We start from the raw sequence: 56,353 nt of genomic DNA, 5'->3' as shown, positions 1-56,353 counted from the left end.
CTGAGCACCACCGCCCACGCCGCGGGACCGGTCCTGCGGACCGCGGCCGCCGTGGCAGGAGCCGGGACCGCCGCAGCGGCGGGCCTCGGCGCGTGGGGCGTCGTCGTCGAGCGCCGCCGGTTCCGGCTGCGCACGGAACGGCTCCGGCTGCTGCCCGAGGGCAGTCCTCCCCTGCGCATCCTGCACCTGTCGGACCTGCACGTCTGGCCCGGGCAGCGGGCGGTGCGGGACTTCGTGCACTCGCTCGCCGCCCTCGAGCCCGACCTCGTGGTGGACACCGGGGACAACCTCTCCCACCCGGAGGGCCTGCCGTGGCTGCTGGAGATCCTGGACCCCCTGTTCCGCTTCCCGGGGGCCTACGTGCCGGGCTCCAACTGCTACTTCGCGCCGCGGCCGAAGAACCCGTTGCGCTACCTCTGGCGGGACACGTCCGGGGAGGGACAGGACGAGGCGCCCCGGCTGCCCACCGCGGACATGCACGCGGCCTTCGACGCCGCCGGGTGGACGCCGCTGATCAACCGGGCCGCCCGGATGGACGTCGCGGGTCTTGCCCTGGACCTCTCGGGGGTGGACGATCCGCACCTCGGCCGCGACCGCCATCCCGGGTTCGTGGAGCCGGCCACCGCCGACCTCCGTCTCGGGGTGGCCCACGCCCCCTACCTGCGGACCCTGGACCGGTTCGCCGCGGACGGCGCGCGGCTGGTGCTGGCCGGCCACACCCACGGCGGGCAGGTCTGCCTTCCCGGCGGGCGGGCGCTCGTGAGCAACTGCGACCTCGAGCCCGAGCGCTGCCAGGGCCTCATCACGCAGGCCGGCGTGCCGGTCAACGTCTCGGCCGGCCTGGGGACCTCCCGCTTCGCCCCGATCCGGCTGTTCTGCCCGCCCGAGGCCGTGCTGCTGACGCTCACCGACTGACAGCGGCGGGGCGGGATCAGGCGCTGATCTCGGGCACCGCCACGATGATCCGGTGGTTCGTCCTCTCGCACAGGAACATCCGCTCGGTGCCGTCGGGCACGGGGCCGCCCTCGGTCCACTGCTCCTCGGGCAGCTCGCGCAGCGAGCCGCCGCACGCCGGGCAGCGGGGGCCCGCGTCGTCCGTGGCGTTGTGCTCCATCGTGGTCTCCTCCACGGTCGGTCCTCCGGTCCCGCCCTCGCGGCCCGGCGGCCCCGGGCACCCGGGGTCCTGCGTCCGAGCCTTCCGCACAAAGCCGCGGCCCACAATCCCCTGATGGTCAGACGGCTTGGCATCCGGCCCTAGGATGTGACTCACCACGCTCGTGCCGCCCTCGTCACCGGGAGGATCCTCATGACCGTCACCGACCACGCCAGACTCCTCGAGGACCTGCGCACCTGGTGCGGCCGGGACGCCGTCGTCGGATCGGAGCTGGAGCGCAGGGCGCTGGCCCACGACGCCTCGCACTACCTGCTGCAGCCCGCCGCCGTGGTCCGCCCGCGGTCGGCCGGGGACATGGGCAACCTCTTCCGGGCGGTGTCCCGGCACGGTCTGGGTCTGACGTTCCGGGCGGGCGGCACGTCGCTGTCGGGGCAGGCGGTCACGGACCAGGTGCTCGTGGACGTGCGCCGGAACTTCCGCGAGATCGCGGTGCTGGACGGCGGGCGGCGCGTGCGCGTGCAGCCGGGCGCGACGGTCCGGCAGGTCAACGCCCGGCTCGCCCCGCACGGCCGCAGGCTGGGCCCCGACCCGGCGAGCGAGTCGGCGTGCACGGTCGGCGGCGTGGTCGCCAACAACTCCTCGGGCATGTCGTGCGGCACGCAGGAGAACACGTACCGGACGCTCGAGTCCACGGTCTTCGTCCTCGCGTCCGGGACCACCGTGGACACCGCGGACCCCGGCGCCGACCGGGAGCTGCGCGAGCGGGAGCCAGAGCTGCACGAGGGGCTGCTCCGGCTCAGGGAGCGGGTGCGCTCGGACCCGGCGTCGGTGCGGACGATCGAGCAGCAGTTCGCCATGAAGAACACCATGGGCTACGGCCTCAACTCGTTCCTGGACCACGACGAGCCGGTGCGCATCCTCGAGCACCTGCTGATCGGCAGCGAGGGCACCCTCGCCTTCGTGGCCGAGGCGACCTTCCGGACGGTCGAGATCCTGCCCCACGTTTCCACCGGGCTGCTGGTGTTCCCGGACCTGGCCGCGGCCACGCGCGCCGTCCCGGAACTGGTCGCGGCCCGCTCGGCCACGGTGGAGCTGCTGGACGCCACGTCCCTGAAGGTCTCCCGCCGAACCGGGCTCGCGCCGCGGCAGATCATGGAGCTGGACGTGGTCGACCACGCGGCGCTGCTCGTCGAGTACCGCGGCGGCACCCCGGAGGAGGAGCAGGAGCTCTCCGCGGCCGCGGCCCGCCTCTTCCCGGCCCTCGACCTCGCGGCACCGGCGCGGCTGACCAGCGACCCGGCGGAGCGCGCCACCATGTGGACCGTGCGCAAGGGGCTGTACACCACCGTGGCCGGCAACCGGCCGAGCGGGTCGAACGCGCTGCTGGAGGACGTCGTCGTCCCCGTGCCGGAGCTGGGCGAGACCTGCGAGCAGCTGACGGCGCTCTTCGACGCGCACGGCTACCGGGACTCGGTGATCTTCGGGCACGCCAAGGACGGCAACGTGCACTTCATGCTCAACGAGCAGTTCGACCGCCCGGACCTGCTGGCACGCTACGAGCGCTTCACGGAGGAGATGGTCTCCCTCGTGCTGGACCACCACGGGTCGCTCAAGGCCGAGCACGGGACGGGCCGCAACATGGCGCCGTTCGTGCGCCGGCAGTACGGCGACGAGCTCTACGACGTCATGGTGGAGCTCAAGCGGCTCGTGGACCCGGGCGGGCTGCTCAATCCTGGGGTGATCCTCAACGAGGACCCGGCGGTGCACGTGCGGCACCTCAAGACCGCGCCCACGGTGGAGCAGGAGGTGGACCGCTGCGTGGAGTGCGGCTACTGCGAGCCGGTGTGCCCGTCCAAGGACCTCACCCTGACCCCGCGGCAGCGCATCGTGGGCCGGCGGGAGATCGCCGCGGCGGAGGAGCGCGGGGACGCGCCGCTCGCGGCCCGGCTGCGCGCCGAGTACGACTACGAGGGCTTGCAGACCTGCGCGGTGGACGGGATGTGCGTGACGGCGTGCCCGGTGCTCATCAACACGGGCGACCTTGTGCGGCGGCTGCGCGCGGAGGACCCCCACCCGGTCGCGGACGCCGGCTGGGGCGCGGCGGCGCGGGTGTGGGGGGCGACGACGACGGGGGCCCGGCTCGGGCTGACGGTCGCGGACGCGCTGCCCGCGGCGCTGCCGAGGGCGGCCACGTCGACGGCCCGCGCCCTCCTGGGCGCCGAGCACGTGCCGCAGTACAAGGACGCGCTGCCGGCGGGCGGTGCGCCCCGGCCCCGGCGGCGGGACGAGCTCGCGGAGGCCGTGTTCTTCCCCGCGTGCATCAACTCCATGTTCGGCGCTCCCGGCGGTGAGGGCGCGACCGTGTCCCAGGCCTTCCTGGCGCTGTGCGACCGGGCCGGGGTGCACGTCACGGTCCCCGAGGGCATCGGGAGCCTGTGCTGCGGCACACCGTGGAAGTCGAAGGGCCTGCCCACCGGGTACGCGACCATCTCGGAGCGCACGCTCCCGGCCCTGTGGGAGGCGAGCCGTTCCGGGAAGCTGCCCGTGGTCTGCGACGCGGCCTCGTGCACCGAGGGCCTCGAGACCATGGCCGAGCTGGCGGCCGGCTCCAGCGAGCACCACGCGCTGCGGTTCGTGGACTCGGTGGAGTTCGTGGCCGACCGGGTGCTGCCGGGGCTGACGGTGTCCCGGCCGGTCGGGTCGATCGCCCTGCACCCCACGTGCTCGAGCGTGCACCTCGGCATCACCTCGGCGTTCGAGACGATCGCCCGGACGATCAGCGACGACGTGGTGGTGCCGGCGGCCTGGGGCTGCTGCGCGTACGCCGGGGACCGCGGCATGCTGCACCCGGAGTTCACGGCGTCGGCGACGGCCGACGAGGCCCGGGAGGTCAACCAGCGCCGTTTCGAGGCCTACGCCTCCCTGAACCGGACCTGCGAGCAGGGCATGACGGAGGCCACCGGCCACCCGTACCGGCACGTCCTGGAGCACCTCGAGCAGGCCACCCGCTGAGCGTCAGTCCCGCAGCGCGGCGCCGTCGCCCTCGAGCCGCGCGGCCAGCCGGGTGAGGTCGGAGACCCGGACGTCCGGCGCGCGCGCGTACTGCGGGTACGGCGCCCCGTAGCGGTCGATCCACACGGTCCGCATGCCCGCCCGGGAGGCGCCGTGCAGGTCCCACGGGTGCACGGCGACCATGACCGCCCGCTGCAGCGGCACACCCCAGATCCGGCCGGCCCACGCGTAGGACTCGGAGGCGGGCTTCCAGCACGGTGCGTCCTCCACGGAGAGGACCGACTCGAAGTGCTGCCGGATCCCACCGCGCTCGAGCAGGCCCTCGGCCGTCGCCTCCGAGCCGTTGGTCAGGGCCGTGAGCCGGTAGCCGGCGTCGGCGAGGGCGGTCACCCCGCCCGGGACGTCCGGGTGGACCGGCAGCCGCTGCACGCCGTCGAGGACGTGGACCACGGCGTCCTCGACCTCGCGGTCCGGCCGGTGGACGGCGAAGAGGGTCCGGGCGACCGCCCGCCCGAGGGCCGCGAACGGCTGCGCCTCCCCGTGGACGGCGAGCGCGAAGCCTTCTCGGAGGATCGAGGCGAACCACGTGGCGGCCAGCTCGCCCGGCACGCCCACCTCCTCGAACGCGCGGCGCATCTCCCGCATGTCGGAGATCGTCTCGTTCACGTCGAAGACGAGGAGGGGTCTGTCGTCGGCGGTCATCCTCGGACTCTTCTCTGCCGTGCGCACGGCGCCGGCGCCACCCGGTGGGCGACGTCCGGGGCGAGCGCGGTGGACGCGTGTGCACAGGATAGTCCCGCCCATCGGACGACCGCGTCATGAACCGGCCGGGGGCGAACGCCCCCGGTTCCGGGCCCGTCCGGCTCTCCGTCCGTACCGGCCACGTCCCGGGACGTAACACCCGGACGCACGGAGGGGGACGGCCCCGGGCACCGTAGAGCGTTTCCGCCGGTCAGAGGCGCCTCTCGGTTCCGGCGCGTGGACAGGGAAACATCGGGCCCGCACGCGGTCTTCACAGAAGAAAACCCGCCGGTAGAATCGATATCAGCACCGAATCCGGTGCGACGGGCGCACTCCCCCCGGTGACGCCACCATCCCCGGTCATCATCCTTCCTTCGCCGTGTCCGGCGCGCGTCCCGCGATAGCGGGCCTGCGCGGAGCCGGCGGCGACAGGCCCCTCCTGAGTCACGCCCGCTCCTGGGGCGTGCCCTGATCCCCCTCCCCCCGCTGCACCGACAGGACCCCCCGCCCCATGCGTCACCGCTCCTCCCGCGCCCGCCACAGCACCTCCGGCGCCCGCCACCGGTCCTCCGGCGGAAGCCACCGTTCCACGGCCCCCCGCAGCCGCATGCCGCGTCCGGCCCTCCCGCTGGGCGAGCACCTCGGCCGGCCCGCTGTCGTGTGCTCGCTCGCCGTGGTCGCCCTGGGCGTGTCCTCGGTGCTGACCCAGGGCGCGCCCTCGTCGCCGGCGGCCTCATCGGGCGGGAGCTCCGTGTCGATGGTCTCCCTGCTCCAGGGCGGCTCCGGCGGGGCCCTCGTGGCGTCCCCGGCCGGCGCGGTCGGAGCGGCCGGCACGTCCGGGCCGGGACAGCGCGCGGGGACCTCCCCGCTGGACCCGGCCGGTGCCGCGGCCCGGGTCCACGAGGGAGAGCTGCCGGTGAACACGATCGTGGCCCCCGCCCAGCCGGCCACGGTCCTGGAGGGCGGTCGTTTCGGCTGGCGGATCGCGCCGGACCTGGGCGTCCGGGAGTTCCACAACGGCACGGACCTCTCGGTCGCCGCCGGGACCCCGGTGGTCGCCGCCGCGCAGGGCCGGGTCACGGCCGTCTTCTGGGACGTGTGGGGCGGCAACCGCGTGGAGGTCGCCCACGCGGACGGTCTGCGGACCACCTACAGCCACTTGGAGGACGTCCGGGTGGAGGTCGGCGACGAGCTGGCCGCGGCGCAGCGCCTGGGCAGCGTGGGCGCCACCGGGATCCGCGTGACGGGCCCGCACCTGCACTTCGAGACGTGGGTCGACGGCGCCGTGGCCGACCCGCAGTCCTTCGACTGGATCACCGACGCCGGGATCGTGCCCGGCACCGCCACGCCCTACTCGCTCGCCGAGGACGCGCCCTCCCCCGCCGAGGTGTCGGAGCTCCTCCGCCGCTCGCTGTCCGGCGGGAACCGGGTGCAGGTCATGGCGTCCGCCCCGGCGGAGACGCCCGTCGCCCAGCGACCCCGGGCGTCCGCACCGAGGGACATCGAGAAGGACACCGAGAAGGACACCGCCGGGAACACGGCGAAGAACAAAAGCACGGCGAAGAGCACCGTGGAGCGCGCACCGGCAACCACGCCTGAGCCCTCCGCCGAGGCCGCCCCCCGGTCCAAGCCGGCCGAGCCGTCGGCCGCCGCGCCGGCACCTGCCCCGGCCGCGCCGGCGCCCCAGCGGACCCCGGACGACTCCGTCAAGAAGGCCGCGGAGCAGGAGGCCGCCGAGAAGGCGGCGGAGCTGGAAGCAGCGGAGCAGGCAGCAGCCAAGAAGGCAGCGGAGCAGGCCGCCGCGGAGAAGGCGGCGGCGGAGCGCGCCGCGGAGGCCGCGAAGCGTGCCGAGGAACTGCGCCAGGCGCAGCTGCTCCACGCCTCCCCGACCGTCGACACCGACGGCGACGGAGTGGTCGACTCCCTCGACGACGACCTCGACGGCGACGGCATCGCCAACGCGCTCGACACCGACATCGACGGCGACGGCATTCTCAACACCGACGAGGCCGAGCCCCGGGACGTCTGGACCCCGGCGACACCCCGGACCGACCAGGACTCGGCCCCGGGCACCACCGCAGCTGCCACGGAGGAGACGGGCGCCCCCGCAGGGCTTTCCTGATCGATCCCGCCGCCGGTCCGCGCTGCGGCGCGTCAGCCGGCGGCGAGACGGCCCAGGGGGCTGCTCTCGAAGTCCTCGAGCAGCTCCTGGGGATCCGCGAAGACGGCCACGGCGCCGGCCTCGCGCAGTTCCGTCTCGCTGATGCCGCCGCTCGTCACGCACACGGCGTCCAGGCCCAGCTTCCATGCGGACTGCACGTCCCAGCGGGCGTCGCCCACGACGATCGCGTTCTCCGGGCGCAGGTCCCCGGCCTTCAGGGCCGCGGCGAAGATGTCGGGCTCGGGTTTGCTGTGCTCGGCGTCCGTGGCGGTCGTGACCGCGGTGAGGACGTCGTCGGAGCCGAGGGCCTCACGCATGGCGGCGACCTCGGTGACGTTCGACGACGACGCCAGCACCACCACGAGACCGGCGTCGGCGCAGCGGCGCAGGAGCTCCGTGGCCCCACGGGTCGGCTTGAGCCCCGCCCAGTGCACGGAGAAGAGTGACCCGTGGGCGGCGCCGATCGCGTCGTCCCCGTCCTTGTCCCGGTCCTCGGGCAGCAGCTCGTCGATCAGCTGCTCCGAGCCCATCCCGATGAGCCGGTGGATCCGGTGCATGGGGACGTCGTGGCCGGCCTGGTTGAAGGCCTGCCACCAGGCCACGGTGTGCAGGTAGCTGGAGTCGATGAGGGTGCCGTCGACGTCGAACAGGACGCCGCGGCGCGGCCGCCCGTCGGGAGTGGAGGACTTTTCGGACGGGGTGGAGGTCATGGCCTCAGCATGGCACCACCCCCGGCGCCGCTCAACGGAGGACCCTCACGCCCGGCGGCGGCGCAGCACCCGTGCCGCGAGCGCGCCCAGGGCTCCGGCCACGACCAGTCCGAGCAGCAGCGGGACGGCCACGTCCCACACCGTGGGACCCCGGAGCTCGTCGAGGGTCATGGTGTGGACGAGTCCGTCCTGCCCCGGCACCAGGAGGACGTCGTCGACGATGACCGGTCCGGCGGGGGCCAGCGGGTCGGTGGACAGCTCCTGCACGCGCACGAGCTCGCCCGAGCCGGCCTCCACGGCACCGATCTGCCCCGTCGTGGTCGTGTAGACCACGAGCCCGTCCACCACGGCCGGCGCGGCCTTGACGGGGCCGGAGTCGTGGGTCCACAGCTGCTCTCCCGTCCGCAGGTCCAGCGCGTAGAGGGTCTTGGTGCTGGGGCTGCCGACGTGGACCACGCCGTCGGCGATCGTGGGCGCTCCCGACGTGTTGTTGGTCACGAACGGCCCGTCCCCGAGCCGGACCTCCCACAGGATCTCCCCGGTGGCGGCGTCGACGACGTGCAGGTGCCGGTCACCGGCGGCGGCGTCGACCCGGCCCTCGTGCAGCGCCGGCGTGGGCATGACGTGACCGGCGACCTCCTACTGCCACAGCTGCTCACCGGTGCCGAGGTCGAAGGTGTGCAGGGTCCCGCTGCCGTGCGTGCCCACGTACAGGCGGTCCCCCACGACCACGGGGCCGGCCCGGACCTCGTCGGGCAGCCGGAAGCCGTCCTCGGCGGGGACCACCGCGCCGTCCGTGCTGATCACGGGGTTCTTCTCGGGCGTGAGCCGGTACTGGGTCCACTCCTATGGGGACTCGACCGGGGCGTCGGCCGGGGCCGGCGCGACGGGGCCGGCGGCCACCAGCAGTGCGGCGCCGAGGACGCACGCACGAGTACTCGGGTGCGGGCGGCGGGCGGGTCGGTTCCGGATCATGGTCCATTGTGACGCGTCCGGGGCCGTGGTGGTCGGGCGTCCTGCGCCCCGATACGGGTCTCCGGGCGGCGCCGGTGGCGACCCGGCAGGATCAACCCCGCCGGTCGGTGCCGGTAACCGGAGATCCGTCCGAGAGTTGCGTGGCATCCTCCATGCAGATCCGAAGAGCCGCCACGTCCTCGGCGGCCGTCCGCGCCTCGTGCGGAGCCACCGCGTCCGTGCCGGCGAAGACGGCCTCCAGCCGGAGCGCCGACTCCGAGGCCCGGGAGAACCCGAACGTGCCCGCCGAGCCCGCGAGCCGGTGCGCGCGCCGCTCGGCCTCCCGCCGCGCCGCCCCGGAGAGACCGTCCTCCATCAGCGCGGCCACCGCGTCCTCGAGAACCGCGACGTGCTCCAGAATGTCGTCGCGGTGGCGGGCCCAGATCTGCGCGAGCGCCGCGCGGGCCTCGGCGTTCCCGGCCCGCCGAGCCCGCGTGCTCACGGGTCCCAGCCCAGGAGTTCCGCGACCTGTTCCGGCAGCGACAGGGGGTCGAACGGCTTGGTGAGCACGCCGTCGACGCCGAGGTCGGCGAACCGGCGCCGGTCCGTCTCCTGCGCCTTGGCCGTGAGCAGGAGCACCGGCACGTCCCGGGTGGCCGTGTTCTGCCGAAGGCGGGCGAACGTGGCCGGGCCGTCCAGACCGGGCATCATCACGTCGAGCAGGATGACGTCCGGGGGATTCCGGGAGGACACCTCCAGCCCTTCCGCTCCGGAGCCCGCCGTGGTGACGTCGTGGCCGCCCACGAGCTCGAGACTCGCGTGGGCCACCTCGCGGATGCCCTCGTCGTCGTCGATCACGAGAATGCGCCGGGACTCAGTCATGGATGCGCTCCTTCGCCGGGTCGGTGAGCTGTGCCATCAGGTGGAGCACGTGCCGCTCGAAGTCCTCCGGCGTGACCCGCGACTTCGTGAAGAACTCGGTGCGGCCCAGACGGAGCCGTTCCCGGTCCTCCGCCGAGAGGTCACGGGCCGTGTACACCACGAGGGGCATCCCCCGGAGCCGGTCGTCGNGAGCTCCGCCACGACCGAGAATCCGTCCCGGTCCGGGAGCATGAGGTCCAGCACGAGCAGGTCAGGGGCCACGGAGCCGCACTTCTCCAGGGCACGCTTCGCGGTCGGCGCGTGGTGGACGTCGATCCCGAGGTGCCGGAATCGCTCCATGAGCACGTGGGCGAGACCTTCGTCGTCCTCGACGAGCAGGAGGGTGGGCCCGACCGTGCGGCTGCTGACCGCGGCCTCGACGGCGTCGAAGAGGGCGTCCGCGTCGAACGGCTCCTCGAGACGGCTGGCCGTGACGTTCCCGCCCACGTCGGGGTGCTGGCCGTGGAGACCGAGCACCACCACGGGGATGTCCCGGGTCTCGGCCCGCTCGCGCAACGTCGCGGCGGCCTGCCAGGAGTCCGTCACGGGCATCCTCAGGTCCAGCAGGACGACGTCGGGACGGCGGGTGGTCGCGGCCTCGAGCAGCTCGTCCCCGCACGCCACGTCGACGGTCTCGTAGCCGTGCGACCGGAGCAGGCCTGCGACGGTGTCGCGCGCCGCGACCTCCCGCCCGCAGATCAGCACCCTGGGGCCCTCGAGAAGCTGCGGATCCCCGGCCGGTTCGCCCACGGGAAGCCTGACGACCAGGACGGCCCCGCCCGCGGAACCGTTCTCCGCCCAGATGCGGCCGCCGTGCTGCTCGACGATGGTGCGGCAGATGGCCAGCCCGAGGCCCGTGCCGCCCTTCTGCCGCGCGTCGGACCCGTCGACCTGCTGGAAGCGGCCGAAGACGCGGTCGAGGTCCTCGGGCGGGATGCCCCGTCCCTCGTCGCGGACCCGGAGCTCCACCTCGTCGTCGCACCGGCGGGCCGTCAGCCGGACGGTGGTCCCGGCAGGGGAGAACTTGATCGCGTTGCTGAGCAGGTTCGTCACCGTCTGCTCGATGCGGTCGGCGTCCGCCAGGACGGGGCTCGGCCGCGCGTCGATCTCGAGACGCACACTCGCCTCCGCGGCCATGGGCCGCATGGCGTCGAGCGAGCGTTCGGCAATCGCGGCGAGGTCGCACGCCGACCGCTGCAGCGTCACCGTTCCCGAGTTCAACCGCTCGATGTCCAGGATGTCGTTGATCAGCCGGACGAGCCGGTCCGTGTTGTGGGCCGCGATGTCGACCATCTGGCGACCCCGTTCGTTCAGCTCGCCGAGCAGACCGGCCCGGAGCAGGCCGAGCACGCCGTGGATGGACGTCAGTGGGGTGCGCAGTTCGTGGCCGACGACCGAGACGAACTCGTCCTTCGCGCGCTCGAGGGCCCTGAGATCGCCGACGTCGCGGACGAAGCAGCTGAACACCTCCTCCCCACCCGCCCGGACGGTCCAGAGCGTCACCTCGGCCTGGATCTCGCGACCGGACCGGTGGACCATCGACAGCTCGAACCGTGCGTGGGACGGCGCCCCGCCACCCTGGTCCTCGCGGAGACCGACCTGCTGCTCGAAGGACGCCCGGTCCTCCGGCGCGAGGACGAGCGAAGGGAGGGACCGGCCCAGCGCCTCGTCGCGGGCCCATCCGAACGTGGCCTCCGCCTGCCCGTTCCACTCGGTGATCAGTCCGTCGGCCCCGCACTGGATGTAGGCGTCGCCCGCGGTCTCGATGACCCGGCGGGCGCGCTCCTCGCTCTCCCGGAGGGCCTCCGAGGCTTTGTGCCGTTCCGTGATGTCCAGCAAGGTGCCGAGCATCGATCTCCCGGAACCCGTCGGGTTGGGAACCATCTCGCCACGGGCGTGGATGACGAGCGTGCTCCCGTCCACGCGGACCCCCCGGTACACGAAGTCGACACCCGCACCGCTGGCCATGGCCTGCTCGGCGATGTGGGCGGCGCGCGGCCGGTCGTCCGGGTGCACCGTGTCGAGCCAGGCCCCCACGGTGGCCTCGCCCGTGCCGGGCTCCATACCGTGGAGGCGGTACATCCCCGGCGACCACATCACCACGTCCGTCTCCGGATCCCACTGCCAGCTGCCCAGGCCGGCCACGCCCTCCGCCGCGGCGAGCCGCAGTTCGCCCTCCTTCTGGGCGCGCTCCTCTGCGAATTGGGGGCGCAGGTCGCGCATGATGCACGAGACATAGGAGCGTTCGCCCCGGTCGTCGTGGTGGAGGTGCTGGTTCGCGAGCATCGGGATCCTCGTCCCGTCGCGGCTCAGCATGGTCCACTCCCCCTGCCAGTCGCCGTCGCGGACGAGCGCCGGCATGACCTCGGTGTAGATCCTCGCCATCTCCGAGGCCGTGAAGAGGTCTTCGATCCGGTAGGCGCCGATGTCCTCCTCCGGCCCGAAGCCCAGCATCGAGCGGCAGGCCGCGTTCATCCAGGCGACCGATCCGTCCGGACGGCCGATGACCGCCAGGTCGGAGGTCGTCTCCGCGATGGACGCCAGCTGCTCCGTCCCGGCACCTGCCGCCGGCAGGCCGGTCCGTCCGGCCGGCCCCGGCCGCACGCGGCGCCGCCGCCGTGACCATCGTCCGGCGGCGGCCCCGATCACGGCGGGGACCAGTTGCACGGCCCCTGCCGCCGGGACATGTCGTGGAAGTGCCATTCATTTAGTATGCATTAGCATCCATTGTCGCGAGCCGGTCTGCGGCGATCCTTTTTGGACGGCCCGACCTCCGATCCGAGATCGGGAGCGCCCCCGGGGCTCACGCCGCCGGACTGCGGATCCCCTGCCCGGGCCGGGTTCGGCGGGTCGATTTCCCACGCGCCGGGACGGATGTCTATGATGGAGCAGTTGTTTCCGGCAGGACGCCGGATGCTTCACGGGATGTGGCGCAGCTTGGTAGCGCGCGTCGTTCGGGACGACGAGGTCGCAGGTTCAAATCCTGTCATCCCGACCATGTGATGTCTCAGGACATCGGAAACACCCCGGACCTGTGGTCCGGGGTGTTTTTTCGTGTCCGGGTGCTGGTCCTGGTCGAGGGAGCGGGGCTGGTAGTTCCGGGTGGGGTCGAGGATGAAGTCCCGGAGGATGTGGCCGGGGGCCGGGTCGATGATCAGCACGTGGGAGCCGTGGAGGAACATCTTCACGGGGGTTCGGGCGTAGGTCCGCCCGATGCCGATGTGGTGCAGTCTCGAGTGCAGGCGCACGGTGACGCGGCCGGTCTTGTCGACGCGGTCGGTGCGGATCCGCCACCCGGTGGGGGCGCCAGTGGGGGGTGGCCATAGGCAGGGCCGCGGTGAGGCTGCGGTAGCTGGCCCGGGGTCGTTTGGCAGGCGTCGTGACCGGCTGCCACCAGGGCCCGGCGGGTGGCCAGGATCGCTTCCACCGCCGGGTCCGGGACCGCGTTGGGATGGTGGTGGGCTGCCCGGGAACCGGGCGTGAACGCCGCCTCGCCCACGGCGCGGTAGCGGGCCACCAGTTTCGAGACCCGGGAGCGGCTGACCTGGAATCTGCGGGCAGCCTCCGCCCGGGACATCGTCCCCGTGACCACCGCCAGGATGATCGCTTCGTTCTTCACCACCCCCGCACGGCAGGACCGGTGTTTCCGATGCCCTGAGACACCTGTTTCCTATCCGCTGAAACCGGACACCCCCATCCTCCGCACATGTGATGTCTCAGGACATCGGAAACACCCCGGGCACAGCCCCGGGGTGTTTTCATGCGCTTGGACGCCGGCCTCAGGACCACGGCCGTTGCCGGGGTATGGTAGTGGCAAATTTGCAATCGGGACGCCTCCCCCCAGCGCTAGGACTGCTCATGGTCGCTCTCACCCCCATGGCGGCGCATTTGCCCTTGCGGGAGAAGAGCGGGTTCCGCGCCGACGTCCAAGGACTCCGGGCAGTAGCCGTCCTGCTGGTGGTGATCTACCACTCTGCACCTGGCGTGCTCTCGGGCGGGTACGTAGGCGTGGACGTCTTCTTCGTCATCTCGGGCTTCCTCATCACCACTCACCTGCTCCAAGCCCTGCAGGCGGAAGGGAGCATCTCGCTGTCTTCTTTCTACGCCCGACGAGCTCTGCGCATCCTGCCGGCGGCGTTCACCGTCATCGTGGTGACCGTCGTGGCGGCACTCATCTGGATGCCCCCGATGCAGCACGTGGATGTGACCCAATGGGCGGTCGCCTCGGCCGCGTACGTCCCCAACGTGCTGGCCGGGCTGCTGAGCACCGACTACCTGGCGGAGTCCGCCCCCTCCGTGTTCCAGCACTACTGGTCACTGGGCATCGAGGAGCAGTTCTACCTCTTGTGGCCAGCCGTCCTCGTCCTGGGCTGGCGGCTCTTCGGCCGGTCGGAGAGGGCGTTGTACGTGACGACAGGGTGTCTCGTGGCAGCCTCCTTCCTCCTGTGCCTGTTCGTGATGCAGGTCTCACAACCGTGGGCGTTCTTCTCCTTGCCGACCCGCGGCTGGGAACTCGGGACCGGGGCGCTCGTGGCGTTCCTCCTGCGGAGAACGCCAACATGGCCGGGCGGCATCCCTGCCGGGATCATGGCTTGGGCCGGTCTGGCAAGCGTACTGGTGGCTGCTCTGACTTTCGACTCAGAGACCCCGTTCCCCGGCTACCACGCAACCGTCCCGGTGCTCGGGACCGCTCTCGTGCTCGTGGGAGGCGCCGGCCGCATGGGGCCGGCGCCGGTGCTCGGCATCCGTCCGTTGCAGTTCATCGGACTGGTCTCGTACTCCCTGTACCTGGTCCACTGGCCCTTGCTCATCATCCCCCAGGCTGCCGCAGGCTACGCTCATCCCCTACCACTGTGGTCGCGCCTGTCACTGGGGCTGCTGGCGGTTCCCATGGCCTACCTGCTCTTCCGGTTCGTGGAAGACCCGGTGCGGAGGGCACGGCCGCTCGTCACGATGAAGCCCGTCCGGACGTTGCTGGCGAGTGTCAGCGTGACAGTGCTGATCTGTGCGCTGGCCGCGGTCGGCTCCACGGTGGCTCAGCAGGTGCCTCTGGACGCCGGCAGGCCGGTCGCCGAGGCGCCGCTCTCGCCCCTTCCCGCGGGCACGCCGTTCGTGCCGTCGAACCTCGACCCGTCCCTCCGGGAGAGCGCCGACGACCTCGCCCTGGTCTACAAAAACGGTTGCGACGGCCACTTTCTCGGCGTCGATGCCAGCGGTTGCCAGTTCGGGACCAATCCCGACGCGCCCGTCGTCGTCCTGTTCGGTGACTCCCACGCCGCGTCGTGGTTCCCCGCGCTCCACGCCCTGGCCGAGGACGGACGCATCCGGTTGGACACGAACACCATGGGCACGTGCCCCTCCGCCCAGGCGGCCACCCCTCTGGAGCGATCCTTCGAATCCCGGTGCCGCCAGTGGCGCGCCGAGGTCGTCGAGCGACTCCACGCCGAGCGACCCGATGTGGTCCTTCTCGCGAACTTCGCGGCAAAGTACGAGCCGGTCGGCGACACGGACTTCACCGATCGCTGGGCCGCAGGACTGGCTGCCACCATCGAAGCCCTTCCCGAGAACTCCCGCGTGGGTGTCATCGCCGACGTGCCGGACATGGGCGTGAGCCCGGCCATCTGCCTCTCCGCGAACCTCGAGGACGCCCACGCTTGCAGTGTGCCCCGTTCAACTGCTCTGCGCACCGACCTGGCAGCCGCAGAGAGGACGACAGCAGATGTGGCCGGCGCTGCACATCTGGACCTGACCGACTACTTCTGCGGGGCGACGTCCTGCCCGCCGATGATCGGGAACCTCCTCACCCACCGGGACGGCGACCACCTCACGGCCACATTCAGTGAGACGCTCTCCAGACCGCTGATGCGGGATCTCGAACCACTCCTGACCGGGTGACGGCGGACCGCGTACGTGGGCGGACGTCCAGGGTGCTGCTCGCGCACGGCCCCGTACCCCGGGGTGGCGCAGGGCCTTGCTGGGTCAGCGCTCCATCCTGGCCCTCGCCCGATGCGCCGAGTGAGGGCCCTGCCCCCGCAACTGGTCGCCCAGGACGAGCAGACGCGGGATCGACATGAGCAGGGTCAACGAGACGAAGTTCACGAGCACGGGCATGCCCAGGACGAGCGCCGGAGCCAGCAACCACGGCTGGTCCTTGCGTGCGCCGACGACGATGAGGACCACGGCGAGAAGAATCTGCGCTGCGAAGACGGCGGCTCCATGGGGCGTGCCGCCGCGGTTGGTGAGCAGGAACTGGACCCATGCATGCCAGGACGCCGGCTCGAACAGGTAGGACACGCCCACGATGAGCGAGATTCCACCGATCCCCTGCAGCACCCGGCGCCACTCCCCTCGGACCACGAACCACAGGAAGCCGGCACCGGTGGTGATCTTCGTGAGCGCTGGGAAGGCCCATGCCACGGGGTAGCGCAGCCCGATCACGACCGATGCGGCCAGCAGCACGAGGACGTTGCCGATGACGAGTTCGGGCACACAGAACAGGAACAGCGGCACGGCCCACTTCCAGTGCAATGGTTTGAGCAACCACATGAGCACGCCGGACTGCAAGCCGATCCACAAGGCCAGGAAGGCCGGCCAGGGGAGGACGGCCAGCGGCCGGATCACTTGCATGACGACCGGCGAGTACAGGTAGGCGTCCCTCTCCCCTGCCACCTTGTCGTAGATCAGCTCACTCTGCGCAGCCGTCCAGTAGGCGTGGGCATCCTGGCCCAGGATCGAACCATGCACCACGCCCAGGAAGGCGGCCCGCACGGCCATGAACGCGAGGTACCACAGCACCAGGACGGTTGCCTTCATGAACAACGGATACTTGTTTGCGAACTCGGCTCGCCGGCTCGCGGGTGCTGTGGCCTCGCGTCGATCGTGCTGGTTCACGGTGACCAACTGATCCTTTCGGTGGGATTGTGGTAATGACCCTCCGTCCACGCCCTCGGCGGGGCTCCCAGCTCCGGATGGGACGTCCGGCCCCGGCTAGACGAAGTTCAGGCCGACCGGTCCGAGCACGGTGATGAACAGGACGGGGAGGATGAACAGCATCAGCGGCATGAGCACCTTCACCGGGATCTTCATGGCCGTTTCCTCGGCTCGCTGCCGGCGCTTGGTGCGCATCTCGTCGGCCTGGGTGCGCAACACCGTGGAGATCGAGATGCCATAGGCGTCGGCCTGGATGACCGCTCGCGTGAAGGAGCGCAGGTCGGGCACGTTGGTCCTCTGCTCCAGGGCCAGGTACGCCTGCCGCCGCGGTATGCCGACCCGCATCTCCTGCAGCGTACGTGTGAGTTCCTCGGCCAGCGGACCCTTCCCGTTCTGCCCGGCCCTCGACATCGCGGACTCGAAACCGAGCCCTGCTTCCACGGCGATCATCATCTGGTCCAAGGTGTCGGGGAGCTCCAGCCCGATCTCCTTCTGCCGTTCGATGCCTTTGGAGTAGAGCAGCAGGTCCGGAACGAAATAGGCAACAGGGGCCAGCACCACGAACATCAGGAGGATCAGGGGATCGAACCGGCTGAGCAGGACCAGGAGCAGGCCCATGCCGGCGGTCGCGAAAAGAAGGATCGCCTTGAAACCCATCACCCGGGCCAGCGGCCACTCCGATGGACGGCCCGCTTTGGCATGAAGCCGGTCGAGACGCTCCGCGCCCTTGGCGGAGGTGAACTTGCGGGCCCAGCCGAACTCGGGGGCGGCACGGATCTGCTCGGCCTCGGAGTCCACTAGGCCTACCTTGAGGTTCTGTCGCACGATGCGGTCGCCGCCCCAGCGGGTGGTGACGGCCAGCCAGATCGCGGCAGCGGCGGCACCGGCCAGGGCGGCAAGTGCGAGAAGAAGAGACGACATCGGAGGTCCTTCGGTGATGGCAGTGGTGACGTGTCGGGACGAGCTCAGAACCGGAAGGTGACGACCTTCTTCATCCAGATGCCGCCGATCGTGAACATCACGAGAGCCGCGAACATCAGCCCGTAGCCCCAGATGCCGGTGGTGACGAACTTGACGATGAACTCCTGGGCCATGATCGTCAGGAAGCCCGCGATCACCACGGGCAGGGCCATGAGGATGTACGCGGACATCTTGCCCTCGGCGCTGAGTGCAGAGACCTGACGCTTGATCTGGTTGCGCTCTCGGATGGTAGCTCCGACGCGATCGAGGACTTCTGCCAGGTCCCCCCCGACCTCGCGATGGATGCCTATGGCCTGAGCCACCCAGGAGAAGTCCTCGCTGTTCATGCGTTCGGCGGTCAGCTCCATCGCGTCGTCGAGATCACGGCCGATGCGGGTCTCGTTGACCACCCGAGCCAGCTCCTCGGACGTCGGAGTGTCGGACTCCTTGGCGACCGCGTCCACCGCCCGGAGCAGGGAGTGCCCCGCACGCAACGACCCCGCGAACAGCTGGAGCGTGTTGTCCAACTGGTCACCGAACGCCTTCTGCCGGCGACCCACGAGGAAGCCGAGCCCGAACTTGGCCGCCAGTGGGCTGAGTCCGAGGAACAACAGGGCGAGCACCGGCCCGCCGAGGACCAGTCCGAAAAGCGCCCCGACCACTCCACCGACTGCGACGAGCACCAGGAAGTCCGCCGGGGCGACACGTACCCCGGCCAGATCGAGAGCCGTCGCGATCTTCCGGGTCCACCCTCGTCGCTCCAGGAAATCGGCGATCGCTTCCGTGGTGATACCGGTGATCCTCGACAGCTGGGAGGGTTTGGAGGCCTTCGCCGGGTCCGGCAGGCGCCGGCGGTCCATCGGCAGCCGAGGTGTCCGGGAGCGGGCGACGAGGAAGAGGCCGACCAGGCCGGCGGCGAACAGGAGACCGAGGCCGGCGATCAGGGCGCCCATCACCGGCCCGCCGGCGGGGTGAACACGGATGGCGAGAGCCGGATGCCGTAGTCCTCGAACTTGTCCACGAACTTCGGGCGGACGCCCGTGGTGACCGTCTTGCCCAGGAATCGTCCCGTCCGAGGGTCCACACCGGCGGAGTAGTCGAAGAGGAAGGCGTCCTGGAGGGTGACTGTCTCCCCTTCCATGCCCTGGATCTCGGTGACGTGAGTGACGCGTCGGGAGCCGTCCCGGAGCCGGGACAGCTGGACGACCACGTCGATGGCGGAGGCGATCTGTTCACGGACCGCCTTGAGCGGCAGGTCCATCCCGGCCATCAGGACCAGGGTCTCCAGACGGGAGATAACGTCGCGCGGCGAGTTGGCGTGAATGGTCGACAGGGAGCCGTCGTGGCCGGTGTTCATGGCCTGGAGCATGTCAAGGGCCTCGCCGCCACGGCACTCGCCGACGACGATGCGGTCCGGCCGCATCCGGAGCGAGTTCTTCAGGAGGTCGCGGATAGAGATCTCGCCCTTCCCCTCGATGTTGGCCGGCCGTGACTCCAGGCGCACGACGTGCTCCTGCTGGAGCTGGAGCTCCACGGCGTCCTCGATGGTCACGATCCGTTCCCCGTGGGGGATGAAGGAGGACATGACGTTGAGCATCGTCGTCTTGCCCGTACCGGTTCCGCCGGCGACGAGGATGTTGAGGTGCGCCTCGACGCACGCCTGCAGGAGCTCGGCCATCTGTGGCGTGATGGAGCCGAAGCGGATGAGATCGTCGACCTTCAGCGGGTCCGCGGCGAACTTCCGGATGGTCAGCGACGAGCCGTTGACCGCGAGCGGGGGGATGACGGCGTTAACGCGGGATCCGTCGGGCAGTCGCGCGTCCACCAGCGGTGAGGACTCGTCGATGCGGCGGCCCACCTGGGTGACAATGCGCTCGATGACATTGCGCAACTGCTCCTCGGAGGTGAAGGTCGAGCCGGAGAGGGTGACCTTGCCCTTCTGCTCGATGAAGACCTGGTCGGGACCGTTGACCATGATCTCGGTGACGGTGTCGTCCTCCAGCAGTGACTGGAGCGGGCCGTAGCCGAGGACGTCGTCGCTGATCTGGCGGATCAGCCGATCCCGCTCCTCGGTGGACATCGGTACCTGTTCGGCCTTGACGATGTCCGCCAGCTGCTCCCGGGCGAAGGCCTTGAGGTCGTCCTCGGAAAGACTCGGATCCGAGCCGCGCGAGCCGATGCGGATCATCAGCTCGTCCTTGACACGACGCTTGAGCCCCGCCAGGGCGTCGGGCATCACCGGGGAGGCGGCACGGGCGGTCTCCGGGGAGGACACCGTCCTTGCCGGAGTCGGTGCCGCTGTCCCCGTCTCCTCGGCGGACAGGTCAGGGCCCTCGGCCGTCTCTGCGGTTCCCTGTGCCTCCACGACCTCCCGCTCATCGTCCGGATGGAGCGAGTGGTGGGTGACGGACTCGACGATGGCCTCGCCACGGGCGAGTGCGAGTCGATCTGCGAGTTTCACGCGCCCACCGCTTTCCGGTGGCTGCCCCTTCGGGGCGCCGAGTAGTTGGGGTCGAACATGGCGACGAGCTCACGGAACTTCTTCGCGGCCTTGTCCTTCGGCGAGTGGAGCAGCAGCGGTTCTCCGCGGTTGGTGGCGTAGGAGGCCATTTTGGACCGCGGCACCACCAGGTCGACGTGGTGCTTGATGGTGGCCTCGACGTCCTGGACGGACAGTCCGTTGCTCCGGTCGGCGGCGTTGACCACGACCTGCACCTCCTGGGGGATGAGCGAGAGCTCGTTGAGCAGGTCCATCTGCTTGCGCATCCCTCGGACGCCGGGGACGTCCATGCCGGTGACGAAGACGACGTCGGTGGCCGCCTCGAGGGCCGCGAGCGCGTGCTCGCCCATCCCGGGCGCGGTGTCGACGATGACGTACTGGAACTGGCCGCTCAGCTGATCGAGCAGGTGGGTGACCTGCTCGCCGGTGATCCGGTCTCCCTCCACCGGGTTGGACGGGGTGCAGAGGGCATAGATCGACGCGGGATGGACGGTCAGGAAGGTCTTGAGAACCAGGGCGTCCTGGCTCGCGGGACCGTTGACGGCGTCGGTGAGAGAGTGCTCCGGGTTCAGGCGAAGTGCGGCGGCCACGTCACCGAACTGGACGTCGAGGTCCACGATGATGGTGTTCATCGGCGCGATCCGGCCCAGCCCCACTGCGAGGTTCGCGGCGACCGTCGTCTTGCCGACACCGCCCTTGGGCGAGGCGACCACGATGACCCGGCTGTCGGGGCGCGAGGACGAGTGCCCATTGGGGTAGGCCCCGTTGGCGCTTATTGCGTGGCCGGTGCCGGGCAACGCCCGTCGGCGGGAGTCGGCAGCATCAGTGGCCCGGGTGAGCGCGACGCGAAGGGTCTCCTCGTCGGCGTGTACGTCCACCACGTCGCGGAAGCCGGCCCGCAGCGCGGCCAGCGCGACCGAGGGGTCCTCCGGGACGATGAGGACGAGGCTGACCTCGGGACGCTGGACGTCGAAGACGGCGGCCAGCATCAGGGCCTTGTCCACCGGCACGCCGGGCCCCAACAGGACGACCGACGGGACCTCACCGATCGACCTGCCGAGAAGCTCATCGGGCGTGTCGGGCAGGGCGGCGTTGAACACCGTCTGGACGTCGCCGGGCAGCCGACCCTCGACAGCTGCCCGGAAGCGGCGGTCGTAGGCGGTGTCCGGCGTGACCAGCAGGAAGCGGCTCATCGGAAGTCCTCCATCGTGGCGCCGTCGGCGGCACCGTCGGAGTCCTTGGTCTCCTTGGTGAGCCAGACGGATCCGAACTCGTTGGCGTAGACGACCTTCTCTGCATCGGCTGCGGTGACCGCGACCGTGATGAGCAGGGACCCCTCCGGTACCGGCGGAGCCTCCGCGCCGGCCCCCTCGGAGCCTTCCGCGGACCCTTCCGCGGCGGCCGCGTCGGTCGCCGGCGCCGCACCCTGCAGTGCTGTGATCAGCATGTCGCGGAATTCGAGCTCGGAACGTGCGGGGTCGTCCTCCTCCCCCGGGAAGGTGACGATCATGCCGATGCGGTCGCCCGCCTTGAGCTGGCCGCCCACCACGCGGTCGGGTCCGGCCGTGAACGTGACCTCGCGCATTCCCTTGGGCACCGGCACGGTGCCGGGCTCCTCCAGTGCGATGGGCTCGACCAGCCGGGAGGCCAGCAGCTGCTCCCCCGGCTGCAGGGTCACGGCGGCAACCTTGCCCGCGTGCTCGCCCAGGTCGTACACGTAGTCCTCCGGCACGGTGACGGCCGGAACCACCTGGCCGTCGAGGTACTGGTCGAGTTCCTCGACCGGGGTACCCTCCGGCACCTGCTTCGTCACGAGGTACACCTCTTTGGGCTTCTGCCCCTCCAGGGCACGCGCCTCCGCAGTGTTGACGTAGTTGACGACGAGGACGAGGCCGACGACGGCCAGGAGGGCCATCACACCGGCGGCAATGAGACGAATTTTCACAGGGTGTTCTTCCGGATCTTGGGGGGCGGGGGAGGGGTCCGGCTACTCGATCATCGTAACGACAGAGGCGCCGTAGTCGGGGCCGCCCGAGGTGAAGCCGCTGTCGATGCTGGCGAACTTCTCGAACTCGCCGATGATGCCGGTGCACGGATTCGAGCAGGTCGCGCCGGAGTGGGTGGTGTTGGCGTACGAGGTGGACGGGAAGCGCCAGCCGAGGAGCTTGAAGGCCACCCACCCGTCGATCTTGTACCACCCCTTGTTGCCGGACGCACCGAGATCCTTGTAGAGCGGCAGCAGAATCGTCTTCCCCACGTGCTGCTGCAGCACAGCCTCGCACTGCGAGGGGAGATCGTTGCCCGGGTCGGAGGTGGCGGTCTGGTCGACGCTGACGGTGGTGGTGCACACGGTGGAGGACGGCGTGTCGATGAAGCCGAATCCGCCGGGGATGTTGAGACCTGAGGTTGCACTCTTCTTGCCGCACTCGGTGGCGTTCTTGTTGCTGCCCGTGATGCTGTGCAGCTTGAGCACCTGCGGTCCAGCGCTCAAGCTGGGGTCGAAGTCGCACGGAGAGATGACGATGGGCAGGACAGCCGGCCCCTTGTTGGGTGTGATCACCTGCGCGGCCGAGGTCGCACCCACGGTCGCTTCGTTGACGCCGAGGATCGGCGCGAACGTCAGCGCCAGGGAGCCGGCCCCGCTCTGGGCGCGTGTCGAGACGTTGACCCGGACCGTGCTGCCGGTGAACACCGGTTCGGCCACGTTGACCGCGCCGTCCTTGGCGTTCTTCTCGGCATACTGCTGGGCCGTGGGATGCGCCGCCGGGCCGGTGCAGTTGACGCCCATGCCGCAGTCCTGGGCCACCGCCAGCACCGCGGCGTCGGCCCCGGACTGCAACTCGGCACGTTCGTGGTACATCGCCCCGACGTCGATGGCCAGGGCGGTGAATCCCAGCATGACGACCATGGACATCGCCACGAGGATCGTGCTCGCACCGCGTTCGCCGGTCTCCCGGTGAGCGGTCCAGGACCGCTCGATGTGCTCGATCAGCCGCCGCATCGCATGGCCGCCTTTCCACTCAGGGTCATGCTGGAGGCAATGCCGGTGATGGTGTTCAACGGGTACTTGACGGTGACCTGGATCATCGTGCCCGGCGTGCAGTTCGTCGGATTCGCGCTGAACTGCATGTCCGCGGGAACGAGGGACGGCGCCGCCGCCCGGCCCCGGCTCACGGCGTTCGGCCAGTTGTTGCTGATCGCCATGCTGCGCACGGTCTCGCGAGCGGCGTGCGTGAGACTGATCTGGACGTTGTAGGCCCGGCCGAACTCGATGGTGCCCAGCACCAGCGTGAGCAGGATCGGGAGCACCAGGGCGAACTCCACGGCGGCCGCACCGCGTTCCGAGCGCCATCGGCTCATGGTCACATCCTTCGGTCAGGTCAACGACAGTGGATCAGGAGTGGTCTTGCTGTGCTCGGCAGCCGCTCTGCGAGGTGCTCCGGACGACGAAGCGCCGCGGCGCCCCGGAGAGGGAGCCGCGGCGCTCGATGAAGCAGTCGCCCCAGGATCAGGCCGGCAGCCCGTCCTTGACCTTGACGAAGAGGCTGTCGAGCTTGGGGCCGAGGAGGATCAGCGTGGCGATGATCGCGACGGCGATCAGGCCGACGAGCAGGCCGTACTCGACGGCCGTGGCGCCCTTCTCCTCGCGGGAGAGGCGACCGACGATGAAGTCCTTGCCGTCGGTGACGTACTGGAGCGTGACGAGAAGAGGCAGCATGATGTTTCCTTACGAAAATGGAGGAGATCCAGCGGAGATGGGTCTTGTGCTTTCAACGATGCCGTCTGATTCGGATCTCGGCACCTGGGCTATCGACCTGTCATCAGATTACGGGTTGCAAGCGCAAAGCTACAAGCATTCGAACACATGCTCTTTGGGGGACGTCAAACAGCGACGTAATGCCTAGTCGGGTGCTGCATTTATCTGCATGGACCTCGGTATGTCCCCGAAACCGCGTCAGTAGAGCCCCGGCAGCAGGAGCTCGCGCGCGAACCTATCGCCCCACAGCACGCCCACCAGGGCGCCGGCCAGCATCGAGGGACCGAACGGCACGTCGCTGCGCCGGCCACCTCGGCCGAGGGCCAGCACGGCCAGACCCACCACCGCCCCGATCACGGACATCAGCAGCGCGCCCACCAGCAGCGCACCCCAGCCCTGGTAGGCCAGGAACAGGCCCAGCACGGCGGCGAGCTTGACGTCGCCCATGCCCAGGCCCGCGGGCGAGATCAGCGCCAGCACGAGGTAGAGCCCGAAGAGCGCCATGGCGCCCAGCACGGCTCGCAGGAGGGCGCCCCAGGTGCCATCGCCGATCGCGGCCACGGCCAGGAGCACGAGGCCGACCGCGAGGGCGGGCAGCACCACGGCGTTCGGCAGCAGGTGGTGCCTCAGGTCGATGACCGTGAGCACGACCGCCACGACCACCAGGAAGAGATGGGCGGGCAGCTGCCAGGAGAGTCCGAGGACCGCGGCCACCAGCAGGAAGAGTCCGGCCGTCGCCGCGGTCAGCACCGGACGCGACGGCGCCGCACCGCCGGCGGGGCTGTGCCGCAGGACGAGCCCGGGCAGGAACCACCCCGTCACGGCACCGGCCGCACCGGCCGCCAGGAGCAACCAGACCGGCGCCTCCCCCACCACTGGATCCATGCGTTCACCCCTCCGGTTCGCGGGCCGCCCCGAGGACACCCGGCGATCGAATCTGTCCCCCGAACGGGGGCGACGTACGGAACCGAGGCTAGACCAGAAAACGGGCGGACCGGCATTCCGGCACGTCACCGGGCTTTCCCGGAAATGAACGGCGGTCGGCGAGGCGAATTTCCTGGCACGGCGGCGATAGAGGTGGGACGCCGCCATTCATTCATGCAAATAAATGAACAGGTGGAATTTTTCTCATCGATTCCTGCGGTGGCAGCACCCCATGCCGCGATCCGCTCGAGCGCCTCACGCAATGCGTCGGAGGCGAGCCCTAGCATCAGGGGTGTCGGAGGTCGCACCACGGCCCGGCGGATCCACCCGCCGGCCGAAGCCCCCGCCACGTTCGCTCCCGCACTCCACGGAAGGACTCCTCCCATGACCACTCGTACGACACCCTGGCCCGCCGGCACCCCGTGCTGGGTGGACCTCATGGCCACCGACCTGGAGCACACCCAGAAGTTCTACCGCGACGTCCTGGGCTGGACGTTCAGCGAGTCCCAGGCCGAGTACGGCGGCTACTGCAATGCCCTCGTCGACGGCGAGACCGTGGCCGGGCTCTCCCCCACGATGGAGGGCATGGAGTCCGCTCCGCACGTGTGGTCCGTCTATCTGGCCACCGACGACCTCGCCGCCGACGCCGCCACGGCGGTCGAGGCCGGGGCCACCCAGGTGTTCGAGCCCATGGAGGTCGGCCCGTTCGGGTCGATGGGGATGTGGATCGACCCCACCGGGGCGGCGTTCGGGATGTGGCAGGCGAACGAGCACACCGGCTTCCGCAGGGTCGAGGAGCCGGGGACCGTGGCCTGGTGCGACCTGATGACCCGCGATCCGGGCGCGGCGCAGGAGTTCTACCAGACGGTCTTCGGCTACACGTACCAGGACATCGGGCAGGAGAACATGCCGTACGCCCTGTTCACCGTGCCCGGAGGTGAGCAGCCGGCCGGCGGCATCGGCGGCCCCGACCCCGCGGCCGGCGACGCCCAGCCCGGCTGGTCGGTCGCCTTCCAGGTCGACGACGTCGACGCCGCCGTCGAGCGCGTCCGGGCGGCCGGCGGAACGGTCAGCGCGGACCCCTCGGACTTCGAGTACGGGCGCATGGCCGTGGTGGCCGGCCCGGACGGCGAGGTCTTCGTGGTCATGACCCCGTCCGGGACCGTGTAGCCCGTCGGACGGGACGGTGGTCGGGCGGCGGCCGGNCCGGCCTCGCCGGCCGCCGCACCGGCTCAGCGAAGGAGCACGACGTCGAGTCGGCGGGGCCCGTGCACGCCCTCGACGCGCTCGAGCTCGATGTCCGAGGTCGCCGAGGGCCCGGAGATCATCGTGGTGGGCGCGGTCGGAGTGACCCGGGCCAGGGCCTCGGGGATCAGCTCGACCACCGAGTCCACGGGCACCACGCAGATGTGGTGGTCGGGGACCAGGCTGATCGCCCGGCGGCCCTCGTCGGGGCGCCCGGTGAGGAAGATCGTCCCGGTCTCGGCGCAGGAGACCGTGGACGAGGTGACCACGGCCTCCACGGCGTTGAGCTCGCGCACCCCGAGGGCCGGTGCCGTCCGGGGGTCGGCAGAGTCCACGATCGCGCTGCGGGCGGCGGTGTCCTCCGGCAGCCAGGACCGGTCGAGGCCGGAGGGCACCACGTAGCGGGCACCGTCGCCGAGCAGAGCGGCGATCCGGCCCGGCAGCGACGCGGCGGTCTCGTGGTGGACGGCCGCCTTGTAGTCGACCAGCCGGTCCTCGAGCATCTCGACGACCTCCCCGGCGGCCCGGGCCGAGGCCCTCCGGTAGGTCCGTTCGACCTCCGGCGCCGCAGGGGTGTCGTGCAGGGCGCCGCGGATCCGGTGGAGGATCTCGGTCCTGGCGTCGGTCATCGCTCTCCCCCGTCACGGTGGCTGTCGTGGTGGTCGTTGTGGTGGATGTCGTGGTGGTGGTCGCCGTCGAGGTCGTCCCGGGCGCCCCGGGCGTCCTCCTCGGCAGGGTCCTGGCTCCCGGGCGGCGCCGCGCCACCGGCGGCGGGACCGCCGTCGCGGGCGACCCGCCGGTCGGTCTCGCCGGAGTGCTTGGCCCACCAGTTGCGGAAGGACTCCCTGGGCGGGGCGGGGAGGTCGCGCTCGTCGGTCCATCCGCCGGCCGCTCCGGGCAGCCACGAGATGGCTCGGTTCCGGCCGGCCACGGCCCGGCCCAGGGGCAGGGCCCTCTCCGCCAGGGCCATGCGCCGGCCGGAGGACATCACGAACGAGGCGCCCTTCATCATCAGGTCCATCTCGGACGGGACCTGCGGCACGCGACGGGTCCGGGCCGGTGCCGCGGCGGCGCCGTCGTCGGACCGCTCCCCGTGCTGGGTGCGCACGTCCTCGTCGCGCAGGTGCACGAGGATCTCCGGGATGTTGATCTTCACGGGGCACACGTCGTAGCAGGCCCCGCACAAGGAGGACGCGTAGGGCAGGGAGGCGTTCTGCTCCGACTCGATGCCGGTGAGCTGCGGGGAGAGGATCGCCCCGATCGGCCCCGGGTAGGTCGACCCGTAGGCGTGGCCGCCGGTCTGCTCGTAGACGGGGCAGACGTTCAGGCACGCCGAGCAGCGGATGCAGTGCAGGGCCGAGCGTCCGGCCGGGTCGTCGAGGACCGCCGTGCGGCCGTTGTCGAGCAGCACCACGTGCACGTCCTGGGGCCCGTCGCCGGGGGTGACCCCGGTCCACATCGAGGTGTAGGGGTTCATCCGCTCCCCGGTCGAGGAGCGCGGGAGGAGCTGCAGGAACACCTCGAGGTCCTGGAAGGTGGGCACGATCTTCTCGATCCCCATCACCGTGATCAGGGTCTCGGGCAGGGTCAGGCACATGCGTCCGTTGCCCTCGGACTCCACCACGGTCAGCGTTCCCGTCTCGGCCACGCCGAAGTTCGCCCCGGAGACGGCCACGGAGGTGGAGAGGAACTTCTCCCGCAGATGCGTGCGGGCGGCCTCGGCGAGGTCGCGCGGCTCGGAGGTGAGGGTCTCGTCGGCCCCGGCCATCTCCTTCAGGAAGATGTCGCGGATCTCGTGCCGGTTCTTGTGGATGGCCGGGACCAGGATGTGCGAGGGCTTGTCGTGGTCCAGCTGGACGATCAGCTCGGCCAGGTCGGTCTCCGTGGCGGTGATCCCGTGCTCCTCGAGGTGGGCGTCGAGACCGATCTCCTGGGTGGCCATGGACTTGATCTTGATGACGTCGTTCGACCCGGTGGTCCGCACGAGCTCGGTGACGATCCGGTTGGCCTCCGCGGCGTCGCGCGCCCAGTGGACGGTCCCGCCGCGGGCGGTGACGTTGCGCTCGAACTCCTCGAGCAGCTCCGGCAGCCGCGCCATGACGCGGGCCTTGATCGCGGAGCCGGCGGAGCGCAGCTCCTCCCAGTCGGGCAGCTCCCCCACCACGGCCGCGCGCTTGCCGCGGATGGTGTGGGTGGCGTGGCGGATGTTGGCGCGCATCTGCGTGTTGCCCAGCTCCGCCCTCGCCGCGGCGGGGAACGCGGTGGACGCGTGCAGGTTCCCCTGCCCGTGCACGGGGCGGACGGCGGGCATGCCGAGTGCGGTCCGGCTCATCGGGCACCTCCTGCGACGGGGGACGGCGACGCCGTGCGGCGCCCCCTCGGCCCCGGGATGGACAGTTCGACCGGGCCCGAGACCTCGAGCGGGTTCTCGCGGGTGGCGGCGAGGATCTCGGCGAAGTGCACGGTGGCCGCGGCCGTGCCGCGGCGGGCCATGGCCCCGCCCAGGTGCATCAGGCAGGAGGCGTCCCCGCCGGTGCACAGCTGCGCGCCGGTGGCCTCGATGTTGCCGATCTTCTCCTCGGCCATGGCCGCGGAGACGTCCGGGTTCTTGAAGGAGAAGGTCCCACCGAAGCCGCAGCACTCCTCGGCGTCGGGCAGCTCCACGAAGTCGATGCCTCCCACGGAGGCCACCAGGTCCTTCTGCCGGTCGCCCAGGCGCAGGAGGCGCATCCCGTGGCAGGAGGGGTGGTAGGTCACCCGGTGCGGGAACCACGAGCCCAGTTGGGCCGCCGCGTCGCGCACCCCCAGCACGTCGGTCAGCAGCTGGGAGAGCTCGTAGGTGTTGGCGGCGACGGCCTCGGCGTCGCGGGCCAGGCCCTCGTCGCCGGCCGTGCGGGCGATCATCGGCTGCTGGTGGCCCAGGGAGGCCACGCAGGAGCCCGAGGGCGCCACGGCGACGTCGTGGTCCACCGCGCTGAACGCCGCCACGTGGTTGCGCACCACCGGGACCGCGTCGGCGAAGTAGCCGCTGTTGACGTGCATCTGCGAGCAGCAGCCCTGACCGGGAGGGAACACGACCTCGTGGCCCAGCCGCTCCAGCACCCGCACGGTGGCCAGCGCGACCCGCGGGTACATCGCGTCCACGATGCACGTGGCGAACAAGGCGATTCTCATGGGACCTCCGGGGACGGGATGATCGAGGGGCGACGGCGACGAGGCGCCGCCTGTGGTCTGACCATAGTAGACCGGTGAGGCCCGTCACACAACGACGGCGGACACACCCCTCCCCCTGCTCGACAACGGGGGTTGGGCATGTGATGTGAGTCATGTACTCTTTGTGGTCAGACCATTGTGGTCCGACCATAACGTGCTCGTGGTTCCGCCGCTCCTCCGGCCGCAGCACCGGGGGTCCGCAGGACAGCAGCACGCGAACGACGGCTCCTCGACGACCTCCGCACCGGCCTTCCGACACCGGCGGTCCGCCGGACCGCCGGTGCGGACCCCGAGGCCCTCCGGTCCCACGACTCGACCCTGCCCGCCCCGTCACACCCGCGCTCGTCCGGGACGGGCCCAGAAAGGAACTTCCCGTGGACAACCTCGCTGTCCTGAGCCTGCTGGCTCTCCTGCCCCTGCTCCTGGTGGGCGTGCTCCTGGCCGGATTCCGCTGGCCGGCCAAGTTCGCGATGCCGGTGGGCTACCTCGTCACCGTGGCCGTGGCGCTGCTCGTGTGGCGGATGAGCTTCGCGGGCGTGCTGGCGGCCACCATCGAGGGCCTCATCGTGGCCGTCACCATGCTCTACATCGTCTTCGGCGCCCTGCTGCTGCTCTCCACCCTGACCGTGGGCGGAGCCATGGCCACGATCCGCGCCGGCTTCAACAACATCTCCGCCGACCGGCGGATCCAGGCGATCATCATCGGCTGGCTCTTCGGCTCCTTCATCGAGGGCGTCTCGGGCTTCGGCACCACCGCCGCGGTCGTGGCCCCGCTGCTGCTGGCCATGGGCTTCCCGGCCATGGCCGCCGTCATGGTGGGACTGATCGTCCAGTCCACCCCGGTGAGCTTCGGCGCGGTCGGGACGCCCATTCTCGTGGGCGTCGCCAACGGCCTGGGCGGTGACCCCGCGGTCGCCGAGCGCGTGAGCGTGCTGGGGCTGACCATGCCCGAGTTCGTCAACTCGATCGGCTTCTACACCGCGGCCATCCACGCCGTGGTGGGCATCCTCATCCCGCTGATCCTCGTGACCCTGCTCACCGGCTTCTTCGGCCCCGACCGGCGCTTCCGCGACGGACTCGCCGTCTGGCCCTTCGCCGTCTACGCCTCCCTGGCCATGACCGTCCCCTACGTGCTGGTGGCCCGCTTCCTCGGCCCCGAGTTCCCCTCGATGTTCGGCGGGCTCATCGGCATGGCGCTGGTGATGTTCACCTCCAGCAAGGGCTTCCTCATGCCGCAGGACACCTTCCGGTTCGGCCCTCGCGCCTCCTGGCCCGGTCGCTGGATGGGCACCATCGAGCCGGCCGAGGCCACGGACGTGTCCACGCACATGAGCGTGGTCCGGGCGTGGGCCCCCTACGCCCTGATGGCGGGTCTGCTCGTGGCCACCCGGGTGGTCGCCCCCTTGAAGGAGTGGCTGACCGGCCTGGCGATCCCGTTCGAGAACATCCTGGGCACCGAGATCACCACCACCGTCCAGCCGTTCTACCTGCCGGGGTTCGTACTGATCCTCGCCTCGGCCTTCGCCTACCTCCTGCACCGGATGAACGCCCGGGAGGTCGCCCGGACGATCAGGATCTCGGCGGGTCAGCTCGCCGGCACCGCCGCCGCGCTGCTCTTCGCGGTCCCGCTGGTGCGCGTGCTCATCCAGTCCGGCCCCGCGCTCAACGACTCCGGGCTCTCGAGCATGCCGGTCACCCTCGCCGAGGGGGCCGCCGCGATCTCGGGCGGCTCCTGGCCGGTGATCGCGCCCTGGATCGGCGCCCTGGGCGCCTTCGTGGCCGGCTCGAACACCATCTCCAACCTGACGTTCTCCCAGTTCCAGTACTCCACCGGCGCCGCGATCGGCCTCGACCGTCCGGAACTCGTCGTGGCCGCCCAGGCCGTCGGCGGCGCCGGCGGCAACCCGATCGCCATCCACAACATCGTCGCGGCCTCCGCGACCGTGGGCCTGCTCGGCCGGGAGGGCGACCTGCTGCGCAAGACCGTCATCGTGACCACGTACTACTGCCTCGCCGGCGGCGCGGTCGCCTACCTCTTCGTCCACGGCGTGGGTCTGAACCTGGGCACCGTCATGCTGGCCGTGCTGATCGCCGGGCTGGCCGTGCTGGCCCGGTGGCTGATGCGCCAGAACGTGCCGGCCGACGAACGGCGCCGGGTGCGGTCCGGCACCTGACGACGACGCGTCCGGGCCCCGCGGGACACCCGCGGGGCCCGGACGTGTCCCTGGACCGCGGACGCGTCCCTAGAATGGTCCGGACCCCGCCCATCCCCCAGGAGCCTCCCGTGCCCGCAGCCTCGCGCATGTACACCGTCGTCCTCGACTGGCTCGAGGAGCGCCTGCGCTCGGGCGAGATCTCGGTGGGCGACAAGCTGCCCGGGGAACGCCACCTGGCCGAGGAGTTCGGCATCTCCCGGGCCTCGGTCCGGGAGGCGATCCGCATCCTCGACGCGATGGGCCTCGTCCGCTCCGCCACCGGGTCGGGCCCGAACGCCGGGGCGATCGTCATCTCCGACCCCTCCGCGGCGCTCGGCTGGGCGCTGCGGATGCACGTGGCCACGCGGTCCCTGCCCGTCCGGGACCTGGTGCAGACCCGCCTGCTGCTCGAGACGCAGTCCGCGCTCGAGGCGGCCGCCGCGCCGGAGACGCCCGAGCGGGCCGAGACCCTCGATCACGCGGCCGCACTCGTGGCGGCCATGGACGACCCGGACCTGCCCGACGAGCTCTTCCACGCCCACGACGCGCAGTTCCACATCCTGCTCGCCTCCCTCGCCGGCAACGTGGTGGTCGAGACGATCATGTCCTCCCTGCGCCTGGCCACGATCGGCTACGTGCAGGAGACCGTCGCGGGCCTGGCGGACTGGCCGCAGGTGCGCCTGACCCTCCAGGAGCAGCACCACGGGATCCTGCGGGCGTTCCGGGACCGCCGGGGCGAGGACGCCGCCACCGCGCTGCGGGAGCACATCACCTGGTTCTTCGGCCTCAGCCCGGCCCGGTAGCGCACGCGCGGCCGCGGGCAGGAGAACGGGAAGACGGGAGAACGGGAAGACGGCAGAAGGCGAAGTCGAACGGCCCCACCGGCAGGCCGGTGGGGCCGTTCTCGTCCGCGTCACGGGGAGGTGCACGGTAGGGGGCCATCGGCCGAGGGGGTGCAAGGTGATCCAGGCCTTGCGCGGCCGCATCCCGGTCCAGGGGGGACTATCCCGGGGCGGCCCCCTACCGTGAGCAGATCGGTGAACCGTCCGTCCGGGACGGGGCCACAGGGGGGATGGGCCGCGTACCGGGCGAATGTCTCTCGCTCGTCCACCGAGCTCTTTATCTTCTCTGCTCGCAGTACCCATCCTGCCCTGGACGCCCCATGCAGATGAATGCACTTTCGTCTATTTCCTCGTGGAAATACGTCCGGGCCTCGAGGGCCGCCCGGTACGCGGCCGGCTGGACGATCGGCCATTGCCTCCCGGACAAAAGCCTGCTTAGCCTGACAGCGCCGGTTCCGGCCGGGCCCGGGCTGGGCCCCCCGCCGGGACGGGTCGGCGTGTCCCCCCGCGCGCCGAGGCATCCCGGGCCCTCGGGCCCGGTCCGCACCGAAGGGTCAGACCATGCGAAAGCTCATCGGAACCACCGCCCTGTCCGCCCTGCTCCTGGGCGCCTCCGCCACCGGCGCCGTGGCCGCACCCCTGCCCGACGACTGCACGAAGGAGCGCGGCACGGTCACCTGCACGACCTTCGAGGGCCCCGGCAAGAATCAGGCCGGCGTCGGGACGACCACCACCGCCGAGACCCAGGGCAACACCACGAACACGAGCCCCGAACCGCAGGAGCTCGACTCCACGTGCGAGACCAACCCCGCGAAGAGCCAGGGCGCCCCGAACACCTGCTCCTGACCTCCGGACGCGCAGGCCCGGTGCCCCCCGTTGTGGGGACACCGGGCCCGTGGACGCGGACGTCAGTCCCGCAGCTGCGGCTCCACGAGCCCGCTCTGATAGGCCTTGATCAGCGCCTGGACGCGGTCCCGGACCCCGAACTTCTCGCACACCCGGCCGAGATAGGCCTTCACGCTGCCCTCGGAGACGTGCATCTGCTCGGCGATCTCCCGGTTGCTCAGGCCCTGGGCCAGCAGGGTCACGGTCTCCATCTCGCGGTCGGTCAGCAGCGAGCGCAGGCCGTCGTCGGCGTGGCGCTGCTGCAGGTCCGGGGCGGAGATGACGTTGTCGGCCAGTGCCCGGGCGATCGCCGGGGACAGGGCGATCTCGTTGTCGAGCACCTGGTGCACCGCCGTGATGATCTCGTCCGGACGTGCGTCTTTGACCAGATAGCCGGCGGCTCCGGCGCGCAGGGCGGGCACCACGAACTCCAGCGTCGAGAACGTCGTGAGGGCCAGGACCTTGGACCGGGGGCTGCGCGCGGCGATCTCCCGGGTGGCCTCGATGCCGTCCATCACGGGCATCTTCATGTCCATCAGCACCACGTCCGGATCCAGGGCGAGGCACCGGTCCACGGCCTCCCGCCCGTTGGCCGCCGTCCCGATGACCTCGAAACCGGGTTCGGCCGAGAAGAAGGACTTGAGGGCCTCCAGCATGAGGGGCTGGTCGTCCACCACGAGCACTCTGCAATCAGTCACCGGACCAGTGTCTTTTCTTTGTCCCCCTAAGTGCAACACGTCATATTCGACTTAAGTCACGAACGCTCTGGACAAAGGTTGGTGGACCTTTGTCCTTAACGTTGGCAAAGTTGTGTGCAGCAGGACAGCATACCCCCCCAGTGGCTGGGATCTCTCCCCCGCACCGGCCACACCCCCCGATCCCGTGCTGTCCGCGACTCGCACAGGAGCCCCCCGCCATGAACAAGAAGAAGTTCGCCACCGCCCTCGCGTCCGCAGCCCTCGCCGCGTCCTTCATCGTCGCGCCCGTGGCCCCGGCCAACGCCCTGACCGTCCTCGCCCCCCAGGGACCCCGCGCAACGATCTGCTACTACTTCCCCTGGTGGTGCTAGTCCCGCACGACACTGTGCTAGATCTCTTGGAGTGACCCCCGACACCCAGCTCCCCGCGAGAGCACCGCGCGCAACCCGGAAGACGCCCTTCTTCCACGCCGAGCCGCTGGCCCGGTGGTTGCGCACGGTGCTCCTGCTGTTCGCGGTGGTCGGTGCGATCGACGACGTCCGGGTGCTCTTCCAGGACTGGCTGCTGGGTTCCGAAGTGGCCGACGACATGGACCAGGCCATCGACAGCATCCTGGCCTACGCCGCCATCGGCATGCTCAGCGCGCGCTCGACCTGGGCCTCCGCGGCGTCCATCGGCTGCCTGGCGTACTCGGTGCACATCGGCGAGTACCCCATGGCGGCGCTGACCAGCTGCATCGTCACCATGACGGTGGTGGCAACGGCCACGCGCCGCTTCGTGGTGGTCCACCTGGCCGGATACGGCGTCTGGATCGCCCTGGCCGCGCTCACGCACCAGGACACCTCGATCATCTTCTGGAGCCTGAGCGCGGTCACGCTGGCCGGAGCCCTGACCGGCGCGGCCGTCCGCTATTTCCGCGAGCAGCGCCGCCGCAACGAGGAACGGGTGCGGGACCTCGAGATCCTCAACGAGCGGCTCCGGGAGGACGAGCGGCAGGCGCTCGCGCGCGACCTGCACGACGTCGTCGCGCACGAGCTCACCCTGATCACGATGCAGACGATGAGCCGGCGCCGCTCCGAGGACGTCGGGGAGCTGCACCAGGTCCTCGAGACCGTGGAGGGCGCCGCGCGCTCGGCCCTGCACGAGCTGCGGGTGCTGCTGCGGCTGCTGCGCAACGAGGACGACGACGAGCAGCCCCGCGACGTCACCGGAGCCGGTCTGGCCATCGGCAGCCTCGAGCACGTGGTCACGTCCCTCGCGGCCAGCCTGCAGGACCTGGGCTTCGAGCCCGACGTGGTGATCACCGGAGACCTCGAGGCCACGCCCATGACCGTCCGTGGCACGGCCGCCCGCATCCTGCAGGAGGCGGTCACCAACATCATCAAGTACGCCCCGCGCGGGGCCCGGTGCGGGATCGAGCTGCGGGCGGACGAGCACGAACTGCGCCTGCTGGTCATGAACCCTTTCCACGGGACCGCGAGGCACCCGGGCGGCCGGTCCTCCGAGCTGTCCTCCGGGCTCGGTCTGCGGGGGATCGCCGAGCGCGTCTCCCTGCTCGGCGGGCGTGCCGAGAGCGGCCCCCGGGACGGGCAGTGGATCCTCGACGTGCACCTGCCCGTCGAGCACGGCGAGGCCCTGTGACGGACCCGCTGGCCCCCGACGCCCTGGCGCGGCGCGTCGCCGAGGTCGTCGCCGGCATCCCGCCCGGCCGGGTGCTGACCTACGGGGACGTCGCGGAGCTGGCCGAGTGCCGCTCGGCCCGTCTGATCGGCTCCGTCATGGCGCGCAACCCCACGGGACGGGACCTGCCGTGGTGGCGGGTGGTCACCGTGCGGGGAACGCTCGCCGACCACCTCCAGGCCGCGGCACGGGAGCACTACCGCGACGAGGGCACGCCCGTGCGCGCCGACGACCGGCATCTCGTGCGCGTCGACATGGACCGCGCGCTCTGGAGCCCCGAGACGCCCGCGGACCGGGGGAGCGGATCCCCTCAGGGGGCCCGGGCCGCCGGGACGCTCAGTACTCCGGGGGCCCGGCGACCTCGAGGAAGTTCCCCGCGGGGTCGAAGGTCCGGCCCGTGAGCCGCTCGAAGGCTTCGACGTAGCGGGCGCGGGTGCGCTCGACGACCTCCTCGGGCAGCTCGGGGACGGGCCCCTTCCCGTCCCAGCCGGACTCGTCGGAGCGCAGCCAGTCCCGCACGTACTGCTTGTCGAAGGAGGGCTGCGCCCGGCCCGGCTCGTAGGTCGCGGCGTCCCAGAAACGCGAGGAGTCGGGGGTGAGCACCTCGTCCCCGAGCGTGATCGCCCCGCGGTAGGAGTCCAGGCCGAACTCCACCTTGGTGTCCGCCACGATGATCCCCCGGTCCCGGGCGATCTCCTCGGCCGCGGTGTAGATCCGCAGGGTGAGCTCGCGCAGGCGGTCGGCCACGGCGTGGCCGACGACGTGGGCCATCTCCTCGAAGGTGATGGGCAGGTCGTGCTCCCCCACGTCGGCCTTGCCGGTGGGCGTGAAGATCGGCTCGGCGAGCCGGGAGCCGTCCACGAGGCCCGGCGGGAGACCGATCCCGCAGACCTCCCCGGTCTCCCGGTAGTCCTTGAGCCCGGAGCCCGTCAGGTACCCGCGGGCGATGCACTCGACCGGGAACATCGAGAGGTTCTTGCACACTATGGCGCGGCCCCGGACGGACTCGTGCACGTCCGTGGTCAGCACGTGGTTGGGCACCTCGGCGAGCTGCTCGAACCACCAGAGGGACAGCTGGGTGAGGATCTTGCCCTTGTCGGGGATCTCCGTGGGCAGGATCTCGTCGAACGCGCTGATCCGGTCCGTGGCCAGCACGAGCACCGAGCCCGCGCGGTACTCGGCGTCGTCGTGGATCGCGACGCCGGTGGCGCGCAGCCGCGACTCGTCGGGGACGTAGAGCTCGCGGACCTTGCCAGAGTAGATGTGCGTCCACCCGGGGATCTCCGGCGGGGTCGTCGCGGTGCCGTGCTCGCTCATGCCTGCTCCTGCCGGGGACGGGAGGCGCCGGGGACCTGGATGAGTCCCCGGGCCGCCTTGAGGGCGATGTCGGTGCGGTGCTGGGAGCCCTCCAGCTCCACGAGCTCGACCCCGCGGTAGGCCCGCCCCCGGGCGTCCTCGAGATCGGCGCCGAGGGCCACGACGGCCAGCACCCGCCCGCCGGCCGAGACGATCCGGCCGGCGTGCTCGCCCTCCCGGGCCACGGCGGTGCCGGCATGGACCACGTGGACGCCCTCGAGCGCACCGGCCTCCTCCAGCCCGCCGACCGGGTCGCCCGTGCGGGGGCTCTCGGGGTAGTGCGGCGCGGCGACGACGACGGCGACGGCCGACTCGGGCCGCCAGCGCAGCCGCTCCGCCTCGTCCAGGCGACCGGTCGCCGCGTCGAGCAGGAGCCGGCCCAGCGGGGTGGTGAGCCGCGCCAGCACGGCCTGGGTCTCCGGGTCGCCGAAGCGGGCGTTGAACTCGATGACGCGCAGCCCGCGGCCGGTCACCGCGAGCCCGCAGTAGAGCACACCCACGAACGGGGTGCCCCGGCGGCGCATCTCCTCGACCGTGGGCCGGGCCACGCGCTCCACGACGTCGTCGACGAAGCCCTCCGGCAGCCACGGGAGCGGCGTGTAGGCGCCCATCCCGCCGGTGTTGGGGCCCTCGTCGTCGTCGCCGACTCGCTTGAAGTCCTGCGCGGGGCTCAGCGGGACCACGCGGGAGCCGTCGGTGAGCACGAAGAGGGAGACCTCCGGGCCGTCCAGGAACTCCTCGACCACGACCGTGCCGCCCGCGGCGAAGCACGCGTTCGCGTGCCGCAGCGCCGCCTCGCGGTCCTCGGTGACCACCACGCCCTTGCCCGCGGCCAGGCCGTCGTCCTTGACGACGTAGGGGGCGCCGAACGCGTCCAGGGCGTCGGCGGCCTCCTCCTCGGTCACCGCGACGCGGGCCATGGCGGTGGGCACGCCCGCGGAGGCCATGACCTCCTTCGCGAAGGCCTTGGAGCCCTCCAGCCGCGCGGCGGCCCGAGAGGGCCCGAAGACGGGGAACCCGGCCTCGCGCAGGACGTCGGCCACGCCCGCCACGAGCGGGGCCTCGGGGCCGACGACGACGAGGTCGACCGCGAGCTCGCGCGCCAGAGCGGTGACCGCCGCCGGGTCGCCGGCGTCCACGGCGTGCACCGGGACGAGCTGGGCGATCCCGGCGTTGCCCGGGGCGCAGTGGACCTGCGCCACCTCGGGGTCGGCCAGGAGGGCACGGATGATTGCGTGTTCGCGGCCGCCGGGGCCCAGTACCAGAACCTTCACGCCCCCCAGGCTAGTTCTCGCGGGGCGATCTTCACACATCGTCACGCGTGTCCGGGACGGCGCAATCCGGCCGGGAGGTCGTCCGGTCAGGACGGTCCGGGTCGCGACGTGCTCCGACATCCACCATCGTGACGTGCCTCACAGCATCTACCATGGAGCATGAGCACCTGGACACGAACACTTCCGGTCTCCGCCGCCGCCGTTCTGGCTCTCGTCCTCGCCGGCTGCGACGACACCGAGACTGCCGAGGGCCCGGAGGCACCGGCGGAGACCACGGCCCCGGTGGAGGAGGGCGCGACCACCGAGCCCACCGGCACGGGCGACGACGCCACCACCGGAACCGAGGACATGGTCCCGGAGGCCGACCCCGAGGCGGACGCGGGCTACTGAGCCCTGGCGCCCGGCCCTGCCCGAGCCAGCACGGGGCCCGGCTGACATACTGGGCCGCATGCAGACCTTCACCTCGGACCGTGCCGTGGACCTCGCCGTCGTCGAGCGCAGCGGCTTCGTCGAGTCCCGGCACCGCGGGTCCGCCGTGGTCCTGGATCCGGACGGCGGCACCGCGGTGGAGCTCGGTGACGTCACCGCCCCCGTCTTCCCGCGCTCCACGCTCAAGCCGTTCCAGACGATCGCCGCCATGAAGGCCGGCGTGCCCCTGCGCGGGGCCCAGGTAGCCGTCGCCGCCGCGTCCCACATCGGCTCCTTCGAGCAGCTCGGCGCGGTCAGCTCGATCCTCGAGGCCGCGGGCCTGGACGACGAGGCCCTGCAGTGCCCGCCGGACTGGCCCGAGGACGAGGAGGTCCGGACGGAGCTCGTGCGGGCCGGGCGCGGGAAGCAGCGGATCTGCATGAACTGCTCGGGCAAGCACGCCGCGTTCCTGTGGGCGTGCACCGAGAACGACTGGCCCACGGACTCCTACCTCGACCCCGGGCACCCGATGCAGCGCACGGTGCTGGAGACGGTCGAGGAGTTCGCCGGCGAGCCCGTGGCCCACGTGGGCGTCGACGGGTGCGGCGCCCCGCTCGCGGCGATCTCCCTGACCGGTCTCGCCCGCGCGTACTCCACGCTGGGCCGCGCCGCCGGCAATCTGGCCGCCGACGCGCGCGCCGCGACGGTCGCCCAGTGCATGCTCGACTACCCCGAGTTCGTCCACGGCCGGGGCAGGTACAACACCGTGGTCATGGAGGAGCTCGACGTCGTGGCGAAGCTCGGCGCCGAGGGGGTGCTGGCCCTCGGCACCCGGGACGGCTGGTCCGTGGCGCTGAAGGTGCTCGACGGCGGCTCCCGCGCCAACGCGCTGGTCGGACTGAGCCTGCTGACCCAGGTCGGGGCGGTTCCCGCCGCGGCGGCGGCGGCCGTGATCGGCCGGGTGGTGCGCCCCGTCATGGGCGGCACGAAGCCCGCGGGCCGGATCCGCCTCGCGGACCCGCTCCTGGAGCTGCTGGGCCCGGAGACCTCCCGGGCCCTCGGTCAGGACTAGGCCGTGGCCCGCCGCCGCGTCGACCCCGCGGACGGGACCACGGCGCTGAGCGCCTGGCGCGCGGACCCGGCGGGGACCCCTCGCCGCACCGTGGCCACCGCCGTCCGGTACTCCCTCGAGGAGCTCGCCGAGCGGCTGCCCGGCAACAGCGTGGAGGTGCGCGTCCCGCCCTTCGGCGTGACCCAGTGCGTGGCCGGCCCCCGGCACAGCCGCGGCACCCCGCCCAACGTCGTCGAGACCGACGCCGGCACCTGGCTGGGCCTGGTGACGGGCACGGCGTCCTGGGCGGAGGCCGTGTCCTCGGGCGCCGTCGTGGCGTCGGGCACACGGACGGACCTCGCGGACGCCCTCCCCCTCTTCGGGCGGTAGCCTGGAGGACATGAGCTCCACTCCCTCGCCCTCCGCACGCCCGTCCCCGCGGAAGTCCCCGCGGAAGTCCCCGGGCACGGGCCGCCGGCAGCGGACGGCCGTGCCGCTGGCCGAGTCCGGCAGCCAGCGGATGACCCTGCGCAGGGCCCCCAACGTCTGGGCGTTCGTGGTGCTCGGCGGCCTCCTCGGCGCCCTGGTGGGCGTGCTGGTGGGCCTGTCCGGCGCCGGCAACGCCCAGTTCACCCAGGGCGCGGTGACCCTGTTCATGGTCTCGGTCTTCACCGTCCTCGGCCTCGGCGCGGGCGCCGTCACGGCCCTGGTGCTGGACCGGATCTCCGTGTCCCGGGCGCGGCCCGTCACCACCGAGGTCGTGGACGAGGACACCCCTGCAGACGGGTCGGCGGACGGCCCGCGTCCCACCGATCCCCGAGCGTGAGAGAAGGCTACCGACGTGGTTCGCCCTGATGGACAACTCAGCCACGACCTGCTCCCCGGTGAGAAGGGCCCCCAGGACGCGTGCGGCGTCTTCGGCGTGTGGGCCCCCGGGGAGGACGTCGCCAAGCTGGCCTACTACGGCCTCTACGCCCTGCAGCACCGCGGCCAGGAGTCGGCCGGCATCGCCACGAGCGACGGCGAGCGGATCGCCGTGTACAAGGACATGGGCCTGGTCTCCCAGGTCTTCGACGAGGCCACCCTGAACACCCTCACCGGCCACCTGGCCGTGGGCCACTGCCGCTACTCGACCACGGGCGGGTCCCACTGGGCCAACGCGCAGCCGACGCTGGGCGCCACCCCGCACGGCACGGTCGCGCTCGCCCACAACGGCAACCTCACGAACTCGGCCGAGCTCTTCGAGCGGCTCATGGACAAGTCCGGGTTCCCGTCCGAGGGCGAGATGGCCCAGGGCAACACCACGGACACCGCCCTGGTCACGGCGCTGCTCGCCGAGCACCCGCACGGCTCGCTCGAGGAGGCGGCCATGCAGTTGCTCCCGCAGCTCGTGGGCTCGTTCTGCCTGGCGTTCATGGACGAGCACGCGCTCTACGCGGCCCGGGACCCGCAGGGCATCCGGCCGCTGGTCCTCGGCCGGCTGGACCGCGGCTGGGTCGTGGCCTCCGAGACCGCCGCGCTCGACATCGTGGGCGCGTCCCTGGTCCGCGAGATCGAGCCCGGCGAGTTCGTGGCGATCGACGAGCACGGCCTACGCTCCCAGCGCTTCGCCGAGACGCGCCGGGCGGCGTGCGTGTTCGAGTACGTCTACCTGGCCCGCCCGGACACCACGATCAACGGCCGCTCCGTCTACGAGTCCAGGGTCGAGATGGGACGCCGGCTGGCCCGTGAGCACCGGGTCGAGGCGGACCTCGTCATGCCGACCCCGGAGTCCGGGACCCCCGCCGCGATCGGCTACGCCGAGGAGTCGGGCATCCCCTTCGGCAACGGCCTCGTGAAGAACGCCTACGTGGGCCGGACGTTCATCCAGCCCTCGGACACCATCCGCCAGCTCGGCATCCGGCTCAAGCTCAACCCGCTGAAGTCGGTGGTCGCGGGCAAGCGCCTGGTGGTCATCGACGACTCGATCGTGCGCGGCAACACCCAGCGCGCCCTGGTGCGCATGCTGCGGGAGGCGGGCGCCGCGGAGATCCACGTGCGCATCTCCTCCCCGCCCATCAAGTGGCCGTGCTTCTACGGGATCGACTTCGCGTCCCGCGCGGAGCTCATCGCCAACGGGCTCGGCGTCGAGGAGATCAGGGCCTCCCTGGGAGCGGACTCCCTGGGCTACATCTCCGAGGACGGCATGATCGACGCCACCGCGCAGGAGCGGCACGAGCTGTGCACCGCGTGCTTCTCGGGGACCTACCCCACCCGGCTCCCGGACGCGGACAAGCTGGGCAAGAACGTCTTCGAGGCCCGCAAGCCCGTCGACACGTCACCGCGCCGGTCCGGGGGCGGCCCGGCCGTGCCGCGCCGGCCCGAGCACGCCACGGCCGTGTCCATCGACACCCACCCCTCCGCCGCGGACGGGGTGCGCCACCCGGCCGAGCTCTCCTGCATCTCGGACGAGGACCCCGGCTTCCACGAGACCTCCACCGGGTGCGACCCCGGGCCGGACTCCGATCTCGAGGAGCTGCTCCTGCCCGAGGACCGCCGCCCCGCCCAGCCCGCAGACCAGCCCGAGACCGCGAAGGACGCCTGACATGGCCCAGCAGCCCACCCCCAACCGCTCCGTCACCTACGCCAGCGCGGGCGTGGACGTCGAGGCGGGCGACCGCGCCGTCGAGCTCATGAAGAGCGCGGTGAAGGCCACGCACACGGCCAACGTGGTCGGCGGGGTCGGCGGCTTCGCCGGGCTGTACGACGTCTCCGAGATCACCCGCTACCGCAAGCCCTACCTGGCGACCTCCACCGACGGGGTCGGCACGAAGGTCGCGATCGCCCAGACCCTCGACGTGCACGACACCATCGGCTGGGACCTCGTGGGCATGGTCGTGGACGACATCGTCGTGGTCGGCGCCAAGCCGCTCTACATGACCGACTACATCGCGACCGGCCGCGTGGTGCCCGAGCGGATCGCGGACATCGTGCGCGGCATCGCGGCCGCCTGCGAGCAGGCCGGCACGGCGCTCGTCGGCGGGGAGACCGCCGAGCACCCGGGTCTGCTGCGCCCGGACGAGTACGACGTCGCCGGCGCGGCCACCGGTGTCGTCGAGGCCGACGAGCTGCTCGGCCCGGACCGCGTGCGCTCCGGGGACGTGGTCATCGGCATGGCCTCGTCCGGGCTGCACTCCAACGGCTACTCCCTGGTGCGCAAGGTCGTCAACGTCGCCGGCTGGTCCCTGGACCGGCAGGTCACGGAGCTCGGCCGCACGCTGGGCGAGGAGCTGCTCGAGCCCACGCGCGTCTACGCCGCCGACGTCCTGGACCTGGCGGCCGCCTTCCCCGTCAACGGGCCGGACCGCACGACCGGGCACGGGGTGCGCGGATTCAGCCACGTGACCGGCGGCGGCCTCGCCGCGAACCTCGCCCGGGTGCTGCCCGCGGGGCTCGAGGCGACCGTCGACCGCGCCACCTGGGAGCTGCCCGTGATCTTCCAGCTCATCGGTCAGCTCGGCCACGTCCCCCTGGCCGATCTCGAGCGGACGCTCAACCTCGGCGTGGGCATGGTCGCGATCGTGGATCCGGCCGTGGCCGACGACGCCGTCGCGCACCTGTGCGCCCGCGGCGTGAACTCGTGGGTCATGGGCGCCGTGGCCGAGCTCGACCCGGACGCCGACCACAGCGGTCCCGACTGGGTGCAGGGCGCCAAGGGCGTGGACGGCGGCGCGGTCCGCATGGTCAACGCCTACGCGGGCTGAGCACCGGCTCCCCCCGCGCCGGGCGCGACTCCTCCGCCCCTCGCGCCGAGGAGTCGCGTCCGGCACTCCCCAGCACTCCCCCACACCGAGGAGTCTCTTCCGGCTACCACCACCATGTCGCGGCGTTTGAAGGCGCCTCGTCGGCGCGTCGGGGTGCAGAAGGCGCCCCGTCAGGGGGTGGGAGCCTCCCGGCAACGAGCAGCCGGCAACGAGCAGTGGGTGCTCCACGCGAAGAAGGTGCCCGTCCATGACGGGCACCTCGCGGGTGCAGATGCGGTTGGGACGAGCGGTGTTCCCGGCCGGCTACCGGCGGAAGTCCTCGTCGTAGTCGTCGGCGTACTTGTCGACGTAGGCGGAGTACTCGTCCTCGCTCTCGTCGACCGGCTCCACGACCGGCTCGCGCATCGGGGAGGACTGCTCGCGTCCCCGCAGTTCTCGCTGCAGTGCGGTCAGGTCGGTCTGCGGGCTGAAGTACTTCATCTCCCGCGCCTGCCGCGTCGCCTTCGCCTTTTGACGGCCGCGCCCCATGGCGTGACCCCCTCTGTCTCTTGGTCCGGACGGCGGTACACAGGCACAGAGTACGGCCCCGGAAATGTCTTATGAATGGTTCGTGAGACCAGGGTACATGGTTTGCCGGGTCGTTGCGCCCGGCCCCGGGCGCGCACGGCGGGCTGTCGGCCACCTCACGGGCAGCCCCCGGGACGGCGGCGCGGACGGCTCCCGGGACGTTCTCCGGATCCGTTCCGCCGGGCCCCGCGGCGCGCCCGGGCGGCCGGCGAGGCCGGCCCGGGTGCCGAGCCGGCCTCAGCCCGTGGCGCGGGCCTCCTCGCGCACCGCGGTGACGGTGAGCCCGTCCGCCACGGCGTCGGAGTTGACGTCGACCCGGACCGCGTCCCCGTCCGCGACCTCCCCGGAGAGGATGGCCTTGGCCAGGCGGTCGCCGATCTCGCGCTGCACGAGGCGGCGCAGCGGCCGGGCGCCGTAGGCGGGGTCGTAGCCGGTGATGCCCAGCCACTCCGTGGCCGCCGGGGTGACCTCCAGGGTCAGCCGCCGCTGGCCGAGGCGCCGGGCCAGCTGGGCCACCTGGATGTCCACGATCTTCGCCAGGTCGGCCGTGGACAGCGGGTCGAACAGGATGACGTCGTCGAGGCGGTTGAGGAACTCGGGCTTGAACGAGGCGTTCACCACGTCCATCACCGCCTTGTTCTTGGCCTCCTGGTCGATCGTCTGGTCCACCAGGAACTGGCTGCCGAGGTTCGAGGTCAGGATCAGGATGACGTTGCGGAAGTCCACGGTCCGTCCCTGGCCGTCGGTGAGCCGCCCGTCGTCGAGCACCTGCAGGAGGATGTCGAAGACGTCGGGGTGGGCCTTCTCGATCTCGTCGAGCAGGACCACCGAGTAGGGGCGGCGCCGCACGGCCTCCGTCAGCTGACCGCCCTCCTCGTAGCCGACGTAGCCGGGAGGGGCGCCGACCAGGCGGGCGACCGTGTGCTTCTCCCCGTACTCGGACATGTCGATCCGGACGAGGGCCCGCTCGTCGTCGAACTGGAACTCCGCGAGGGACTTGGCGAGCTCGGTCTTGCCGACACCGGTGGGGCCGAGGAACAGGAAGGAGCCGATGGGCCGGTCCGGATCCGCGATGCCGGCGCGCGAGCGGCGCACGGCGTCGGCCACGGTGGTCACGGCCCGGCGCTGGCCGATGAGCCGCTTGCCGAGCACCTCTTCCATGTGCAGCAGCTTCTCGGTCTCGCCCTGCAGCATCCGGCCGGCGGGGATGCCGGTCCACGCCGAGACCACCTCGGCCACGTCGTCGGCCGAGACCTCCTCGGAGACCATCGTGTCGCGCTGCTCGGTGGAGTCCTCCTGGGCCTGTGCCGCGTCGAGCTCCGTCTGCAGGGCCGGGATCTCGCCGTACAGCAGCCGGGAGGCCTCTCCGAGATCACCCTGGCGCTGGGCCATCTCCGCCTGCGAGCGCAGGTTGTCGATGCGTTCCTTGAGCTCGCCCACCCGGTTGAGCCCGGCCTTCTCGGCCTCCCACCGGGCGTTGAGGGCGTCCAGCTCGGCGCGCTTGTCGGCGAGCTCGGCCCGCAGCGCCTCGAGCCGCTCGACCGACGCGGGGTCGGTCTCCCGCTCGAGGGCCAGCTCCTCCATGGTCAGCCGGTCGACGGCGCGGCGCAGCTGGTCGATCTCCTCCGGCGCGGAGTCGATCTCCATGCGCAGGCGGGACGCGGCCTCGTCGACGAGGTCGATGGCCTTGTCCGGGAGCTGACGGCCCGGGATGTACCGGTGGGAGAGGGTCGCGGCGGCCACGAGCGCGGAGTCCGCGATCTGCACCTTGTGGTGGGCCTCGTAGCGCTCCTTGAGCCCGCGCAGGATCGCGACCGTGTCCTCCACGGAGGGCTCGCCCACGTAGACCTGCTGGAAGCGGCGCTCGAGCGCGGCGTCCTTCTCGATGTTCTCGCGGTACTCGTCCAGGGTGGTGGCACCGATCATGCGCAGCTCGCCGCGGGCGAGCATGGGCTTGAGCATGTTGCCCGCGTCCATGGCGCCCTCGGCGGCCCCGGCGCCCACGACCGTGTGGAGCTCGTCGATGAACGTGACGGTCCGGCCCTCGGACTTCTTGATCTCCTCCAGGACGGCCTTGAGCCGCTCCTCGAACTCACCGCGGTACTTGGCGCCCGCCACCATGGATCCGAGGTCGAGGGAGACGAGCGTCTTGTCCCGCAGGGACTCGGGGACGTCGCCGGCCACCATGCGCTGGGCGAGGCCCTCGACGACGGCGGTCTTGCCCACGCCGGGCTCGCCGATCAGGACGGGGTTGTTCTTGGTGCGGCGGGACAGGACCTGGACCACGCGCCGGATCTCGGAGTCCCGGCCGATCACGGGGTCGAGCTTGCCCTCGCGGGCCATGGCGGTGAGGTCGGTGCCGAACTTCTCGAGCGCCTGGAAGGTGCCCTCGGGGTCGGGGGTGGTCACGCGGCGGTCTCCTCTCACGGACGGGACGGTGGTCTTGAGCTGATCGGGGCCGGCCCCGGCGGCGCGCAGGATCTCGCCGACCCTGCCCTCCTGCTGGGCGAGGCCGTACAGGAGGTGCTCGGTGGAGATGTACTCGTCGCCGAGGGACCGGGCGAACTGCTCCGCGGCCTGGATCGCCTGGAGGGAGCCCCGGTTGAACTGCGCCTGGGCCGTGTTCGCCCCCGACGCCGAGGGCAGCGCCTTGATCGCGGCGCTGGCCTGCGCCGAGACGGCGTCGACGTCGGCCCCGGTGGCCTTCAGGACGGCGACGGCCACGCCCTCGCGCTGGTCGAGGAGGGCCTTGAGGATGTGGGCGGGCTCGATCTGCGGGTTGCCCGCGGTCGAGGCATTGGTGGAGGCGGCGGAGAGGGCCTCCTGCGACTTGGTGGTGAACTTGGTCTCCACGGCTGCTCCTGTGGTGCTCCGGGTCGGTCGTTCCGGTTCGGCGGACGGGTCGGTCGGACTGCCCGGGACGCTCCCGCACCGGGTGCGCACGGACAGTTCAGCTAACCTGAGTCTAACTCACTCAACCCTGGGCGAACAGGGGTGTTTTCGTCACGGCCCCGGCCGGCCGGCACGGCCGGGGCGGGCCGCTCGAGGAGCCGGGGGCACGAGGTCGGGGCGCGAGACCTCTATCACATCGTTCGTGATTTGTCCAAGATCACACCCCCGAACCGTTGGGTGGCGCCATCCTGGCCCGTAGTGTCGGGAACTCCTCCAGTTCGGCCCGACGACGCGCTGTTCCTCCTCCCACGTTCCACATGGCACGTTCCCCACGGAAGGACCCGCTCATGTCCGCTCCCCGCACTGCGGTGCTCCAGGTGATCAACGCACCCGGCCCCACCGGAACCCGTTTCGCCCTCTTCGCCCTGGCCCTCGGCGGCTTCGGCGTGGGCACCACCGAGTTCGCCTCGATGGGCCTGCTGCCCTTCATCGCCGAGGACATGGATGCCTCCATCCCCTCCCTCGCGCACTCCATCTCGCTCTACGCCCTGGGCGTCGTGGTCGGCGCACCGCTCATCACGACCCTGGCCGCCCGCGTCGAGCGCAAGAAGCTGCTGCTGGGGCTGATGACCGCGTTCACCCTCGGCAACGCCTTCTCGGCGGCCGCGCCCTCCCTCGACGCGCTGTACGCGGCGCGGTTCCTCTCCGGCCTGCCCCACGGCGCCTACTTCGGGATCGCCGCGGTCGTGGCCTCCTCACTGGTGCCGCGCGAACGCCGGGGGACCGCCGTGGCGCGGGTCGCCCTGGGCCTGACCGTCGCCAACATCGTGGGCGTGCCCCTGGCCGCCGCCCTCGGCGGGGCCTTCGGCTGGCGCGCCGGCTACGGTCTCGTCGTCGTCATCGGCCTGCTGACCGTCGCGGCCCTGGCCGTCTTCGTGCCCAGAACCCGTCCGGGCGGAACCGTGTCCGTGGCCCAGGAGGTCCGCGCCCTGGGACGCCCCCAGGTGACCCTGACCCTGGCCGCGGGAACGATCGGGTTCGGCGGGATGTTCGCCGTCTACACCTTCGTCTCCCCCACCTTGACCGAGCACACCGGCCTCGGGCTGGCGGCCGTGCCGTGGGTGCTGGCCGTGTTCGGCGTCGGCATGACCCTGGGGTCCCTGCTGGTGGGCCCCCTGCTGGACCGTTCGGTGGAGCGGACCGCCGTGTGGGCCGGAGCGGTCTCCGCCGCGGCGCTGGCCTTCTTCGGGCTCTTCTCGCACCTCGCCGTCGCGGCCGTCCTGGGCGTGCTGTGGATCGGCGTCATGGGCTCCGTCTTCACCACCGCGCTGCAGATGCGTCTGCTGCGCGAGGCCAAGGACGCGCCTTCGCTGACCGCGGCCATGAACCACGCGGCGTTCAACCTGGCCAACGCCATGGGCGCCTTCCTGGGCGGCGCCGTGATCTCCGCCGGCTGGGGCTACCGCGCCCCGGCGTGGGTGGGCGTCGGTCTCGCCCTCGTGGGACTGCTGGTGCTGGCCTACGCGGTCCGGCTGCAGCGGTCGGCCCGGACCGCGCCGGCGGTCTCCCCCGTGCCGGGCGCCTCGGGGTCCGCGATCGCGGAGGCCTCCGGTTCCGGGATCCTGGACGCCGCCCGCTCCGGCGCCCCGGTCCCGGGAGACGTTCCGGAGTCCGGTGGCGCGCCGGAGCCCGTTCGCCACGGATTCCTCACCACGTGGCCGGCCCGCGTCCTCGGTCCCCTGGTCGTGCTCCTGCCCGATCCGGCGGATCCCGAGCTGTTCGTGGCCGGAAGCCGCCGCACGCCGCTCCCGGACGACCTCGTCCTCTCGAGCTTCGCCCGGGCGCCGGAACGGGTCGGCGCCTCCGCGCGGTGATCCGCCCCCGGCGGGCGTCCTCGCGTTCAGCCGCCGGGCAGCGCGGCCGCGAGGTCGGCGACGAGGCGGACGATGCGCCGGGCCTGGGACCGGTCGTCGTCCTGGTCGGGGTCGTAGACGGCCAGGCTCGTGCCTGCGCAGCCGCCGAGGGACACCGCGGCGGTCAGCGCACGGGTCAGTTGCGGCCACGTGAGTCCGCCCGGTTCGTCCTCGATGTCCGGCAGCCCCTGGGCGGGGAGCGCGTCCGGATCGAGCACGTCCAGGTCCACGTGCAGCCACCACCTCCCGTGCACGCTCCGCAGCTGCCGCACGGCCGCACGCGCGCAGTCCCCCGGCGCCGCGGCCACTTCCTGCACGTCCCAGAGGCTGACGCCGCGCTGGGCCAGGGAGCCCACGCCGAACCGCCGGCGCCACTCGTGGTCGCGCGGGCCCAGCACAGCAAGCTCCCGCCCGTCGAGGGCGGGGATCCGCTCGGCCAGGGGCCCGCGCAGCCCCCGGCCGGTCAGCCCGAGCAGCAGCCCGATCTCCGCATTGGCGGCCTCGCCGTCCTCGGAGCGTTCCAGCGGCATGGTGTCCTCGTGCCCGTCGACGTGGAGCAGGCCCATCCCGCCGTCGGCCTGCAGCGCGGGAACGATGCCGAGCAGGACGGCGCAGTCCCCGCCGACCACGCAGGGGAACCGTCCCGCCCGGACGGCCCCGGCCACGCGGGACCCGAGCGAGACGGCCATCGCCGCCAGCGCCGACTCGTTCATCAGCGTCGTCAGCTCCCCGCGGCCGGGATCCGGGGCGGGCAGTGCGACGTCGCCGCCGTCCACGACCGTGTGCCCGGACCAGGCGCGGTCCAGCCCCGCCTCGCGCAGGACCTGCGCCGCCACCGCCTGGTGCCCCGCGCGGCCGTAGCCGTCGAAGGGGACGCCGATGAGTTCCACGTCGGCCATGGCTCCATGCAAGCACGCCGCCCCGACCTCGGCCACCCCGGACGACCCCCCGGGCACCACGCCCGCCGGGTCGCCGGCGGTCCCGGCGCCGCTCCCGGGGCGCCGCGCCCGGGAGCCGGGGCGCCTGGTCATCCCCGCAGGCGCAGCAGGGCCCGCAGCACCGCGTCCCCGTAGCCGCCGCCGAACCGGACGGCGTGCACGAGAAGCGGCGGCAGCTGGTACCACGGCACCCGCTCCCGCCACCCCGGTGCGAGCGGGTGCGCGGCGCCGTAGGCGGCGAGGCAGTCCTCGCCGAAGCCCCCGAACAGCAGCATCATCGCGATGTCGACCTCCCGGTGGCCCCAGTACGCCGACGGGTCGATCAGCCAGTTCCGGCCCTCGACGTCCACGAGCCGGTTGCCGGCCCACAGGTCCCCGTGCACCAGGGTCGGCGGCTCCGCGGACCCGGCGAGCTCCCGGGCCCGCGGAGCGAGCTCCTCGAGGAGCTCGGCGGCGCGCGGAGCGACCCGCCCGGCGCCCACGGCCTGCCGCATCAGCGGCCGGATGCGCCGCTCGAGCAGGAACGCCGGCCAGTCCGGGGTCGGGGACAGGTCCACCGCGAAGGAACCGATCCGCCCGGGCAGCTCGGGGGCGAGCCCGCCGAAGGCCTCCCCGTGCGTGCGGTGCAGCTGCGCCAGACCGCGCCCGAACTCGGCCTCGGCGCCGGGACGGGGACGCCCGCGGTCCTCCTCGATCCACTCCAGGACGATCCCCCGGTCGGTCCAGCGCACGACCTCCGGCACGCCGAGGACGGCCGGTGCGTGCTCCCGCAGGGCCCGGAGCCCCGCGACCTCCACGGCCATCATCCCCGCGGGCGGGTCGGACATCGTCTTGGCGAACAGCGGCTCCCCGGCCCGCTCGAGGCGGAAGGCCGCGGCCGTGTCCCCGCCGCCGATCGGCACGGCCCGCTCGACGCCGAGGCCGTCCGTGAGAGCGTGCGGCAGATCGTGGTGCGGGTCTGAGGAGGTCATGCCTCCCGTTCTACTCCATCCCGCCGGCGCCCGCCCGGCGCCCCGTGCCGCTGCGTGGCTCCGTCGGCCCCGCGGCGCGGGTCCGGCCCGGCGGTGGAGCGCAGCGCGCGCCCAGGCCTGGGCACCGGGGCCGGTTCGTGCTAGACACCGCCCATGGGCATCTCACGACAGAACGTGCTCGGCCACCGCTTCGACGTGCAGGAGCTGGGCGGCACCACGCCGAGGGACGTGGCCGGCGTGTCCGTCCTGGACCTCGGGGTCCAGGACACCGGGACCGACGGCGGACCGTGGGCGCTGGCCTGCCGCGGTGCCGAGCCCGGGCAGCTCCGGGACGTGTCCTCCGACCTCGTGCTGGTCTGGTCCCTGCGTGGTGCACCCCACTTCTACCGGCGCGCGGACATCGCCGCGGTCGCCGCGGCCACGGCGCCGTTCTCCGAGGCGGACGCCGCCAAGCGGGTCTTCGACGCGGCCAAGCCCCTGCGAGCGGCCGGGATCGGGGTGCTCGAGGCCCTGGACGTCGTCGCCGGCCTGATGCGCGAGCTGGTGGACCGGCCGACGGTCAAGGGGGAGGTCTCGCGGGCCGTGAGTGCGCGACTGGACCCGGCCTATCTGCGGGAGTGCCGGTCCTGCCACGCCGTCCACGTCTACGAGATGCCGTTCCGGCTGGCCGCCCTGCGCGCCGGGCTGGAGCTCGAGCCCGGGACGTCACCCCCGGTGCTGCGACGGATCGAGGGCTGGTCCGGAGCGGCGGAGGCCGTGCCGGACCGGCTCGACGTCGTCCGGGGCACCCTGCACTTCCTCGGCCCGGCCACGCCCCGGATGGTGGCGGAGCACCTCGACGCCCCGGTCAGGGAGGTCAAGACCCGGTGGCCCTCCGACGCGGTGGAGGTCGCCGTGGACGGGGAGCGCCGGTGGCTGCTCGGCGCGGACGCGGACCGGTGCGCCGCCGCCGGCGTGGATCCGTCCGTGGTCCGGCTGCTCGGCTCCCACGACCTGTTCCTCCAGGTGCGCGACCGTGAGCTCCTGGTTCCCGACCCGGGCATGCGACAGGAGCTGTGGGTCGTCCTGGGCCGGCCCGGCGCGGTCGTCGCCGGCGGCGAGGTCGTCGGGACCTGGCGCCCGAGGGCCTCGGGCGGACGGCTGAAGCTGAGGACTGACATCCGGTCGGCGGTGCCGGAGGTGCTCCTCACCGAGCAGGCGGAACGCCTCGCGGCCCACCGCGGGGCGACGTTCGCGGGCTTCACCGACGACTGACGGGCAGGGCGTCCCGGTGGCACACTCGGTGCCATGCGTGAGCTCGTCGTGCTCGGCACCGCCTCCCAGGTCCCGACGCGGACCCGCAACCACAACGGGTACCTGCTGCGCTGGGACGGCGAGGGCCTCCTCTTCGACCCCGGGGAGGGCACGCAGCGGCAGATGGTCCACGCGGGCGTCCCGGCGGGCTCGATCACCCGCATCTGCCTGACCCACGTGCACGGCGACCACTGCTTCGGCCTGCCCGGCGTGCTCTCGCGCATGGTCCTGGACGGCGTCGAGCACCCCGTCCACCTGCACTACCCGGCCGCCGGGGAGGAGGTCGTCCGGGCGCTGGTCTCCGTGGCGACCCCCGGCACCGACCTGCGGCTGCACCCCCACGGCGCCGCCGGGACGGTCGCCCCGCACCTCGAGGTGCGCCCGCTGCGCCACCGCGTGGAGACCTTCGGCTACCGGCTCGTGGAGCCGGACGGGCGCACGCTCCTGCCCCGGCGGCTGGCCGGTGCCGGGATCTCGGGTCCCGACGTGGGGCGCCTCCAGCGCGAGGGGAACCTGCGCGGGGTGCGCCTCGAGGACGTGAGCGTGCGCCGGCCGGGGCAGCGCTTCGCCCTGGTCATGGACACGGCTCCGTGCCCCGGCGCCGAGGAGCTCGCCGACGGCGCGGACCTCCTCGTGGCCGAGGCCACCTTCGCCGACGACGACGCCGCCCTCGCCGCGCGCCACCGTCATCTCACCGCCGGTCAGGCCGGCGAGCTGGCGGCCGCGGGCCGTGCGGGCACGCTCGTGCTCACCCACTTCTCGTCGCGCTACGCCGACGTCACCCCGCTCGCCGAGCAGGCCCGCGCCCGCGCCGGGGACGCCACCGTCCTGGCCGCCCAGGACCTCGACCGGTTCGGCCTGCCCCGGCGGCGTCCGGCCGGAGCGACCCGGGAACGGACCTGATCGGCGCAAGGAACCGAACGATCTCGGCCGGGCGTGGGAACGCCCCAGCACGTCATCTCGGTCCGTGGCCTCCGGCCGCACCTCGGCGATCCGGGCTCGCGCCGCGGCAGGTTCCAGGTGTGGTCATGACCAGGCTCGCGGGGGACCGTCGTTGCGGCGGAGCAGGACGCGGTGTCATGGTCGGCGCCTGCTCCTCCGCCACCGGCATGAGCAGTTTGTCTACCCGACGGTCGGCGTCCCGGACATCTGAGGGTGGTAGGTGCAGGAGACGGAGTACTCACCCGGTTCCTCGGGGGCGACGGAGGCGGGCAGTTCGTACTCCTGCCCACGGGGCAGGACCTGGGGTCGCCCTTCTGGACGGAGGAGCGACCGTGCCGGTGGCCTCGGGACGGGGAGGCATCACGCGTGAAACAGTACCTTCACGTTGGGGTACGTTCGAAGACATGGCTGTACAGCGTGCGGAACGAGCCGCACACGAACCCGGGGAGTCCCCCGAGCGGGTGCTGAAGGAGGCACGGAGGCGGCGGACCTTCGCGGTGATCTCCCACCCCGATGCGGGCAAGTCGACGCTGACCGAGGCCCTGGCCCTGCACGCGCACGTCATCGCCGAGGCGGGTGCCACGCACGGGAAGGCCGGCCGCAGGACCACGGTCTCGGACTGGTTGCACATGGAGCAGGAGCGCGGGATCTCCATCAGCTCGGCGGCGCTGCAGTTCACCTACCGTGACACGGTGTTCACCCTGGTCGACACGCCGGGTCACGCGGACTTCTCCGAGGACACCTACCGGGTGCTGGCGGCGGTGGACTGCGCCGTGATGCTGATCGACGCCGCCAAGGGGCTGGAGTCCCAGACGCTGAAGCTCTTCGACGTGTGCCGGCGGCGCGGGCTTCCCGTGATCACGGTGATCAACAAGTGGGACCGGCCGGGCAAGGACGCCCTGGAGCTCATGGACGAGGTGCAGGAGCGCACCGGGCGGCTGCCGGTGCCGCTGACCTGGCCGGTGGGGCTGTCCGGGGACTTCCGTGGCACCGTGGACCCGCGCGGCGGGTCCTACACCCGGTACCGACGGGTGGCCGCCGGTGCGTCGGCGGCCGAGGCGGAGGTCTTCCGCGCCGACGAGGCCGCGGCGCTGGAGGGCCCGGCCTGGACGGAGGCCGTGGACACGGCCGCCCTGGTCGCCGAGAGCAACGGGGACCTCGACGTCGAGGCGTTCCTGGCCGCGCGGTCCACCCCGGTGCTCTTCGCCGCCGCGGCCCTGAACTTCGGGGTGGCAACCCTGCTCGACGTGCTGGTGGAGCTGGCTCCGCCGGCGGGCCCCCGGCGCGACGGCGACGGGCGCCTGCGCCCGGTGGAGGCCCCGTTCTCGGGGTTCGTGTTCAAGCTCCAGGCCGGGATGGACCGCGCCCACCGCGACCACGTGGCGTTCCTGCGGGTCTGCTCGGGCGTCTTCCACCGCGGGATGGTGCTCACCCACGCGGCCACCGGCAAACCCTTTGCCACCAAGTACGCCCACCACGTCTTCGGCCGGGACCGGGAGACCGTCGAGACCGCCTACCCCGGCGACGTCGTCGGACTCGTCAACGCCTCGGCGCTGCGGGCGGGGGACAGCGTCTACGTCGGGCTGCCGGTCGTCTTCCCGCCCATCCCCCACTTCTCCCCGGAGCACTTCCAGGTGGCCCGGGCCGTGGACGCCGGCCGGGCCAAGCAGTTCCGCCGCGGCATCGCCCAGCTCGAGCACGAGGGCGTGATCCAGGTGCTGCGTTCGGACGCCCGCGGGGACCAGGCGCCGGTGCTGGCCGCGGTGGGGCCGATGCAGTTCGAGGTCGTCGCCGACCGCATGGAGCGGGAGTTCGGCGCGCAGGTGCGACTCGAGACCTTGCCCTACACGCTGGCACGTCGGGTCCTCGGGCCCGACCCCGAGGTGCTCAACCGCATCCCCGGCGTCGAGGTGCTGCGGCGCACCGGCGGGGAGGCGGTGGCCGCCTTCACCGACCGGTGGAAGCTCGGGCGCGTCGCCACCCACGCCCCCGACCTGGTGCTCGAGCCGATCGGCGGTGCCGTCGACTGATATGTAGTCGATCTTGTCAAGAGGGCAGGGTGAAGCGGGGCACTCATTGATCGGTGGGTGCCCCGCTTCGTCGTTCATGGAGGGGTTGGGGTGATCTCTGCGGGCGTGTTGTCTCGACGCGTGGTCAGTCTGATATCCGCGGGTTGGTTACCGCATGACGCTGGTTTCGGCGCGAGGAGCGATGCTGGTCTGAGCTCGAGCGTGGCCACGAGGATCTCGTGACTGCTCACAGTCGAATCGCTGGTCTCCTCGGCGCGCGGCGCGCAGGAGATCTCCCGTGGCCGGGTCCGTGAACGGGTCTGTGGGTCATGCGTCCATGGTCGCCAGCGACCAGCACCAGCCGGCCATCTCTCGGGCGATCGCTGTGTTCGCGACCGTGTGACGCTTCTTGTGCTCGCTGAGCATGCTCCAGCGGTGATGCAGGCGCCTGTTGCCCGCATCGGCGCGTTCGGCCACGGCTGCCGGTGCCAGGGCCCACCGGTCCCGCATCGTCTTCCCCGGGCGGTACTGGGGCTTGTGGTGCCAGGCGGCCTCGATCAGCAACCGCCTGGCGTGGGCGTTGCCGGTCTTGGTGATCTGGCCCTGGGAGCGGGTTTGCCCGGAGGAGTGCTCCGAGGGCACCAGCCCCAGGTATGAGGCGATGTTCCGGCCCGTGAAGCGGTCCCAGTCGCCGATCTCCACCGCGAGAGAGAACGCGGTCAGGGTCGAGATCCCCCGCAGGCAGGCCAGACGCCGGGTGACCGTGGTCCACTCGGAGTCCTCGGCCAGCAGGAGGATCTGCGCGTCCAACCGGCACCGGCGGGCCAGGGCGTGGGCGACCGCGTCGTGGTAGTCGTCGAACACGATGCGTGAGACCTCGCCGAACACGGCGATGTCCTGGCGGGCCATCTGCTGCATCCAGGCCTCGTGCTTGCCGCTCCACGCCTCGCCGCCGGTGTAGACGTGGCCGTGGCGCAGGAGGAACTTCCCCAGCCGGTGACGGGCGCTCATCAGGTCCCGGCGCACGTCGTCCCTGGCCCGCACCAGGTCCCGTGCCACCTCGCGGGACCGGTCGGGAATCGTGACCTCGATGATGTCGTCGTTGCGGGCCAGTCGGGCCAGCAGCAGCGCGTCGTTCTTGTCGGTCTTGACCCTGTCACCGGAGGCCCGCAACAGCTTCGAGGGCGCCGCGACCTGGACCCGGTGGCCGGCCTCGATCAGGGTGCGGGCGAGTTCGTACCCGGTCGGTCCGGCCTCATAGGTCACCTGGACGGGGCCGTGCTCGCGGGCCAGAGCGTCGACGAACTCGCCCACCATGACGGTGTCAGCGCTGAGGGTCTGATGAATGATCTCGCCGGTCAGGCTGTCGATCGCGCAGGCCTTCACGCTGCGGGCATGGACATCCAGTCCCAGACTTGTACGCTCGGTGAACACCGGGGCCTCCTATGCATGTCGGCACCCCGACCCCGACCGGTCGGGGTGATCCACGTACTCTGCATAAGCGGGGCCCCGGCCACAAGACCCAGACGCCGCCTACACCCATAGCGTCTGAGC

51 protein-coding genes and 1 tRNA gene (1 of these 52 cut by a window edge) are annotated in these 56,353 nt (G+C 71.9%); 22 read left to right on the top strand and 30 right to left on the bottom strand.

The genetic code is table 11. From position 1 onward, the window contains the following. On the top strand, positions 1 to 915 hold the 3' portion of the coding sequence (locus tag ACH9EU_RS07360) for a metallophosphoesterase (protein ID WP_396413289.1). 9 nt of this gene lie to the left of the window's left edge; the window shows 915 of its 924 coding nt (coding positions 10–924); the start codon falls outside the window, past its left edge; its stop codon occupies positions 913 to 915. Positions 916 to 931: 16 nt separating this feature from the next. Here ACH9EU_RS07360 and ACH9EU_RS07355 read toward each other — a convergent pair whose 3' ends face one another. Next, the gene (locus ACH9EU_RS07355; protein WP_396413288.1) at positions 932 to 1,129 is read right to left on the bottom strand and encodes a hypothetical protein; all 198 of its coding nucleotides are present in this window, start codon (positions 1,127 to 1,129) and stop codon (positions 932 to 934) included. Between the two features lie 177 nt (positions 1,130 to 1,306). Here ACH9EU_RS07355 and ACH9EU_RS07350 point away from each other — a divergent pair, with 177 nt between their 5' ends. Further along, positions 1,307 to 4,126, top strand: a complete 2,820-nt coding sequence (locus ACH9EU_RS07350; protein ID WP_396413287.1) for an FAD-linked oxidase C-terminal domain-containing protein — start codon at positions 1,307 to 1,309, stop codon at positions 4,124 to 4,126. Between the two features lie 3 nt (positions 4,127 to 4,129). Here ACH9EU_RS07350 and ACH9EU_RS07345 read toward each other — a convergent pair whose 3' ends face one another. Next, entirely contained in the window at positions 4,130 to 4,828 is a 699-nt protein-coding gene (locus ACH9EU_RS07345; RefSeq protein WP_396413286.1) for a haloacid dehalogenase type II, read from the bottom strand. Between the two features lie 550 nt (positions 4,829 to 5,378). On the opposite strand from ACH9EU_RS07345, the gene ACH9EU_RS07340 reads away from it, so the two are divergent. Next, positions 5,379 to 6,989, top strand: coding sequence for a peptidoglycan DD-metalloendopeptidase family protein (locus ACH9EU_RS07340; RefSeq protein ID WP_396413285.1), 1,611 nt, complete (start codon positions 5,379 to 5,381; stop codon positions 6,987 to 6,989). Positions 6,990 to 7,021: 32 nt separating this feature from the next. Here ACH9EU_RS07340 and ACH9EU_RS07335 read toward each other — a convergent pair whose 3' ends face one another. The 6 genes from ACH9EU_RS07335 to ACH9EU_RS07310 form a co-directional block, all read right to left on the bottom strand. Next, positions 7,022 to 7,738 carry an HAD-IA family hydrolase gene (locus ACH9EU_RS07335; RefSeq protein ID WP_396413284.1) on the bottom strand — a complete coding sequence of 239 codons (717 nt, stop codon included), beginning with the start codon at positions 7,736 to 7,738 and terminating at the stop codon, positions 7,022 to 7,024. Between the two features lie 45 nt (positions 7,739 to 7,783). Beyond that, positions 7,784 to 8,359, bottom strand: a complete 576-nt coding sequence (locus tag ACH9EU_RS07330) for an outer membrane protein assembly factor BamB family protein (protein ID WP_396413283.1) — start codon at positions 8,357 to 8,359, stop codon at positions 7,784 to 7,786. An 18-nt stretch (positions 8,360 to 8,377) separates the two neighbouring features. Then, a complete protein-coding gene (locus ACH9EU_RS07325) occupies positions 8,378 to 8,545 on the bottom strand; it encodes a PQQ-binding-like beta-propeller repeat protein (RefSeq protein WP_396413282.1) in 168 nt (55 codons plus the stop codon). A 259-nt stretch (positions 8,546 to 8,804) separates the two neighbouring features. Beyond that, complete coding sequence (locus tag ACH9EU_RS07320) at positions 8,805 to 9,194, bottom strand: Hpt domain-containing protein (protein ID WP_396413281.1); 390 nt, start codon at positions 9,192 to 9,194, stop codon at positions 8,805 to 8,807. After that, positions 9,191 to 9,574, bottom strand: a complete 384-nt coding sequence (locus tag ACH9EU_RS07315) for a response regulator (protein ID WP_396413280.1) — start codon at positions 9,572 to 9,574, stop codon at positions 9,191 to 9,193. Before ACH9EU_RS07315 ends, ACH9EU_RS07320 begins: the two co-directional genes overlap by 4 nt. Positions 9,575 to 9,610: 36 nt before the next feature. Continuing rightward, a complete protein-coding gene (locus tag ACH9EU_RS07310) occupies positions 9,611 to 12,316 on the bottom strand; it encodes a PAS domain S-box protein (protein WP_396413279.1) in 2,706 nt (901 codons plus the stop codon). A 218-nt stretch (positions 12,317 to 12,534) separates the two neighbouring features. Here ACH9EU_RS07310 and ACH9EU_RS07305 point away from each other — a divergent pair. Continuing rightward, a tRNA-Pro gene (locus ACH9EU_RS07305) sits at positions 12,535 to 12,611 on the top strand. 186 nt (positions 12,612 to 12,797) lie between these two features. On the opposite strand, the gene ACH9EU_RS07300 is transcribed toward ACH9EU_RS07305, so the two are convergent. Continuing rightward, positions 12,798 to 13,232: a helix-turn-helix domain-containing protein gene (locus ACH9EU_RS07300; RefSeq protein ID WP_396413294.1), complete on the bottom strand. Its 435-nt coding sequence runs from the start codon at positions 13,230 to 13,232 to the stop codon at positions 12,798 to 12,800. A gap of 239 nt (positions 13,233 to 13,471) precedes the next feature. On the opposite strand from ACH9EU_RS07300, the gene ACH9EU_RS07295 reads away from it, so the two are divergent. After that, positions 13,472 to 15,508 carry an SGNH hydrolase domain-containing protein gene (locus tag ACH9EU_RS07295; protein ID WP_396413278.1) on the top strand — a complete coding sequence of 679 codons (2,037 nt, stop codon included), beginning with the start codon at positions 13,472 to 13,474 and terminating at the stop codon, positions 15,506 to 15,508. Between the two features lie 84 nt (positions 15,509 to 15,592). Here the strand turns inward: ACH9EU_RS07295 and ACH9EU_RS07290 are convergent, their stop codons facing one another. The 10 genes from ACH9EU_RS07290 to ACH9EU_RS07245 form a co-directional block, all read right to left on the bottom strand. Next, positions 15,593 to 16,426: a glycosyltransferase 87 family protein gene (locus ACH9EU_RS07290; RefSeq protein WP_396413277.1), complete on the bottom strand. Its 834-nt coding sequence runs from the start codon at positions 16,424 to 16,426 to the stop codon at positions 15,593 to 15,595. Between the two features lie 174 nt (positions 16,427 to 16,600). Continuing rightward, complete coding sequence (locus ACH9EU_RS07285) at positions 16,601 to 17,464, bottom strand: type II secretion system F family protein (RefSeq protein WP_396413276.1); 864 nt, start codon at positions 17,462 to 17,464, stop codon at positions 16,601 to 16,603. A gap of 44 nt (positions 17,465 to 17,508) precedes the next feature. Continuing rightward, positions 17,509 to 18,456, bottom strand: coding sequence for a type II secretion system F family protein (locus ACH9EU_RS07280; protein WP_396413275.1), 948 nt, complete (start codon positions 18,454 to 18,456; stop codon positions 17,509 to 17,511). Next, on the bottom strand, positions 18,456 to 19,964 hold the full coding sequence (locus tag ACH9EU_RS07275; protein WP_396413274.1) for an ATPase, T2SS/T4P/T4SS family: 1,509 nt from the start codon (positions 19,962 to 19,964) through the stop codon (positions 18,456 to 18,458). The genes ACH9EU_RS07280 and ACH9EU_RS07275 overlap by 1 nt, the downstream gene beginning before the upstream one ends. After that, positions 19,961 to 21,196, bottom strand: coding sequence for an AAA family ATPase (locus ACH9EU_RS07270; RefSeq protein WP_396413273.1), 1,236 nt, complete (start codon positions 21,194 to 21,196; stop codon positions 19,961 to 19,963). Before ACH9EU_RS07270 ends, ACH9EU_RS07275 begins: the two co-directional genes overlap by 4 nt. Beyond that, positions 21,193 to 21,948, bottom strand: coding sequence for an RcpC/CpaB family pilus assembly protein (locus tag ACH9EU_RS07265; RefSeq protein WP_396413272.1), 756 nt, complete (start codon positions 21,946 to 21,948; stop codon positions 21,193 to 21,195). Before ACH9EU_RS07265 ends, ACH9EU_RS07270 begins: the two co-directional genes overlap by 4 nt. 42 nt (positions 21,949 to 21,990) lie before the next feature. Beyond that, on the bottom strand, positions 21,991 to 23,004 hold the full coding sequence (locus ACH9EU_RS07260; protein ID WP_396413271.1) for a pilus assembly protein TadG-related protein: 1,014 nt from the start codon (positions 23,002 to 23,004) through the stop codon (positions 21,991 to 21,993). Then, positions 22,992 to 23,363, bottom strand: coding sequence for a TadE/TadG family type IV pilus assembly protein (locus ACH9EU_RS07255; protein WP_396413270.1), 372 nt, complete (start codon positions 23,361 to 23,363; stop codon positions 22,992 to 22,994). Before ACH9EU_RS07255 ends, ACH9EU_RS07260 begins: the two co-directional genes overlap by 13 nt. A gap of 148 nt (positions 23,364 to 23,511) precedes the next feature. Then, positions 23,512 to 23,721 carry a Flp family type IVb pilin gene (locus tag ACH9EU_RS07250; RefSeq protein WP_396413269.1) on the bottom strand — a complete coding sequence of 70 codons (210 nt, stop codon included), beginning with the start codon at positions 23,719 to 23,721 and terminating at the stop codon, positions 23,512 to 23,514. A 237-nt stretch (positions 23,722 to 23,958) separates the two neighbouring features. Beyond that, the gene (locus tag ACH9EU_RS07245) at positions 23,959 to 24,645 is read right to left on the bottom strand and encodes a prepilin peptidase (RefSeq protein WP_396413268.1); all 687 of its coding nucleotides are present in this window, start codon (positions 24,643 to 24,645) and stop codon (positions 23,959 to 23,961) included. Positions 24,646 to 25,068: 423 nt separating this feature from the next. Here ACH9EU_RS07245 and ACH9EU_RS07240 point away from each other — a divergent pair, with 423 nt between their 5' ends. Next, entirely contained in the window at positions 25,069 to 25,854 is a 786-nt protein-coding gene (locus ACH9EU_RS07240) for a VOC family protein (RefSeq protein WP_396413267.1), read from the top strand. Between the two features lie 62 nt (positions 25,855 to 25,916). Here the strand turns inward: ACH9EU_RS07240 and ACH9EU_RS07235 are convergent, their stop codons facing one another. Genes ACH9EU_RS07235 through ACH9EU_RS07225 form a run of 3 tightly spaced genes read right to left on the bottom strand, consistent with a single transcriptional unit; the run spans position 25,917 to position 29,103 of the window. After that, the gene (locus ACH9EU_RS07235) at positions 25,917 to 26,558 is read right to left on the bottom strand and encodes an LUD domain-containing protein (RefSeq protein ID WP_396413266.1); all 642 of its coding nucleotides are present in this window, start codon (positions 26,556 to 26,558) and stop codon (positions 25,917 to 25,919) included. After that, positions 26,555 to 28,261: a LutB/LldF family L-lactate oxidation iron-sulfur protein gene (locus ACH9EU_RS07230; RefSeq protein ID WP_396413265.1), complete on the bottom strand. Its 1,707-nt coding sequence runs from the start codon at positions 28,259 to 28,261 to the stop codon at positions 26,555 to 26,557. Before ACH9EU_RS07230 ends, ACH9EU_RS07235 begins: the two co-directional genes overlap by 4 nt. Beyond that, positions 28,258 to 29,103: a heterodisulfide reductase-related iron-sulfur binding cluster gene (locus tag ACH9EU_RS07225; protein ID WP_396413264.1), complete on the bottom strand. Its 846-nt coding sequence runs from the start codon at positions 29,101 to 29,103 to the stop codon at positions 28,258 to 28,260. The genes ACH9EU_RS07230 and ACH9EU_RS07225 overlap by 4 nt, the downstream gene beginning before the upstream one ends. A 413-nt stretch (positions 29,104 to 29,516) precedes the next feature. On the opposite strand from ACH9EU_RS07225, the gene ACH9EU_RS07220 reads away from it, so the two are divergent. From ACH9EU_RS07220 to ACH9EU_RS07210, 3 genes are all read left to right on the top strand, one after another. Then, positions 29,517 to 31,316 carry an L-lactate permease gene (locus ACH9EU_RS07220; protein ID WP_396413263.1) on the top strand — a complete coding sequence of 600 codons (1,800 nt, stop codon included), beginning with the start codon at positions 29,517 to 29,519 and terminating at the stop codon, positions 31,314 to 31,316. Between the two features lie 74 nt (positions 31,317 to 31,390). Further along, complete coding sequence (locus ACH9EU_RS07215; protein ID WP_396413262.1) at positions 31,391 to 32,140, top strand: GntR family transcriptional regulator; 750 nt, start codon at positions 31,391 to 31,393, stop codon at positions 32,138 to 32,140. A gap of 600 nt (positions 32,141 to 32,740) precedes the next feature. Next, positions 32,741 to 33,025 carry a hypothetical protein gene (locus tag ACH9EU_RS07210; protein WP_396413261.1) on the top strand — a complete coding sequence of 95 codons (285 nt, stop codon included), beginning with the start codon at positions 32,741 to 32,743 and terminating at the stop codon, positions 33,023 to 33,025. Between the two features lie 62 nt (positions 33,026 to 33,087). Here the strand turns inward: ACH9EU_RS07210 and ACH9EU_RS07205 are convergent, their stop codons facing one another. Beyond that, positions 33,088 to 33,762 carry a response regulator gene (locus ACH9EU_RS07205; protein WP_396413260.1) on the bottom strand — a complete coding sequence of 225 codons (675 nt, stop codon included), beginning with the start codon at positions 33,760 to 33,762 and terminating at the stop codon, positions 33,088 to 33,090. 218 nt (positions 33,763 to 33,980) lie between these two features. Here ACH9EU_RS07205 and ACH9EU_RS07200 point away from each other — a divergent pair, with 218 nt between their 5' ends. From ACH9EU_RS07200 to ACH9EU_RS07190, 3 genes are read left to right on the top strand one after another with little or no spacing between them, the layout of a single operon-like run. Then, positions 33,981 to 34,133, top strand: coding sequence for a hypothetical protein (locus tag ACH9EU_RS07200; RefSeq protein ID WP_396413259.1), 153 nt, complete (start codon positions 33,981 to 33,983; stop codon positions 34,131 to 34,133). A gap of 31 nt (positions 34,134 to 34,164) precedes the next feature. After that, complete coding sequence (locus ACH9EU_RS07195; protein WP_396413258.1) at positions 34,165 to 35,403, top strand: histidine kinase; 1,239 nt, start codon at positions 34,165 to 34,167, stop codon at positions 35,401 to 35,403. Further along, complete coding sequence (locus tag ACH9EU_RS07190; RefSeq protein WP_396413257.1) at positions 35,400 to 35,843, top strand: MGMT family protein; 444 nt, start codon at positions 35,400 to 35,402, stop codon at positions 35,841 to 35,843. The genes ACH9EU_RS07195 and ACH9EU_RS07190 overlap by 4 nt, the downstream gene beginning before the upstream one ends. Here the strand turns inward: ACH9EU_RS07190 and ACH9EU_RS07185 are convergent. Together ACH9EU_RS07185 and purD are read right to left on the bottom strand one after the other, a co-directional pair. Beyond that, positions 35,779 to 36,759, bottom strand: a complete 981-nt coding sequence (locus ACH9EU_RS07185; protein ID WP_396413256.1) for a phosphoribosylaminoimidazolesuccinocarboxamide synthase — start codon at positions 36,757 to 36,759, stop codon at positions 35,779 to 35,781. The genes ACH9EU_RS07190 and ACH9EU_RS07185 overlap by 65 nt on opposite strands. Then, positions 36,756 to 38,072, bottom strand: coding sequence for a phosphoribosylamine--glycine ligase (gene purD, locus ACH9EU_RS07180; protein WP_396413255.1), 1,317 nt, complete (start codon positions 38,070 to 38,072; stop codon positions 36,756 to 36,758). Before purD ends, ACH9EU_RS07185 begins: the two co-directional genes overlap by 4 nt. A gap of 159 nt (positions 38,073 to 38,231) precedes the next feature. Here purD and ACH9EU_RS07175 point away from each other — a divergent pair, with 159 nt between their 5' ends. The 6 genes from ACH9EU_RS07175 to purM are packed head-to-tail and all read left to right on the top strand — an operon-like array spanning position 38,232 to position 43,274. Continuing rightward, positions 38,232 to 38,462 carry a hypothetical protein gene (locus tag ACH9EU_RS07175; RefSeq protein WP_396413254.1) on the top strand — a complete coding sequence of 77 codons (231 nt, stop codon included), beginning with the start codon at positions 38,232 to 38,234 and terminating at the stop codon, positions 38,460 to 38,462. Positions 38,463 to 38,520: 58 nt separating this feature from the next. Next, the gene (locus ACH9EU_RS07170) at positions 38,521 to 39,552 is read left to right on the top strand and encodes an asparaginase (protein ID WP_396413253.1); all 1,032 of its coding nucleotides are present in this window, start codon (positions 38,521 to 38,523) and stop codon (positions 39,550 to 39,552) included. Between the two features lie 3 nt (positions 39,553 to 39,555). Further along, on the top strand, positions 39,556 to 39,921 hold the full coding sequence (locus ACH9EU_RS07165; protein WP_396413252.1) for a sterol carrier family protein: 366 nt from the start codon (positions 39,556 to 39,558) through the stop codon (positions 39,919 to 39,921). A gap of 10 nt (positions 39,922 to 39,931) precedes the next feature. Further along, positions 39,932 to 40,357 (top strand): hypothetical protein, encoded by a 426-nt coding sequence (locus ACH9EU_RS07160; protein WP_396413251.1) that lies wholly within the window; start codon positions 39,932 to 39,934, stop codon positions 40,355 to 40,357. Positions 40,358 to 40,372: 15 nt separating this feature from the next. Further along, positions 40,373 to 42,115: an amidophosphoribosyltransferase gene (purF, locus tag ACH9EU_RS07155; protein ID WP_396413250.1), complete on the top strand. Its 1,743-nt coding sequence runs from the start codon at positions 40,373 to 40,375 to the stop codon at positions 42,113 to 42,115. A 1-nt stretch (position 42,116) separates the two neighbouring features. Continuing rightward, on the top strand, positions 42,117 to 43,274 hold the full coding sequence (purM, locus tag ACH9EU_RS07150; protein WP_396413249.1) for a phosphoribosylformylglycinamidine cyclo-ligase: 1,158 nt from the start codon (positions 42,117 to 42,119) through the stop codon (positions 43,272 to 43,274). Positions 43,275 to 43,577: 303 nt separating this feature from the next. Here purM and ACH9EU_RS07145 read toward each other — a convergent pair whose 3' ends face one another. Both ACH9EU_RS07145 and clpB read right to left on the bottom strand, forming a co-directional pair. Then, complete coding sequence (locus ACH9EU_RS07145; protein ID WP_396413248.1) at positions 43,578 to 43,802, bottom strand: DUF3073 domain-containing protein; 225 nt, start codon at positions 43,800 to 43,802, stop codon at positions 43,578 to 43,580. A 276-nt stretch (positions 43,803 to 44,078) separates the two neighbouring features. After that, a complete protein-coding gene (gene clpB, locus ACH9EU_RS07140; RefSeq protein WP_396413247.1) occupies positions 44,079 to 46,694 on the bottom strand; it encodes an ATP-dependent chaperone ClpB in 2,616 nt (871 codons plus the stop codon). Between the two features lie 386 nt (positions 46,695 to 47,080). Between clpB and ACH9EU_RS07135 the strand changes: the two genes are divergently transcribed. Continuing rightward, a complete protein-coding gene (locus tag ACH9EU_RS07135) occupies positions 47,081 to 48,607 on the top strand; it encodes an MFS transporter (RefSeq protein ID WP_396413246.1) in 1,527 nt (508 codons plus the stop codon). 26 nt (positions 48,608 to 48,633) lie between these two features. Here ACH9EU_RS07135 and ACH9EU_RS07130 read toward each other — a convergent pair whose 3' ends face one another. Then, a complete protein-coding gene (locus ACH9EU_RS07130) occupies positions 48,634 to 49,545 on the bottom strand; it encodes an arginase family protein (RefSeq protein ID WP_396413245.1) in 912 nt (303 codons plus the stop codon). A gap of 128 nt (positions 49,546 to 49,673) precedes the next feature. Further along, positions 49,674 to 50,555, bottom strand: coding sequence for a fructosamine kinase family protein (locus tag ACH9EU_RS07125; RefSeq protein ID WP_396413244.1), 882 nt, complete (start codon positions 50,553 to 50,555; stop codon positions 49,674 to 49,676). Positions 50,556 to 50,708: 153 nt separating this feature from the next. Between ACH9EU_RS07125 and ACH9EU_RS07120 the strand changes: the two genes are divergently transcribed. The 3 genes from ACH9EU_RS07120 (at position 50,709) to ACH9EU_RS07110 (ending at position 54,820) form a co-directional block, all read left to right on the top strand. Beyond that, positions 50,709 to 51,809, top strand: coding sequence for a DNA glycosylase AlkZ-like family protein (locus ACH9EU_RS07120; RefSeq protein WP_396413243.1), 1,101 nt, complete (start codon positions 50,709 to 50,711; stop codon positions 51,807 to 51,809). A gap of 33 nt (positions 51,810 to 51,842) precedes the next feature. Next, the gene (locus ACH9EU_RS07115; protein ID WP_396413242.1) at positions 51,843 to 52,751 is read left to right on the top strand and encodes a ribonuclease Z; all 909 of its coding nucleotides are present in this window, start codon (positions 51,843 to 51,845) and stop codon (positions 52,749 to 52,751) included. 443 nt (positions 52,752 to 53,194) lie between these two features. Then, entirely contained in the window at positions 53,195 to 54,820 is a 1,626-nt protein-coding gene (locus ACH9EU_RS07110) for a peptide chain release factor 3 (protein WP_396413241.1), read from the top strand. A 306-nt stretch (positions 54,821 to 55,126) separates the two neighbouring features. On the opposite strand, the gene ACH9EU_RS07105 is transcribed toward ACH9EU_RS07110, so the two are convergent. Then, a complete protein-coding gene (locus ACH9EU_RS07105) occupies positions 55,127 to 56,233 on the bottom strand; it encodes an IS110 family RNA-guided transposase (RefSeq protein WP_396412476.1) in 1,107 nt (368 codons plus the stop codon). Positions 56,234 to 56,353 lie beyond the last annotated feature (120 nt).

Origin of the sequence: Kocuria rhizosphaerae (assembly GCF_044462265.1) — a bacterium.
GTDB classification, from domain to species: Bacteria; Actinomycetota; Actinomycetes; order Actinomycetales; family Micrococcaceae; genus Kocuria; species Kocuria rhizosphaerae.
This window is presented reverse-complemented; position numbering and strand designations above follow the sequence as displayed.

Coding starts and splice junctions, on each gene's coding strand:
- ACH9EU_RS07295 (WP_396413278.1), top strand. CDS start 13,472: ATGGTCGCTCTCACCCCCATGGCGGCGCATTTGCCCTTGCGGGAGAAG.
- ACH9EU_RS07255 (WP_396413270.1), bottom strand. CDS start 23,363: ATGAGCCGATGGCGCTCGGAACGCGGTGCGGCCGCCGTGGAGTTCGCC.
- ACH9EU_RS07240 (WP_396413267.1), top strand. CDS start 25,069: ATGACCACTCGTACGACACCCTGGCCCGCCGGCACCCCGTGCTGGGTG.
- ACH9EU_RS07125 (WP_396413244.1), bottom strand. CDS start 50,555: ATGACCTCCTCAGACCCGCACCACGATCTGCCGCACGCTCTCACGGAC.
- purM (WP_396413249.1), top strand. CDS start 42,117: ATGGCCCAGCAGCCCACCCCCAACCGCTCCGTCACCTACGCCAGCGCG.
- ACH9EU_RS07215 (WP_396413262.1), top strand. CDS start 31,391: ATGGTCCGGACCCCGCCCATCCCCCAGGAGCCTCCCGTGCCCGCAGCC.
- ACH9EU_RS07170 (WP_396413253.1), top strand. CDS start 38,521: ATGCAGACCTTCACCTCGGACCGTGCCGTGGACCTCGCCGTCGTCGAG.
- ACH9EU_RS07210 (WP_396413261.1), top strand. CDS start 32,741: ATGCGAAAGCTCATCGGAACCACCGCCCTGTCCGCCCTGCTCCTGGGC.
- ACH9EU_RS07330 (WP_396413283.1), bottom strand. CDS start 8,359: ATGCCCACGCCGGCGCTGCACGAGGGCCGGGTCGACGCCGCCGCCGGT.
- ACH9EU_RS07250 (WP_396413269.1), bottom strand. CDS start 23,721: ATGCTGCCTCTTCTCGTCACGCTCCAGTACGTCACCGACGGCAAGGAC.
- ACH9EU_RS07260 (WP_396413271.1), bottom strand. CDS start 23,004: ATGCGGCGGCTGATCGAGCACATCGAGCGGTCCTGGACCGCTCACCGG.
- ACH9EU_RS07115 (WP_396413242.1), top strand. CDS start 51,843: ATGCGTGAGCTCGTCGTGCTCGGCACCGCCTCCCAGGTCCCGACGCGG.
- ACH9EU_RS07230 (WP_396413265.1), bottom strand. CDS start 28,261: ATGAGCCGGACCGCACTCGGCATGCCCGCCGTCCGCCCCGTGCACGGG.
- ACH9EU_RS07315 (WP_396413280.1), bottom strand. CDS start 9,574: ATGACTGAGTCCCGGCGCATTCTCGTGATCGACGACGACGAGGGCATC.
- ACH9EU_RS07175 (WP_396413254.1), top strand. CDS start 38,232: ATGAGCACCTGGACACGAACACTTCCGGTCTCCGCCGCCGCCGTTCTG.
- ACH9EU_RS07200 (WP_396413259.1), top strand. CDS start 33,981: ATGAACAAGAAGAAGTTCGCCACCGCCCTCGCGTCCGCAGCCCTCGCC.
- ACH9EU_RS07110 (WP_396413241.1), top strand. CDS start 53,195: ATGGCTGTACAGCGTGCGGAACGAGCCGCACACGAACCCGGGGAGTCC.
- ACH9EU_RS07120 (WP_396413243.1), top strand. CDS start 50,709: ATGGGCATCTCACGACAGAACGTGCTCGGCCACCGCTTCGACGTGCAG.
- ACH9EU_RS07290 (WP_396413277.1), bottom strand. CDS start 16,426: ATGAAGGCAACCGTCCTGGTGCTGTGGTACCTCGCGTTCATGGCCGTG.
- ACH9EU_RS07340 (WP_396413285.1), top strand. CDS start 5,379: ATGCGTCACCGCTCCTCCCGCGCCCGCCACAGCACCTCCGGCGCCCGC.
- ACH9EU_RS07285 (WP_396413276.1), bottom strand. CDS start 17,464: ATGTCGTCTCTTCTTCTCGCACTTGCCGCCCTGGCCGGTGCCGCCGCT.
- ACH9EU_RS07235 (WP_396413266.1), bottom strand. CDS start 26,558: ATGACCGACGCCAGGACCGAGATCCTCCACCGGATCCGCGGCGCCCTG.
- ACH9EU_RS07345 (WP_396413286.1), bottom strand. CDS start 4,828: ATGACCGCCGACGACAGACCCCTCCTCGTCTTCGACGTGAACGAGACG.
- ACH9EU_RS07135 (WP_396413246.1), top strand. CDS start 47,081: ATGTCCGCTCCCCGCACTGCGGTGCTCCAGGTGATCAACGCACCCGGC.
- ACH9EU_RS07130 (WP_396413245.1), bottom strand. CDS start 49,545: ATGGCCGACGTGGAACTCATCGGCGTCCCCTTCGACGGCTACGGCCGC.
- ACH9EU_RS07245 (WP_396413268.1), bottom strand. CDS start 24,645: ATGGATCCAGTGGTGGGGGAGGCGCCGGTCTGGTTGCTCCTGGCGGCC.
- ACH9EU_RS07280 (WP_396413275.1), bottom strand. CDS start 18,456: ATGGGCGCCCTGATCGCCGGCCTCGGTCTCCTGTTCGCCGCCGGCCTG.
- ACH9EU_RS07335 (WP_396413284.1), bottom strand. CDS start 7,738: ATGACCTCCACCCCGTCCGAAAAGTCCTCCACTCCCGACGGGCGGCCG.
- ACH9EU_RS07225 (WP_396413264.1), bottom strand. CDS start 29,103: ATGAGAATCGCCTTGTTCGCCACGTGCATCGTGGACGCGATGTACCCG.
- ACH9EU_RS07145 (WP_396413248.1), bottom strand. CDS start 43,802: ATGGGGCGCGGCCGTCAAAAGGCGAAGGCGACGCGGCAGGCGCGGGAG.
- ACH9EU_RS07185 (WP_396413256.1), bottom strand. CDS start 36,759: ATGAGCGAGCACGGCACCGCGACGACCCCGCCGGAGATCCCCGGGTGG.
- ACH9EU_RS07350 (WP_396413287.1), top strand. CDS start 1,307: ATGACCGTCACCGACCACGCCAGACTCCTCGAGGACCTGCGCACCTGG.
- ACH9EU_RS07160 (WP_396413251.1), top strand. CDS start 39,932: ATGAGCTCCACTCCCTCGCCCTCCGCACGCCCGTCCCCGCGGAAGTCC.
- ACH9EU_RS07270 (WP_396413273.1), bottom strand. CDS start 21,196: ATGAGCCGCTTCCTGCTGGTCACGCCGGACACCGCCTACGACCGCCGC.